Raw genomic sequence first — 57,671 nt, forward strand, 5'->3', positions numbered from 1 at the left:
TCCCCCTCTCCCCCCCCCCCCTTTGTTCCCCCCGGGCCCGCCGTCTTCCACGGCCCGCGCAGCGCCCGCATCCTGGCCCTGGCCGTGGCCTGCGGGCTGTGCGTGGCCAACCTGTACTACATCCAGCCGATCCTGCCCAGCATGGCGGCCGCCCTGCACCGCACCCCGCAGTCGCTGACCCCGGCGGTGTCCTGCACCCAACTCGGCTACGCGCTCGGCCTGTTCGCCCTGGTGCCGCTGGGCGACGCGCTGGACCGGCGGCGGCTGCTGACGGTACTGCTCACCGCGACCGCGGCGGTGCTCGCGCTGATCCCGCTGGCCTCCGGCGCCTGGCTGTTCGGCCTGTTCTTCCTGCTCGGCCTGGTCACCGTCTCCGCGATGGTGATCGTGCCGCAGGCGGCCGACATGGCGCACCCCGAGCAGCGCGGCCAGGTGGTGGGCACAGTGATGACCGGGCTCATCCTGGGCACCCTGCTATGCCGTACGCTCGCCGGCTCGCTCACCCAGCTGCTGGACTGGCGCGCGGTGTACTGGCTGGCGGCGGTGTTCATGGTGGGCACCTGCCTGCTGGTGCGGGCGGTGCTGCCCGGCCGCCCGCCCGCCGCACCGGACACGGCGGACATGGCGGACACTGCGGCCGCACCGAACACGGCGAACGCAGCGAACACACCGCACACGCCGGCCGCGACGAGCACGGGGAGCACCGCGGCCGCGCTCCGGGACTACGCCCGCCTGCTGGCCTCGCTCGGCCCGCTGGTCCGCGGCAACCCGCTGCTGGTGCGGCGCTCCCTGCTCGGCGCCCTCGGCTTCGCCGCCTTCAACCTGCTGTGGACCGCGCTGCCGCTGCGCCTGACCCAGTCCCCGTACCACTTCGGGGCGAGCGCCATCGGCGCGCTCGGGCTGGTCGGCGCGGCCGGGGCGCTGGGCGCCTCGCTCGCCGGCCGGCTGGCCGACCGGGGCCGGCAGACCGCGGTGACGCTGGGCGCGTTCGCCCTGATCGCGGTCTCGTTCGCGGTCAGCTCCGGCAGCTCGGGCACCTTGCTGGTCCTGGTCACGGCGATCCTGCTGATCGACTTCGCCGTGCAGGGCGCGCACATCACCAACCAGGCGACCGTCTTCGGCGCCGCCGGCGCCGGTGAGCGCAGCCGCATCACGACCGTCTACATGACCGCCTACTTCCTCGGCGGCGCCGCCGGTTCCGCCGCCGCGGGCGCCGTCTGGCCGCACGGCGGCTGGCCGGCCGTGGCCCGCACCGGGGTGCTGACCGCCGCCGCGGCACTGCTGCTCTCGGGCGTGCTGGCGCTGCGCGAGTCCGCCCGTACCCGTACCCGCACGCTTCCCACCAGCCCCAAGGACATGCCATGACCGCAGTCGCGGGCGCCGCCCCCGCCGAGCACGGGACATCCCGCTCCCGGACACCGGCCCGAATACCCACCCGGATACCCGCCGTCACCCCGGCGGACGACCGCTACCCGCACCTCGCCGGGCGCGGCCGCAACACCCGCTTCGCCGGCCGCCCCCAGGAGATCCACCTGCCCACCTCCGCCGCCGAGGTGGCCGCCGTGGTGCAGGCCGCCGTCGACGGCGGGCGCCGGCTCGCGGTGCGCAGCGGCGGCCACTGCCTGGAGAACCTGGTCGACGGCCCGGCGGTGCAGAGCCTGGTCGACCTGTCCGCGCTCCAGGAGATCCGCTACGACGCCGCGCACCGGGCGTTCTCCGTGCAGGCCGGCGCCCAGCTCGGCCCCACCTACCGTGCGCTGTACCTCGGTTGGGGCGCCGCGCTGCCGGCGGGCACCTGCCCCTCGGTCGGCCTGGGCGGCTACGTCCAGGGCGCCGGGTTCGGCCCGATGTGCCGCTCGCACGGCCTGATCGTGGACCACCTGTACGGCATCGAGGTCGTCACGGTGGACGCCGACCGCCGGGCCCGTACGGTGCTGGCCACCCGCCGCCCCGACGACCCGCACCGCGAGCTGTGGTGGGCGCACACCGGGGCGGGCGGCGGGAACTTCGGCGTGGTGACCCGCTACCTGTTCCGCTCGCCCGAGGACGCCGACTTCCCGCGCGGCCTGTCCGCCGAGGCGTCCGCGCTGCCCCGCCCGCCGCGCTCGGTGCTGACCGTCGCCGTGGAGTGGCCCTGGGAGGGCCTGGGCGAGGCCGACTTCAGCCGGATCGTGCGCAACCACGGCGCCTGGCACGCCCACGACGAGGCGGCCGGCGACGGGGGCTACGACACCCTGTACAGCGGGCTCTACCTCAACCAGCGCAGCGTCGGCCAGGTGGTGCTCACCGCGCAGATCGACGGTTCGCTGCCGGACGCCGACCAGCGGCTGCGCGCCTACGTGGCGGCGGTCGGCGACGGGGTCCGGGCGCCGTACCGGCTCCGCTACCAGCAGCTGCCCTGGCTGGACTCGGTGCAGCGGGACGTGGAGAACCGCGGCGCCGCCACCCGTTCCAAGAGCAAGGGCGCCTACCTGCGGCGGCCCTACGACGCGGAGCAGATCGCCACGCTGTGGCGCCACCTGTCCGAACCGGGCTACCAGGGCCACACCGTGGCGCTGCTGTTCTCCTACGGCCGGGCGGTCAACCGGGTGGCACCGCAGGCCACCGCGGCCGCGCAGCGCGACTCCATCCTCAAGGCGTACCTGGGCACCTACTGGGAGGACCCGCGGGAGGACGAGCACCACGTGGCCCGCATCCGGGAGTTCTACGCGCAGCTGTACGCGGCGACCGGCGGGGTGCCCGCGCCGGACACCGCCACCGACGGCAGCTACATCAACTACCCGGACGCCGACCTCGCCGACCCGCGCTGGAACACCTCGGGCATCCCCTGGCACGCGCTGTACTTCAAGGACGGCTACCCGCGCCTCCAGCAGGTCAAGCGGCAGTGGGACCCGCACGACGCCTTCCGGCACGCCCTTTCGGTCCGGCCGCCTGCGCCCGCGGAGTGAGCGGGACTGCCTCCTTGGGTCCAGGGCCTCCCGCTTAGGGGGAAGATCCGTTGCCGCCCCGGCGCGGCCGGACCTAGCGTCACCGGCGGCGCACGTCCCGTACGGCCGCCGCCGGACGGTCCGCCGCCCGGGCACGGCCGTACCGGGACCTGCGGCCGTGAGACGACCGCGACCCTGGAACCAGCCGAGGAGCGTACGCGAGCATGGACATCCCCGCGCCGATCCCCATCCCCCCGGGCGTGCACCCAGCGGCACTCCAGCGCTGGCTCGCCGGGAAGTTCCCGCACGAGGCGGGCGGGCTCACCGCGGTCCGCCCGCTGACCGGGGGCCGCTCCAACCTGACCTTCCTGGTGGAGTACGGCGAGCGCCGCCTGGTGCTGCGCCGCCCGCCGCTCGACGGCGCGCTGGCCACCGCGCACGACGTCGCCCGGGAGCACCGCGTGCTGAGCGCCCTGCACCCGACCGCGGTGCCCGTCCCGCGCACCCACGGCCTGTGCGCCGACACCGCGGTGCCGGGTGCCCCCTTCTACGTCATGGACCACGTCGCCGGCCTGGTCCACCGCACCGACGCCGACCTGGCGCGGCTGAGCCCCGGGCAGGTCGCGGCGGCCGCCGACACCCTGGTGGACGTGCTCGTGGCACTGCACCAGGTGCCGCCGGCGGCAGTGGGGCTGGACGGCTTCGGGCGGCCGGAGGGCTTCCTCGTGCGCCAACTGCGGCGCTGGCGCGCCCAGTCCGAGGCTTCCCGCACCGAACCGGTGCCCGGCGCCGACGCGTTGCACGCGCGGCTGGCCGACCGGCTGCCGCCGCGGGGCCGGGCCGCCGTCGTCCACGGCGACTTCAAGCTGGACAACGTGCTGTTCGCGCCCGGCCGCGCCGACGAGATCGCCGCCGTGCTGGACTGGGAGATGTCCACCCTCGGCGACCCGCTCACCGACCTCGGGCTGCTGCGGGTGTACTGGGAGGGCTTCGCCGGCATCGCCGACGCGCCGCTGGGCTGCCCGGCCCAGGCCCCCGGCCGACCGCAGTTCGCCGGCCTGGCCGAGCGGTACGCCGCCGGTACCGGCGCGGGGCTCGAACACCTCGACTGGTACACGGCGTTCGGCTACTACAAGCTCGCCGTGATCCTGGAGAACGTCCTCTTCCGCGCCTCCCGCGACCCGCGCCCCGGTTCCGAGGACGCCCATCTCGCCGCCTGCATACCGCAGTTGGTCGAGCGCGGCCACGCCGTACTGGCCGCGACCGCCCGCCGATCCGCCACCGCCACCGCCACCGCCACCGGGGAGTGACACCGTGGACTTCTCCTACGACGCCAGGACCGAGGAACTGCGCAAGGAACTGCGCGCGTTCGTCACCGACCGGGTGCTGCCCGCCGAAGGCGCGCTGGCCGCCCAGTACGCGGCCGGCCAGCCGTGGACCCGCCCGCCGCTGCTCACCGAACTCAAGGCCGAGGCCCGCTCCCGCGGCCTGTGGAACCTCTTCCTGCCCGACCGCCGGTTCGGCGCCGGACTCACCAACACGCAGTACGCGCCGCTCGCCGAGATCACCGGGCACAGCCCGCAGTTCGCACCCGAAGCGGTCAACTGCTCAGCCCCCGACACCGGCAACATGGAACTGCTCACCGCCTTCGGCACCCCCGAGCAGCAGGAGCGCTGGCTGCACCCGCTGCTGGCCGGCGAGATCCGCTCCGCGTTCTGCATGACCGAGCCCGAGGTCGCCTCCTCCGACGCGGCCAACATCGGCACCCGGATCGAGCGGGACGGCGACCACTACGTGGTCAACGGCCACAAGTGGTGGTCCTCCGGCGCCATGGCACCGGAGTGCGCGCTGCTGGTCGTGATGGGCAAGACCGACCCCGGCGGGCCGCGCCACCGGCAGCAGTCCATGCTGCTGGTGCCCCGCGACACCCCCGGCGTGCAGGTGCGGCGCGGCGTCACCGTCTTCGGCTACGACGACGGCCCGCACGGCGGCCACGGCGACATCCTCTTCGAGGACGTCCGGGTGCCGGTCTCCCACCTGCTCGGCGGCGAGGGCGACGGCTTCGCCATGGCGCAGGCCCGACTCGGCCCGGGCCGTATCCACCACTGCATGCGGCTGATCGGCATGGCCGAACGCGCGCTGGCCGCGATGTGCGAACGGGTCAGCGGCCGGGTGGCGTTCGGCGCGCCGCTCGCCGAGCAGGGGGTGGTCCGGGAGTGGGTCGCCGAGGCCCGGGTGCGGATCGAGCAGGCCCGGCTGCTGGTGCTCAAGACGGCCTGGCTGATGGACACCGTCGGCAACCGGCAGGCGCACACCGAGATCCAGGCGATCAAGATCGCGGTGCCCGCGATGGCGGAATGGGTCCTGGACAAGGCGATCCAGGCGCACGGCGGCGGCGGGGTGAGCCAGGACTTCCCCCTCGCGGCGCTGTGGGCGCACGCGCGCACCCTGCGGCTGGCCGACGGCCCCGACGAGGTGCACCGCGCGTCCCTGGCCCGCCGCGAACTGCGCGCGTACGCGTTCTGATCCGCCTTCTGCACCGCCCCGAAAAGGGGCCGCCGGCCGATTCCACGGCCGGCGGCCCCTTCCGTGTTTTCCCGCCGCCTTTCGGCAGGGCCGCAATTCCCGCCGGTACCGGAAGTACCGCCGACCCCGGGATTCGGTACCCGAGGGCACGGGGAAGGCCCGGCGGGACTCCGTACCGTCTCCGGTATGGAGAACACAGAACCGGAAAACGGAACGAATTTCGACGCTCCGCGATCGGCGTATTCTCGCGGGGGCCCGACGGACCGGATCGTCGTCACCGGAATCGGTGCCGTACTTCCCGGTACCAGGAACGCACAGGAAATGTGGGAGCACCTCTCCCGGGGCCGCTCCCAGGTGGGGCCGCTCACCCGTTTCGACGCCGCACAGGCGGGACTCCCGGTCCACGCCGCCGCCGAGATACGGGACTTCGACCACCGGGAGTTCCTGCCGGAACTCGCGCCCGGCCACGCCGCGAAGTACTCCCGGGAGATCCTGGTCGCGATGTCCGCCGCCGCACAGGCCCGCGGGGACGCCGGGCTGGCGCCGGGCGGGGTGGACCCGCAGCGCTTCGGCGTCCTGATGTCCTCCTCGCGGGGGCCGTTCGCCTGGTGGCGCGACGTACTGACCGGCGCCGACCCGGCGGCCTTCGCCGACAAGGGCGCCATGTTCCGCGGGCTGCCCGGCTGCCCGGCCTCCCTGACCGCCATCCACCTGGGCGCCCAGGGCCTGGTCACCACCGTCAGCAACGCCTGCGTCGGCGGCCACCAGGCCATCCAGCTGGCGCTGCGCGAACTGCGCTCCGGCGCCGCCGACGTCATGCTGGTCGGCGGGCACGAGTTCCCGATCGCCGCCGAAGTCGCCGCCTGCTACCGGGCGATGGGCCACGGCGTGCTCTCCTCCGAGCGCGACGACCCGACCCGGGCGGTGCGCCCGTACAGCGCCGACCGGGAGGGCTTCGCGCTCGGCGAGGGCTCGGTGGTGCTCTGCCTGGAGCGTGCCTCGCACGCCGCCGCCCGCGGCGCCCGCCCGTACGCCGAGATCCTCTCCGCCGCCACCCTCAACGAGGCCGCGCACGCCACCACCATGGACCTCACCGGCAAGGTCACCGCCGGACTGATGCACCGCGCCCTCGCCGAGGCGGGCCGGGACGCCGAGGACGTCGACTACTTCTGCGCCCACGGCACCGCCACCCGCTACAACGACATCGCCGAGAGCCGCGCGGTGCGCGCCCTCTACCCCGAGCGCGGCCCCGGGCTGCTGCCGCCGCTGAGCTCCAACAAGCCCATCTACGGCCACACGTTCGGCCTGGCCGGCATCATCAACGCCGCCGCCACCAGCCTGATGATCCGCCACCAGACCCTGGCGCCCACCATCAACTTCACCACCCCCGACCCCGAGTGCGAGCAGGACCACGTCCTGGAGGGCGCCCGCCCCACCAAGGTCGAACTGGCGGTGTCGATGTCCTTCGCCTTCGGCAGCCAGACCTCCGTGGCGGTGCTCGGCGCGCCGGGAGCCTCCTGATGGGCCGCCCGCTGATCGCCGCCGACCCGGACGCCCTGGTACGGGAGTTCGTCCGCCCCGGCGACCACGTCCACCTCGCCGGCACGCCGTCGCGTCCCAACGCCCTTACGTACGCGCTGTGCCGGGTGCTCGGCGGCGAGGGGCACCTGACCGTCAGCACCACCGCGGTGCACTCCTCCGCGCACGCGCTCGCCCTGTCCGGTGTCGCGGACAAGGTGATCGCCGGGTTCGCCGGGGACACCTACCCCTCCCCGCGGCCCAACCCGCTCTACCGGGACCTGTTCGCCGGGCGGCCGTTCGCCTTCGAGGCGTGGTCGCTGCTGAGCTACCAGCAGCGGCTGATCGCCGGCGCGCAGGGCCTGCCGTACGCCGTCACCGCCTCCCTGGCCGGCACCGACCTGGCCGCGGACAAGGACGGTGTGCTGCACCAGGTGCCCGACCCGGCCGACCCGGACCGCGCGGTCACCCTGCTCGCGCCGCTGCGCCCGGACCTGACGCTGCTGCACGGCGTGCTCGCGGACGAGGACGGCAACATCGCGCTGGTGCCGCCGCTGGGCGAGGGTGCCTGGGCGGCGTACGCGGCCCGCCGCGGTGTGCTCGCCTCCGTGGAGCGGATCGTCCCCCGGGAGGTGCTGCGCGCCCTTGCCGACCGGGTCGTGATCCCCGGACAGCGCGTCCTCGGCCTGTGCGAGGCACCGCTCGGCGCCCATCCGCAGTCGCTGCGCACCGGCGGACTCGGCGGCGTCCAGGGCTACCTGGACGACTACGCCTTCCTGACGGAGATCGTCGAGTCCTGCCACGGCGAGCAGCGCGGTGCCGACTGGTACCGGACGTGGGTGGCCGAACCGGGCAGCCACGAGGGCTATCTGCGCCGTCTGGGGCCGTCCCGCCGGGCGTCCTTGGCGCTGCCCGCCCGCGAAGCGGCCGACCCGACGGCCCGCGGAGCGGCCGGCGGAACGGACGACTTCGCGGTGTTCGAGGAGGTGGCCCGCGCCGAGCTGGCCGCGTGCCGCGCGGCCCGCGAACCGTCCACGGCCGCCAAGGCGCCCTCCACGCCCGCGCCTTCCCCGACGGCGCCCCCGGTCTCCGCTCCCGCCGGGGCGGACCCCGCGGACGGGGCCGAGCCGACCCGTCAGGAGCGGCTGATCGTGCTGGGCGCCCGGGCGGTCGCCGACCGGGTACGGGCGGGCGGCCACGACACGCTGCTGGCCGGGATCGGCGCCTCGCACATGGCGGCGTGGCTGGCCGCGGCCCAACTGCGGGCCGGCGGCCACGAGGTCACCGTGGTGGCCGAGTTGGGCATGTGCGGCTTCGCACCGGCCGAGGGCGACGTGTTCCTGTTCAGCCTCCACCACGCCGAGCACAGCGAGATGCTCGCCGGCATCCCGGAGATCCTCGGCGGCATGGTCGCCGCCAACCCCCGGGCGCTCGGCGTACTGGCGGCGGCCGAGATCGATGGGTCCGGGGCCATCAACACCAGCCGTACCCGGGACGGCCGCTGGCTGACCGGCTCCGGGGGCGCCAACGACATCGCCTCCACCACGGACTGCGTGGTGATCGCCCCGGCCTCGCCCCGGCGCTACGTCACCGCGCTGACCTACCGCACCAGTCCCGGCGACCGGGTCCGCGAAGTCGTCAGCGACTTCGGCCGGTTCCGCCGCGACGACCCGAACGAGCCCTTCCACCTGGCCAGTTGGCTGCCCCCGGCGAGCGGCGAGGACGCCGACCCGCAGCGGATGGTCGCCGAGCGCACCTCGTGGGACAGCGACGCCTCCCGGGCGGAGGCGGAGAAGCCCGTCACGCCCGAGGAGCTGGCGCTGCTGCGCACGCTGGACCCGGCCGGCGTCTACCGCTGACCCGGCCGCCCGGACCCGTCAACAACTCTGCCTGCGCCGCCAGTTCGGCCCGCAGCATCCGATCCCCCCACACCCGGGACCCCCACGTCCCGATCCCCCCTCATCCCCCCGCGTTCCCCCCGCCCCACCTCACCGCGACAGGAGCTTCCATGCCCACCGACACCCACGCCCGCGCCGAGGGCCGCACCTGGGCCGGGTCACGGCTGCGCTTCGCCGGGCTCGGCCACTACTTCCCGCGTGCCCGGCGCCGCCACGACGAGGGTCCGATCACCCTCGGCGGACGCGAGCACACCCCGCAGGACGCCGCCGAGTTGGGTGTGCGCGGCCTGCACACCGCCGCGGCGGACGAGACGCTGGAGTACATGGCGGTCCAAGCCGCCACCGCCGCGCTGCGGAACGCGGAACGCGACGCGGCCGAACTCGACCTGGTGGTCCTGGCCAACTGGACCGACCGGCAGTGGATTCCGGAGATCGCCCCCGGGGTCGCCACCGCCCTCGGCGCGCACGGCGCCCTCGCCTTCGACGTCTGCGGCGCCTGCACCGGCTTCGTGCACGGGGTGCAGACCGCGGCCGCGCTGCTCACCGCGCACCCGGGGTGGCGGCGCGCGGTGGTGGTCGCCGCCGACCGCTTCTCGCACCGGGCCCGCCCCGGCACCCGCGGCCAGCTGGTCTTCGGCGACGCGGCCGGGGCGGTCGTCCTGGAGAAGGGCGCGCCCGGTCAGCCCGGGGGCCTGCTGGACTCCGTACTGGACTGCGACTCCACCCGCGCCGACGCGGTCGCCGCCCGGCCGCCCGAGGGCTGGCTGCGCCCCCGGCCCGAGCTGATCGAACTGGCCGTGGGTTCCAGCCTGCGGGTGGCGGACACGCTGCTGGGCCGCAACGACCTCAAGACCGCCGACCTCGACTGGCTGGTGCCGCACCCCGGCAACAACGCCATCCACGCCGGGGTGCGGGCGGGCCTGGACCTGGACCCGGCGAAGTTCCTCACCAACTTCGCCGAGCGCGGCAACACCGGCTGCGCCTCCATCCCGATCGCGCTGTCCGAGTTCTCCGCCGCGGGCGTGCTCAAGCCCGGTGACCTGGTGCTGTCCACCGCGGTGGGCTCGGGCTGGTACTACGGCGGGCTGCTCTACCAGTTGTGACGGCCCGTCAGCTGTATGCGCCCCGCTGTCCCCCGACTTCCGCTCTCGCGCAACCGATTCTGAAGGAGCCGACATGGCCGACATCACCGACCGGTCCGGCACGGGCGGACCGCCGCCCGGGCTCGCCGTCTGGACCGACTTCGGCGGGGTGCTCACCCCGCCGGTCGACGTCACCTTCCGCGACTTCGGCGCGCGGACCGGCGTCCCCGTCCACGCGCTGAAGGAGGCGATGCGCCTCGTCGGCGAGGCGCACGGCACCGACTCGATGGGCGTGCTGGACATCCCGCTGCTCAGCGAGCCCGACTGGGAAAAGGAGGTCGAGGAGGTCCTCGCGGACGACTTCGGCCTGGCCGTGGACCTGTCGTCGTTCGGCGAGCGCTGGTTCGCCGGGCGCGGCGCCAACCAGGACTGGCTGCGCGAGCTGACGGCGCTGCGCGCCCGCGGCGCCTACGTCGGCCTACTCTCCAACCTGCCGCCGAGCTGGGAGCGGCACCGCCGGTACATGGTGGACGACGCGCACTTCGACGGCATCGTCTGCTCGTACGCGGTGGGCTGCCGCAAGCCGGAGCCGGAGATCTTCCGGATCGCCGCCGCCCGGGCCGGGCGCGCGCCGTGGCAGTGCGTGCTCGTCGACGACCTGGCGAAGAACTGCGCCGGGGCCGAGGCCGCCGGCTGGCGGGCCGTGCACTTCCAGGACGCCGCGCAGGCCGCGCAGGAGCTGGCCGCGCTGGACGCGGCGCCGGTCCCGGCCGCACCGGTCCGCCCGGCCGCCCCCGTACGCACCTCGCGCTGACCTGTCCGACCACCCCACCCACAGCTGGAGCAGCACCATGACCACACTCGACATCGGCGCCGAGCCCGAAGCCGTGCTCAGCACCGAACGCACCATCCCCCGGCACCTGGTCCACCGGGCCGCCGTCGCCGAGGTGTTCCTCACCGACTTCCAGTCCGTCGGGGAGCGGGACTTCCGCGCATCGGCCCAACTGCCCCCCGACCACAGCTACTACGCCGACCGGCTGGGCACCGCGGGCGGCCACGACCCGTTGGCGGTCTTCGAGGCGGTGCGGCAGATGCTGCTCTGCGCGATGCACCTCCAGCACGACGCGGGCCCCGGCACCAAGTCCATCACCGCCGAGGCCGGCCTGCGGATCACCGACCCCCGCCCGCTGCACGCCCCGGCCCGCCCGCTCGACCTGGACCTGGTCGGCCGCGCCGCGCTGGTGAAGGAGTACCGCGGCGCCGTCTCCCGGGTGGTGCACGAGGTGGACGTCGCCGCCGCCGGCCGGCCGATCGGCACCGTCCGGGTGGACACCGCGCTGCGCCCCGACGACATCTACCGGACGCTGCGGATGAGCGGCCGCACCACCGAACCGCCCTCCTCCGACGACCTGCCCGCCGTCTCCCCGGCCCGCCCGATCGGCCCGCACCTGGTCGGCCGGACCCGCGCGGACAACGTGGTGCTGCACGACATGGCGCTGCGGGGCGGGGAGTTGACGGCGCTGCTGCGGGTGCCGCTGCGGCACCCGAGCATGTTCGACCACCCGCAGGACCACGTCCCCGGCCCGGTGATGATGGAGGCGGCGCGCCAACTCGGCCTGCTGCTGGCCGGTGAGCGCCACGGCCTGGCCGCGGCCAAGCTCCACCTCGCCGAACTCACCGCCGAGTACCTGCGGTTCGCCGAGCTGGACGCCGACATCGTGCTGCGCTCGGAGATCCTGCGCGCGCCCGCCGCGGACGGCGGCGGCCTCGCCTTCGCGGTCGCCTTCGAGCAGGGCGGGGAGGCCGTGGCCAGGATGCGGGTGGCGCTGGGCAGCACGCTCGGCCGGGCCGGCGCCGCGGGAGCCCCCGATGGCAGCTGACCGGCAGGACACGTACGACGCCCAGGGTTCCCCGGCCGCCCATGTCCCCTACCCCGCAGGGGAGTTCCGCCTCGACGGCCGGGTGGTCCTGGTGACGGGGGCCTCCGGCGGCCTCGGCGCGCACCTGGCGGGGGTGCTCACCCGGGCCGGCGCCCGGGTGGCGCTCGCCGCCCGCCGCGAGGCGCCGCTGAAGGCGCTGGCCGCGGAGTTGCCCGGCAGCCTGGCCGTGCCGTGCGACATCACCGACGCCGCGGACCGCGCGGAGGCGCTGCGGGTCGTCACCGGGCAGTTGGGGCCGGTCGACGTCCTGGTCAACAACGCCGGGCTGTCCCGGGTGGAGCCGGCCGAACGGCAGTCGGAACAGAGCTTCGCGGAGATCGTCGCGGTGAACCTCACCGCGGTCTTCGCGCTCAGCTCCGAGGTCGCCGCCGGCATGCTGGCACGGGGCCGCGGCAGCATCGTCAACATCGCGTCCGTGTACGGCCTGGTGGGCAGCGGCAGCCTCCCGCAGGCCGCGTACGCGGCGAGCAAGGGCGGTGTGGTCAACCTGACCCGGGAACTGGCCGCGCAGTGGGCCGCGCGCGGGGTACGGGTGAACGCGCTGTGCCCGGGCTGGTTCCGGTCCGAGATGACCGCGGACATGCTCGACACCGCGGAGGGGCGCGGCTGGGTGGAGCGGCGCACCCCGATGCGCCGGGTCGGCGAGCCGCACGAACTGGACGGCCCGCTGCTGTTCCTGGCCGGCCCGGCGAGTTCCTACGTGACCGGCGCCGCGCTCCCGGTGGACGGCGGCTACCTCACGCTGTGACGGCACACCCCCGCACCCCGGCACCCCGGCACCCCGGCAGCCCCGGCACCCGGGCACCCCGGCCCCCGGCCGCCCGCTCCGTCCGCCACCGCGGCGGGCGCGGGCGGGCCCGGGGCTCACAGGGTGTGGATCGTCAGGTGCTTCCTGACGTCGTCGAAGATCCGCTGCCCCTGCGCGGACTGGGCGGCCGAGGCGGGCATCGTCACGTCCAGCGTGTAGAGGTCGCCCTCGCCGCTGACCACGTCGAGTTCGAGTTCGCGCAGGGCCGTCTTCGCGTCGTCCTTCAGCTCGGTGTAGTGGACGTCGAGCCGCGCCGCTGCCTGGCCCTGCTGGGTCGCCTCGACGACCCGGCCGTCCGCGTCCTCGACGGTGTCGGAGTAGGAGACCTCGCCACCGCCCTTGTACCACTGGAGGTTGGCGTTGGCGACGCCCGCGGCGCTGCTCTTCTCGCCGCGCGTGCGGGACAGCGCCACCGTGAACACGCCGTGCGGGTCGGTGTACGTCACCTTCGCGTCGGCGATGCTGCGCACGTAGTCGCCCGGCACCGCCAAGGTGGCGTCGACGCTCTGCTCCCGGTAGGACTTCCAGCCCTTGGGCAGGCCACCGCCGCCGAACGGGCCGACGGTCAGGAGCACGGCGCCCGCGACGGCTGCCGCGACCACCGCGGCGGTGGCCGCCTGCGCGCGGCGGCTGCGGCGCAGCGCCCGTATCGCGCGGCCGACGGGCCCGGCCGGCGGCTCCTCCGCTGCCGGGGGCGGCGCCCCGGCCCCGGCCCGCGCCGTCGGCTGCGGCGCCGACTGCGGCGGGACGCGCGGCGGTTCGAGGACGGCCCGCAGCTCGTCGGCGAGCCGCGCCGGGGCCGTACGCGCCGCCGGCTCCTTGCGCAGGACGCCCAGCAGCGGTGCGGTGAGCGGGCCGGCCGCGCGCGGCGGGGGCAGTTCCGCGAGCAGGACGGCCTGGAAGGTCGACGGCGTGGCCTGGCGGCGGAAGGGCGAGACGCCCTCCACCGCCTGGTAGAGCACCACTCCCAGCGACCACAGGTCGGACTCGGGGCCCGGCCGCTGGCCCAGCACCCGTTCGGGCGCGATGTACTCCGGTGAGCCGATGAAGGCGCCGGTCTCCGTCAGCGGCTCCTCGCCCTCGACCTGGGCGATGCCGAAGTCGGTGAGGACCACGCGGTCGTGCCGGCCGAGCAGGATGTTCGCCGGCTTCACGTCGCGGTGCAGCACCCCGGCCTCGTGGGCCGCGCCGAGCGCTCCGAGCACCGCGAGGCCGATCCGCGCGGCCTCGCGCACCGGCAGCGTGCCCTCGGCGAGCACCTCGGCCAGCGACCGGCCGCGCACCAACTCCATGACGATCCAGGGCCGTTCGTCCTCGACGACCACGTCGTGCACGGTCACCACGGACGGGTGGTCGATGCGGGCGGCGGCGCGCGCCTCACGCTGCATCCGCAGGTGGGCGGTCTCCCGCTGGGCGTCCGTCAGGTGCTCGGGCAGCCGCGGCTCCTTCACGGCGACGTCGCGGTCCACGACCTCGTCGCGGGCGCGCCATACGGTGCCCATGCCGCCGAAGCCGAGGCGCTCGAGGAGGCGGTAGCGGCCGCCGACCAGCCGCCCGCCGCCGCTTTCGCGCTCGGGCTCGTTCGGGTTCGGGTTCGGGCTGCGGCCGTTCTCCGCTGGTGGCGCGGGCGGCTCCAGCTCGTAACTCGTCGCCGTCCGCGTGTCCTCGTCCCCGGGCTGCCCGCCCGCGCCCCCGTTGGTCGCCATGGCCGTATCCTCCCAGCCCCCGGCGCCGGCGCGGCGCCCTGCCGCTCGCCCGTGCCAAAGGTGTGACCGAAGGCGGGGCGCGGCCGGCCCGTCACCCGGACGCGCCGCACCGATGAGTTCGCGGGCGCCCGCCGGTCTACCCGCCGACCGCACCATCCGCAGCGACGGGAGCACACCGTGGGCCTCATCCAGATCGAACTGTTCGCGACCCTCGACCTCGTCGGGCAGGCGCCCGGCGGCCCGGACGAGGACCCCGAGGGGTTCCCCTACGGCGGCTGGCAGGCGCCGCTGGTCGACGAGACCACCGGGGCCCAGATCACCGCGGCGTACGAGGGCACCGACGCGCTGCTGCTCGGCCGGCGCACCTACGACATCTTCGCCGCCTACTGGCCGCACCAGCAGGGCGGCGAGGACGGCTGGATCGCCGAGCTCTTCAACCGCGTCCCGAAGTACGTCGCCTCCCGCGGCCGCCCGGACCTGTCCTGGGCCGGGTCCACGCAGCTCGGCCCCGACCTGGCCGAGGCGGTGCGCGAGGTCCGCGAGCGCCACGAGCAGGTACGGGTCGTCGGCAGCCTCGACCTGGTCCAGACCCTCCTGCGCGAGCAGCTCTTCGACCGCCTCGACCTGTGGGTCCACCCGATCCTGCTCGGCGTCGGCAAGAAGGTCTTCGCCGACGGCACCGTGCCCACCAACCTCACCCTCCTCCACCCCCCGGCCGCCTCCGCCAAGGGCACGACCCACCTCCACTACGCCCGCACCCCCGGCACCCCGCCCACCGGCGACATGACCACCCGCTCCGCCTGAGCCAAGCCACTGCAAACGATATCGCCTGTGCCGAAAAAGAGGTATCGTTTGGGAAGGGCATCATCGGGACAGGAGCGATCCTCATGGCGAGAACGGTCATCGACCTCGACGAGGACATGGTCACCGAGGCCATGCGCATCTTCGGCACCAGGACGAAGGCGAAGGCCGTGCGCCTGGCCATGGAGGACGCCGTCAAGCGCCACCTGCGCCAGGAGTTCTTCGACGCCATGGACGCCGGTGAACTCGACTTCAGCGAGATCGTCGAGAGCACCGGCCCGCGCCACGCGGACGGCTCGCTCAAGCGCGACGGGAGCCACGACGGAGGCCGCGCCGCCTGATGCGGGACCGCTACCTGATCGACAAGTCCGCCCTGGCGCGCTGGACGAAGCCCGGTGTGAAAGAGGTCCTGGGGCCCCTCCACGAGCGCTACCTGCTCGCGGTGTGCTCTCCGACCGAATACGAGATGGTCCACTCCGCGCGGGACTGCGCGGAGGCCCTGCGCATCAGCACCTGGCTGCACGCCTTCGACTACCTGCACACGGACGACGCGGCCTTCACCCGCGCGCTGGAGGTCCAGCGCCACGCGCTCAACGCGGGGTTCCACCGCGCCCTGTCCCTGGCCGATCTCCTCGTCGCCGCCACCGCGGAACGGAACCGCCTGACCGTCCTGCACTACGACGGCGACTTCGACATGATCGCCTCCCTCACCGAGCAGCCCACCCGGTGGGTCGTCCCGCCCGGCACCGCCGACCGCTGACGTCACGGCGTCCGCCCTCTTCCGGCCCGGGCGTCAGGAGGGGGCGCCGGGCCGGAAGAGGGCGGCGGCGTTGTCGTGGCACACGGCCCGCAGCCAGTCGCCGCCGAGGCCGAGGCGTTCCAGGGCCTGGAGCTGGTGGAGGTAGGGGTAGGGGATGTTGGGGAAGTCGGTCCCGAGCAGGATGCGGTCGCCGAGGTCGGCGAGGCGTGGGAGCGCCTTGCGGGGGAAGGGCATGAAGCCCTCGGTGAAGTCGGTGAACGCCATCGTCGTGTCCAGGCGTACCTGCGGGTGGCGTTCGGCGAGGTCGAGGAACTCCTCGTACTCGGGCATGCCCATGTGCGCGACCACCAGCCGCAGTCCGGGGAACCGGGCGAGGACCCGCGCCACGGGTTCGGGGCCGGTGTGCTTGCCGGGCGCGGGCCCCGAGCCGCAGTGCATCACCACCGGCGTGCCGCTCTCGGCCAGCAGCCCCCACGCCGCCCGGAGCTGCTCGTCGTCCGGGTCGTACGCCCCCACCTGGACGTGCGCCTTGAAGACCCGGGCGCCGGCGTCGAGCGCCTCCCGTACGTAGTCCGCGGTGTCCGGTTCCGGGTAGAGCGTCGCGGTGTGCAGGCAGTCCGGGGTCCGTCGGGCGAAGTCCGCCGCCCAGCCGTTCAGCCACCGGGCCATCCCGGGCTTGTGCGGGTACACCATGGAGGTGAAGGCCAGCACCCCGAACTCCCGCAGCAGCGCGACGCGTTCTTCCTCCTCCCGCCGATAGGTGATCGGCCACTCGAGCCCCCCGACCAGCGGCCCCGCGGTGTCGAAGTACTCCCACACCTTCCGCAGCACCCGCTCGGGCATGAAGTGCGTGTGCACGTCGATCCCCCCGGCCAGCCCCAGCCCCCGCCAGAACCCCCGCACCGCTTCCGCCTCGCCACCCATCACCCGCTCCTTCCCTCACCCGCCACACCCTGCCGTCCCGCCGATCATCTCGAACCCTCCCCGCGGTCTGCCGTGAAGGGCGCTCGGACGGGCTCGCCCCGCACCGCCAAGTGCCGCGGGCGCGCGTACGGCCCGGGGTTCCACCGCATCCCGCCCCCACCACGCTGCCGGGTTCAGTAGCGTAAGTGGACAGGCCAGGAGACGCAGCAGGGCGGGGGCTCACCGGTATGACGGACGCGGCGCAGCCCGGTCGGCCCCAGGGCCCGGTGGACCCGGAAGAAGGGCCCGTCCAGCGGTTCGCCTCCGAACTGCGCGCGCTCCGGGAGGAGTCCGGCACACCGACCTACCGGGACATGGCCAGGGCGACCGGGCTCGCGGTCAGCACCCTGTCAACTGCCGCGGCCGGGCGGCGATTGCCGTCACTGCCTGTCGCGCTGTCCTTCGCCGGGTTCTGCGGCGGGGACCCCGGCGAGTGGGAGCAGCGGTGGCGGCGCGCGGCCGAGGAGGACAGCGCCCTGCGCGCCGCCGGCAGCGGCAGTGCCCCGCCGTACCGGGGGCTGTCCCGGTTCGAACCGGCCGACGCCGGCCTGTTCTTCGGCCGCGACGCCGTACTGGAGCGGCTGGTCGCCCTGTCCGGCAGCCGCCGGTTCACCGCCGTCTTCGGCCCGTCGGGCAGCGGCAAGTCCTCGCTGCTGCGGGCCGGCCTGATCCCCCGGCTCGGCGCCGCCGACCCAACTGCCCCGCGCCCCGCGGCGATCCGCATCCTCACGCCCGGTCCCCGCCCGCTCACGACGCACCGCGACCGGCTGCGGCCGGCCCCCGGCGACAGAAACGGCGGCGACGGCGACGGCGATACCTGGCTGATCGTCGACCAGTTCGAGGAGCTGTACACCCTGCGTCCCGATCCGCAGGAGCGGCAGGAGTTCGTCCGCCGGCTGCTGGCCGCGCAGGAGCCCGGCAGCCGGCTGCGGGTGGTCGTCGCGGTGCGCGCCGACTTCCTGGGCCACTGCACCCGGCACCCGGAGCTCGTCGCCGCCCTCCAGGAGGGCTCCGTGCTGACCGGCCCGATGAGCCGGGACGAGCTGCGAGCGGCGATCACCAGGCCCGCGACGGTACGCGGGCTGCGCGTGGAGAGCGCGTTGACGGAGCAGCTGCTCTCCGCCGTCGAGGGCGAACCCGGCGGGCTGCCGCTCATGTCCCACGCCCTGCTGGAGACATGGCGGCACCGCAAGGGCAACGTGCTGACGCTGGCCGCCTACGAGCAGGTCGGCGGGCTGCGCCAGGCGGTCGCCCGGACCGCCGAGGAGGTCTACGGCAAGTTCACCCCGGCGCAGGCCGGCACCGCCCGCCGCATCCTGCTCCGGCTGGTCGTCCCCGGCCGCAACGGTGCGCCCGACACCCGCCGCCCCGCCGACCGGGCCGAGATAGACGCCGGCGAGGACAGGGAGACCACCGACGCCGTCGTGGAACAGCTGGTACGGGCCCGGCTGCTCACGGTCGACGCGGCGGCGCACCCGCCCACCGCGCCGGACGCCCTCGCCGCCCCGGCAGACGGCCCGGCAGACGACACGGCAGACGACACGGCACACGGCGCAACCCACCTCCCGGGCGACAGCCCGGCAGACGGCACCCACCTGCCCGGCGGCCCCGGCGGCCCCGGCGGCGGAAGCGACGGCACCCTGGCGCTCGCCCACGAAGCCCTCATCACCGCCTGGCCCCGGCTGCGCACCTGGATCTCCGAGGAGCGCGACCGCCTGCTCGCGCACCGGCGGCTCGCCGACGCCGCCGCCTCCTGGCAGGAGGCGGAGCGGGACCCCGCGCTGCTGTACCAGGGCAGCCGGCTCGCGGACGCCGCGGAGGCGTTCCCTCCCGGCGACCCGTCCCTCAACACCGCGGAGCGGGAGTTCCTCACCCTGTCGCTGCGCCGCCGCTCCCGCTCCGTACGCCGGCGGCGCCTGTTCGTCGCACTGCTGGCCGTGCTGTCCCTGCTGACCTCGACCGCGGCGGTGGTGGCCCTCCAGCAGCGGGCCGGCGCCCAGCGGGCGCGCAACACCGCCGTCTTCAACCGGATCACCGCCGAGGCCGACGCGGTCCGCGACACGCAGACCTCGCTCGCCGCTTCCCTCGACCTCGCGGCCGACCGGCTGCGCCCGCTGCCCGACCTCTACACGCACCTGGTCACCGACTCCGGCAGCGCCCTGTCGACGCCGCTGGACATCGGCGCCGGTATCGTCACCGCGGCCGTCTACAGCCCGGACGGGCGGGTCCTGGCCACCGCGGACGACCACGGCCCCGTACGGCTGTGGGACGTCACCACCGCCACCCGGCCCCGGCTCCTCGGGAAGGTCGAGGGCGCCGTGCAGGTCGCCTTCAGCCCGGACGGCCGGACCCTGGCCACCGCGGGGACCGCCCTGGCCACCGCCGGAAGCGCCCCGGACGCCGCGGACCGCGCCCGGCTGTGGGACGTGGCCGATCCCGCCCACCCGAGGTCCCTGGCCGAACTGCCGTCCGGGCACACGGACTTCGTCACCTCGGTGGCGTTCTCCCCGGACGGCCGTACGCTCGCCACGGCCTCGGACGACCACACCGTGCGGCTGTGGGACGTCACCGACCAGCGGCGGCCGGCAGCGCTGGGCGGGCCGCTGACCGGGCACACCGGGGACGTCGACTCCGCCGTGTTCAGCCCGGACGGCCGCACCCTGGCCAGCGCGGGCATCGACGGGTCCGTGCGGCTGTGGCGGGTCACCGACCCCGCCCGGCCGGTCCTGCTGCGGGTACTGGCCGTCAACACCGCGGGGGTCTACCAGGCCGTCTTCAGCCCGGACGGGCGCACCCTGGCCACCGCGGGCAACGACGACCTGGTCCGGCTGTGGGACGTGAGCGACCCCGCCGAGGCCACCGCGCTGGGCGAGCCGCTGACCGGCCACAGCGCCGCGGTCTGGTCGGTGGCCTTCAGCCCGGACGGCTCCATGCTCGCCAGCGCCGGCTACGACGACACGATCAGGCTGTGGAACGTCACCGACCCCCGCTATCCGGTCGCGTTCGGCCGGCCGCTGACCGACCACACCGACGGCATCTGGTCGGTGCGGTTCCGGCCGGACGGACGCGGGCTGGCCAGCGCCGGCTACGACGGCCGGGCCCGGCTCTGGACCCTGCCGGACACGGTCCTGGCCGGCTCCGACGGCGGCTTCGCGGCGACGGCGTACAGCCCCGACGGCCGACTCGTCGCGACCGCGGACAGCAACAAGGGCGTCCAACTGTGGCGGACGAGCGGCCGGGCGGCCGCGGTGGGCCCGCCGCTCGAGTTCCCGGCCGCGGTGCACGCGGTGGCCTTCGCTCCGCGGGGCCATGTGCTGGCGGCAGTCGGGGACGCCGGCACCGTACGGCTGTGGGACGTGTCCGACCCCGCGCACCCGGTCGCGCTCGGGTCGCCGGCCGGCCTGGCCGGCGAGGTCGACACGGTCGCCTTCAGCCCCGACGGCCGCACCCTCGCCGCGGCCGGCGCCGAGGGCGTGATCCGGCGGTGGGACGTCACCGACCCGGCCCGGCCCGCGGCGCTCGGCGAGGACCTGGCCGCGCACGGCGGTCCGGTCACGTCCCTCGCCTTCGCCGCCGGCGGGCGCACCCTGGCCGACGGCGAGGAGAACGGCAGCGTGCGGCTGTGGACCGTCACCGGCCGTACGGCGCGGCCCGCCGCGGTGCTGACCGGCCACGAGGACTCCGTCACCGCGCTCGCCTTCAGCCCGGACGGGCGCACCCTCGCCAGCGGCAGCCGGGACCGCACCGTCAAACTGTGGAACGTCGCCGCCGCGCAGCGCTCCCCCGCCGGCGGCAGCCGGCCCCGCACCCTGACCGGGCACCGGGACTGGGTGTCCTCGGTCGCCTTCAGCCCCGACGGCCGCACCCTGGCCAGCGGGAGCCTGGACCGGACCGTGCGGCTGTGGGACGTCTCCGACCCGACCCGGCCGGCCGCGCTCGGGCAGCCGCTGACCGGCCACACCGACGCCGTCACCGCCGTCGCCTACAGCCCCGACGGCCGGACCCTGGCCAGCGTCTCGTGGGACGCCACGCTCCGGCTGTGGGACCTGCGCGCCGACCACGACACCGCCCGGATCTGCGCGGCCGTCGGGCCGACCCTCACCGAGCCGCTGTGGAAGAAATACGTCGGCCCGCTCGACTTCACCCCGCCGTGCCGGTGACGAGCAGCGGTCAGGACAGGGCGTAGACCCGGGCCCAGTCCACCTCGTACACGGCGCTCTGCACGGGGTCGGTGTCGTTGTCGCGCACCGCGTCCAACTGGAGGGTCTGGTGCAGCGACCCGGCGCACTGGACGCACCGGCGTACGTCGTCGGCGCCGCCGGAGAAGCTGTACCACTCCGCACCGTCGAGGTAGCCGGTGACATGGTCCGGCGTCCACTCGACCGCCACGTCGTGCCACTGCGTCATGTCGACACCGCACTTCTGCGCCGACTCCTGCTGCGTCGGCACGCCGGCGTCCTGGGGGTAGTGGATGTTGGCCTGCGCGCAGTCGCCTCCCGGCACCTCGTCCTCCAGGTAGTCGTACTCCCCGTCCTGCGGCCAGCTCTCGGAGTCCGGCCACAGGATGAGCAGCGGGTGGTACGTCCACGCGGCCCCCGCCCCCGTGGGGTAGGACCGCACCCGGGCCTCCCACCTCCCGTACTGCTGGCCGAACCGCGACGCGAGCCACCCCGTGGTGCCGTCCCCGTCACCGACTTCCTCCAGAACGCCGCCCACGACCCGCGCGTTCTGCGGGCAGCGCTGCCCGTGACCGCCGTTGCCCGGCCAGCAGCCGTCGCTGTCCCCCGCCGTCTCCCACTTGGCCGGGTCGGGTGGCGCGGGCTGGGACGGCGAGCCGTAGTCGAACTCGTCGGTGCCGTCGGGGAGCGGGGTCCCCCAGCCGTACCGCTCCGCCGCTGAGACACCGTCGTCCGACGGCGCCGCGGCGGCCGCCCGCGGGCCGCCTTGTGCCGGGCCCGCCACGGCGACGAGCACCGCCACCACCGCGCTGACGGCGAGGCGGGCACCCCGCCCGCGCCGCCACCGGCCGGTCCGGGACTGCCGGTCCGTCCTTTCCATCCTTCTCCTCCGTTCCTCCGTCTCGACCGAGCGGGCACGGCAGATCCCCACCCCCGTGGAGGATCTGCCGGCCGAACCGCGTTGGCGCGGCCCGCCGCAGGACAAGTCCACCGCGCGGCGGGCTTGTTCGGCAGCCCCGCCGAGGGTGGCGAACAATCCGGCGGCCCCCGGACCGGCCCCGCCTCGGCTCCGGCGCGCGCCCGAACCGCCCGTCCCGGCAGCGCCGTTGGAGCACCCGGGCCCGTGAGCCGTTGTTCGCCCCCGGGGCGGAGGTGTCGAACAACCCCGTGCCCGGGGTGAGCTGGACACCGACGGCCCACGGGCCGTTCTCGCCTGCCTGTGCGGGACGGCAGCACGGCACGGACAGAACTACGGAGGACAGATGGCCGAGACGATGCGCGGCGCCGCGCCCGGTGAACCGGTCGCCGACGGCCCGGCCCCGCAGGAGGTGTCGCAGGAGGTGTCATGGTGCGCGGACCTGGCCGGCATCCGGCTGTACCGGCGCAACGCCTTCGCCGTCACCGGTCTGCCGGCGGACACACGGGAGTCCGGCGTACAGCGGTTCCGGCAGGAGTGGCAGGACCGGCAGGACGTGGCAGCGACCTGGCCGGGCGCGGCCGGTTCCCCGCTGGCCGGGCCCTTCGGCGCGCAGGAGGTGCGCGCGGCACTCGAGGCGTTCTCGGACCCGCGGCGGCGGTTGGCCGACGAACTGCTGTGGCTGTGGGACGGCGCGGCTCTCGGCTGCTCCTGCCCGGACCCGGTCCACCGCCGGCACGACGAGGCGGTGCGGTGCCATGCCCTCGCGCTGGAGGCGGCGGCCGGGCACCGCGAGGCCGCGCCGGAGGAGCGCGTCGAGCTGTGGGGGTGGGCGGCGGACGCCTGGGGCGCGCTGTGCGGGGGACCGGAGTTCGCGCGGCACGTCGCCGAACGGGTCAGGGCGCTGGGTGACGCGCGCTTCGGTGCGGTGGAGGCGGACGAAGTCGTCGCCGCTGTGCCGCGGTTGCTGGTCTCCCCGTTCCGCGAGATGGCCGCGGACGCCGACCTCGCGCCCGGGCTTCCCGAGCTCTGCGCGCGGTGGGCGCGGCACGCGGTGTTCGCCGGGCCGGTCACCGAGGTGTTCGAGGAGGTGGCGCGGGAGGGTGTGCGGACGGTCGCCGAGGGGCTGGCCGCGGTGGAGCGGAAGCGGGCGGACCGCGGCTACCAGGACGCCGTCCTGCTCGTGGAGCAGGAGGTGGTGCCGGCCTTCGAACAGCTGACCCGCCTGGGCCCGCTCGTCCCGGCCCCGCGGTGCGAGGAGGCCGCGCACCTGCTCGCCGCCGGGCTCGACGACCTGGTCGGAGACCTACAGGACCACTACGTCGGGCTCATCCCGAACGGGAAGCAGCGCCGGACGGTGATCGAGCTCGCCGAGAAGGCGTACGCCGTCGCTCCCGAGCCCGACCGGAAGGCCCTGGAGCGGAAGCGGGACGTCGTACGGCGGCAGTTCGGCGGCAGCGGCCCGGTCCCGGCACTGGAGACGGCGACCCAGACCCGCCTGCGGCAGATCGGCTGTCTTTCCGCCCTGCTGTTGTTCGTGGTGCTCCTCATCTTCAACGGCCCGATGATGGCGGCCGCCGGGACGTTCCTGACGGTCATCATCTACCTCCGCATCCGCATGGTCTTCCGCCTGGTCCAGTGGCTCGTGCGCCGCGTCCGGCGGCTCGTGCGGTCGGTCGGGGACCGCCGGAGTGGACCGGCGTGAGCCGCGGTGCGAGGACCAGGACCGGGCGGGTGCGGACCGGGCGGGTGCGGACCAGGCGGGTGCGGACCGGGCGGGTCCCCGGGCGGTCGGCCTGGAGCTGGTCGGCCGCAGTGTGGCAACTCCCCGTGCTCTGGGCGGCCTGGCCCTGGTACGACCACGAACGGGCCGTCTGGGTCCGCGTCGTAGTGTTCGTATCGGTCGTCCTCGCCACCGTGGTGATCGCGGTGGTGCCGGCGAAGACGGCCTGGTGGCACGGCTTCCACCGCAACTACGTGTGGGTGGTCTGCTCCGCCGTCTGTGCGGCAACGCTGTGGGGCGCCTTGCACCTCGCGCACGGTGCGGTCGGCGACCACCGGCTGATGCGCGGCCCCACCGCCACCGTCACGGCCACCCTCACGCAATGCAGGGGAGGCACCTTCGAGGGCCTCCCGACCTGCCTCTACAGCTGGACCGTCGACGGACACCGCGGCCGGCAACGGGACGTCGTCGCGTCGGCGACGCACCATCCCCGCCAGAAGCAGATCCGCGTCAACACCGACCAGAACGTCGAGCTGGTCCATACCCGCTTCAGGGAAGTCGCGAAGTGGACCGTCGCCGGCCTGCTCCTCGCGATCGACCTCGCCGTGTTCACCGCCGGGCGCAGCGCCTTCGAGCGGAACCTTGCGGATGGTCAGCGCCGACGGCGGCCTTGGTGAGCAGCACCGTGGCCACTGCCGGCAGGCCGGGTGCGTCGGGAGCGGCGGGTGCGTCGGGCACGTCGGGCGCCTTGTCGCCGTACAGGGGGCGTCACTTGCCGCGTCACTTGCCGCTGTAGACGGGGAAGGCGCTGTGCTCGCCGTAGTCCACGTCGCGCAGGTTCCGCAGCAGGTCCATGTCGGCGCCGGAGATCTCGAAGCCGACCTCGGCGTTGGACCGCATGTGGTCGGGGTTCGCGGTCTTGGGCAGCGACACCGTGCCCAGTTGGAGGGTGTAGCGGATGCACAGCTGGGGGACGGACACGCCGTACTTCTCCGCCATCGCCCTGACCTCGGCGTTCTTCAGGATCGCGCCGTGGGCGATCGGCGAGTACGCCTCCACGAGGATCTGCCGGCTCGCGCAGTAGGTCAGCAGCTCGGAAGGGGTGTTGCCGGCGTGCACGAGCAACTGGTTGACGTGCGGGGCGACCCGCGCGCCGTCCAGGACGTTCTCCAGGTCCTGCTGCTGGAAGTTGGAGACGCCGATGGCACGGATCGTGCCGGCCAGGTGGGCGTCCTCCAGGGCACGCCACGCCTCACGGTTGCCCTGGGCGTAGTCGCCGCCGCGGAAGTCGTCCCACGGCTGCGGGCTGTGGATCAGCATCAGGTCGATATGGTCCAGGCCCAGCTTCGCCAGCGAGCCGTCGATCGCGTCGACCGCATGCTGGTAGTCCTTGATCTCCGCGGCGAGCTTGGTCGAGACGAACAGCTCGTCACGCGGCACCCCGCAGGTGCGCACGCCCTCGCCGACGCCGCGCTCGTTGCCGTACGCCTGGGCGGTGTCGATGTTGCGGTAGCCGATCTCGACGGCCGCGCGAACCGCGTCGGCGGCCTTGTCGTCGTCGATGAACCAGGTGCCGAGCCCCAGCGTGGGGATCTCGACGCCGTTCGCCAGGGTGTAGGTCTCGTCCAGGACGGTCATGCGCTCGCTCCGTTCCTCGGCAGCTGCCCGTACACCTCGTCGGCGACGGGTTCGAGCCACTCGTTGCTGACGTTCTCGCCCGGCGTGATGAAGGCGACGTGGGAGAACCACGCATCGGCCTTCGCGCCGTGCCAGTGCTTCGTGCCCGCCGGGACGCGGACCACGCTTCCCGGTTCCATGCTGACCGGAGCCTCGCCGTCGGCCTGGTACCAGCCGCTGCCCGCCGTGCACAGCAGGATCTGGTCCCCGCCGCCGGCGGTGCCGTGGTGGATGTGCCAGTTGTTGCGGCAGCCCGGTTCGAAGGAGACGTTGCTGACGGGAACGCTTCCCGAGGCGAGCGGGGCCAGGTAGCTCTGGCCGACGAAGTACTGCGCGTAAGCGTCGTTCTTCTCCCCGAGCGGGAAGATCTGGTCAAATCCGTTGCCGGCCATGTCGTTCTTTCTTTCCGTCTGTTTCGGCCCGCCTCACCGTGCGGTGCGGGTGCCGTCTTCCGGGGTCTCGTCTTCCCGGATGTCGTCTTTCCGGCTCGCGTGCGCGCCTGCGCTCAGGCGGAGCGCTCGTCGGCGATCTTCTTCAGCTGCGTGATCGCGGTCATGGCGTTGGGCCAGCCGGCGTAGAAGGCCAGGTGTGTGATCGCCTCCGACAGCTCCTGCACGCTCAGCCCGTTCTCCAGCGCCTTGCCCAGGTGGAAGGGGAGCTGCTCGGTGCGGTACAGAGCCGCCAGCACGCTGACCGTGACCAGGCTCCGGTCGCGCGGCGACAGCTCCGGCCGCTCCCACACGTCGGCGAACAGCACGTCATTGCTGACCTCGACCAGCTTCGGCGCGATACCGGCCAGCTCCTGGGGTGCGGACAACTTGGCCATCGGATGTCTCCCTGCAACGAAACGAACACATGGACCGGCACGGATACGGCTCGGACCCACCGTCTGCCACCGGCGGCCCGACGGCATCTCCAGCGGAGGCCGCGGTGCCGTCGGCGCGGCGCCGCATCCCTGCCGACTTCAAGAAAACCGCAGCTCACAGGCCCGGGAAAGGCACCGCCGTTACAGGTACTGACAGGACCCCCCACCTCTGCTCCACCCCGCCTAGCCTGGACGGCATGGACACCGCCCAGGAGATCCGCGAGTTCCTCGCCACCCGCCGCGCGAGGATCACCCCGCAGCAGGCCGGGCTGCCCGCCTTCGGCGGTGGAAACCGCCGGGTGCCCGGGCTGCGCCGCGAGGAGGTCGCCCTCCTGGCCGGAGTCAGCATCGACTACTACGCCCGCCTGGAACGCGGCCAGCTGGCCGGGGCCTCCGAAGAGGTCCTGGACGCGCTCTGCCGCGCCCTCCAGCTCGACGACGCCGAACGCTCCCACCTGCACGACCTGGCCGCCGCCCAGCGCCGGCGGCCGACCCGCCGCACCACCCGCCGGACCGGGGCCACCGTCCCCGCCAGCCTCAGGCGGGTCCTGGAGTCCATGACCGGCTCGCCGGCCTTCATCCGCAACGGCCGCCTCGACATCCTCGCCGTCAACGACCTCGGCCGCGCCCTGTACGCCCCCCTGTTCACCGCCACGGCCCCCGCCACCGCCCCGGTGAACATCGCCCGCTTCCAGTTCCTCGACCCCGCCGGCCGCGGCTTCTTCCCCGACTGGGCCACCTCGGTCAACACCACCGTCTCCCTGCTGCGCACCGAAGCAGGACGCGCCCCGTCCGACACCGAACTGACCGGACTCATCGGCGAACTCGCCACCCGCAGCGACGAGTTCCGCGCCGCCTGGGCCAAGCACAACGTGCGCCTGCACCAGACCGGACGCAAGGCGTTCCGCCACCCGGCGGTCGGCGAGATCACCCTCGACTTCGACACCATGCAGCTACCGGGCCAGGCCGGGCTGACCCTCACCGCGTACAGCGCCGAACCGGGCACCCCGGACCACGACTCCCTGCTCCTGCTCGCGTCCTGGGCCGCGACGGAACAGGAACGAGCGGACACCGGACCCTGACCACCCCGGCCACACCGGCGGCGGGCAGAACACATACGGACCCTCGGCGACAGCCAGGTCAGGGGACGCCCCAGCCTCCGTCGGGTTCGCCGCCGACGTGGGTCAGTGCGGCCTGGTGAAAGGCCTTGAGCCGGGCCGATTCCACCGGCGGCCGCCAGACGAAGCCCCATTCGTAGGGCGGCGCGTCGCCGAGCGGGACGTAGGCCACGTCGGGACGGGCGTAGGAGGCGGCAGCGTGGGCGGATGCGGGGTAGACGCCACGTCCGGCGCCGACCAGGGCAATGAGCTCCTGGACGGTCTCCCCATCCTCGCCGCGTCCGACCAGGCGGCCGTCCGGGGTGCGCGCCGGGACGTGGTGCGCGTCCCAGTCGTCGGGGAGGGAGCGCGGTGAGCGCAGCACGGTGTCGCGGGCGAGGTCGTCGAGGCGGACGCAGGCGCGTCGGGCGAAGGGGTGGCGGGCCGAAACGACGAGCGCGTGGGGTTCGCGGACGAGCACCGGTCCGACGGTCAGGTCCGGCTCCCGACGGGCCGGGAGCACAGGAGGACGTCGATCTCGCCGCTGCGCAGCGGCACGTAGCCGTCGCTGAACTGCACCTCGCGAATGTGTATTTCCACGTCGGTGTGCCGACGCCGCTGCGCTCCCCTCGCGCTCCCTCGGACCTCTGCAAGCGCCACCGGTCGGCCTGTCGGACAGACGAAGCGCCGGCGAAAGGTAAAAACCCCAGGTCGCGAACTGTGCGACCTGGGGTTCCGGTGGAGCCGCCTTCGGGATTCGAACCCGAGACCTACGCATTACGAGTGCGTTGCTCTGGCCAACTGAGCTAAGGCGGCTTGGTGCGGGTGGTGCACTGCTTCGGACAAGGGTGTCAGCAGCAGCGGGGGAAAGTCTACAGGGTTCCCGGGGGTGGTCGGGACCGCGGGGGGATCATGGGGAGGGGCTGGTCACGGGGGTGGTCACCGGGCCGGGCGGGGCCGGGTGGGGGGCCGGTTGCGGGGCGGGGGCGGGTCAGGAGCAGGTTTTGCCGTTGGGCGGAACCGTCCCCGCCAGGAGGTAGGCGTTGACGGCGGAGTCGATGCAGGAGGACCCGCGGGCGTAGGCGGTGTGGCCGTCGCCCTGGTACGTGAGGAGGTGGCCCGAGGAGAGCTGGGACGCCAGGGACTTCGCCCAGGCGTACGGGGTCGCCGGGTCGCGGGTGGTGCCGACCACGAGGATCGGGCCGGCCCCGTCGGCGGTGATCTTCGCGGCGTGGCCGGTCGACGCGACCGGCCAGTACGCGCAGCCGAGGGACGACCAGGCGAGGGTGGTGCCGAAGAGCGGGGACGCCTTGCGGAAGGAGGGCAGCGCCTTCTCGACGTCGGCGGGGGACTTGAAGGCGGGGGGCAGGTCGAGGCAGTTGACGGCGGCGTTGGCGTACATCAGGTTGCTGTACTTGCCGCTGTCGTCGCGCTCGTAGTAGCTGTCCGAGAGTTGGAGGAGCGCGTCGCCCTGGCCCTTGGTCGCGTCGGTGAGGGCGCTGCGCAGGCTCGGCCAGGCGGACTGGTCGTACATCGCGGAGATCACACCGGTGGTGCCGAGGGCCTCGGTGAGCGGGCGGGAGACGTCGCCGGTCTTGAGCGGGTGGGCGTCGAGGGAGGCGAAGAGCGCGGTGAGGTGCTTGCCGGCGTCGGCGACGGAAGTGGTGCCGAGCGGGCAGCCGGAACGGGCGACGCAGTCCTTCGCGAAGGCGTCGAACGCGACCTCGAAGCCGCCGGCCTGGGTGCGGCTGCTGTCGAGCGCGCTGATCGAGGGGTCCATGGCGCCGTCGAGCACCAGGTGGCCGACGTTCTTGGGGAACAGCCCGGCGTAGGTGGCTCCGAGGAAGGTGCCGTACGACTTGCCGATGTAGTTGAGCTTCTTGTCGCCGAGGATGGCGCGCAGCACGTCCATGTCGCGGGCGGAGTCGACGGTGGAGACGTGGGCGAGCAGCTTGCCGGAACGGTGTTCGCAGCCGTTGTCGAAGGTGCGGTCGGCGGTGGTGACGGCCTTGATCTCGGCGCTGTCGTCGGGGGTGGTGTCGACGGCCGTGAAGGTGTCCATCTGCTTGTCGGTGAGGCACTCGACGGGCTGGCTGCGGGCGACGCCGCGCGGGTCGACGGCGACCATGTCGTAGCGCGAGGTGACGGCGGAGGGGTAGCCGAGGGCCGCGTACTGGAGGTAGTCGATCGCGGAGCCGCCCGGGCCGCCCGGGTTGACCAGGAGGGAGCCGAGCTTGCCGCCCTTGCCGGTGGCCACCTTGCGGGCGACGGCGAGCTTGAGGTCGTCGGCGGCCACGGGGTGGGCGTAGTCCAGCGGGACCTTCATCGTGCCGCAGTCGAAGCCCGACACGCCGCAACTGTGCCAGCTGATCTTCTGGTTGTAATACGACGCCAGGTTCGCGCTGATGCCGCCCGCGGCGGAGCCGGCCGCCCCGGAGGACGCGGCGGTGGACCCGGCGGAGGCGCCGGGCGAGTCCGCGGCCGCCTTGTGACCGCCCCCTCCCGAGCAGGCGGACAGCAGCAGCCCGGTCACCGCGATCACGGTGGCGGGCATGCGGAGCAGGCGCATGGAGTGCTTGGCGGCTGGCATCGGCGGCTCGGGTCCTCCCGTTGACGTGAGGCGAGCGTATCCGGCGTGGGGCGCCGAGGTTCGCCACGCCTGTCGCCTTTTGAGTGATTCCGGGTTTTACGGGTGGTTACGAGGTGTGACGAGGGGGTGGGTGGGCATTCAAGAGGTGTGGGGCTGGTGGGGTTGGCCGGGCCACAGTGGCGGATGAGGGTGCGGGCGCGGTTGGGCGCGGGGTAGGGGTGGGTGCGTGGGTGGTGCGGGTGAGCGGCACGGGTGGACGGTGCGTGATCAGGGCGCCGTGGCGGGTCGGTGCGCGGGCGGCGGCGCGGAGGAACTGGACGCGGAGGGCCTGGGTGCGGAGTGGGGTGCGGACGGCGCGTGGGGCGCCGGTGCGGAGTGGGGTGTGCGCGGGGCCTTGGTGGTGGCCGCGGATGTGGCGCCGGGTGCCGAGGCAGGTGTCCTGGCGGGTGCCGTCGCGGTGGAAGGGCGGCGGGGCGGCCCGGCGGGAGAGGTGGCCTTCGGGGCGGCCGGGGCAGTAGGCGTGGGCGTGGCGCTCGGTGCGAACGGCGACCCGGGCGTCGGGGTGAGGCTCGCCGTCGGGGTACGGGCCGGGCTGTCCAGCTTCTCGGTGAAGTAGGCGGCGGCCTTGGCCGGCAGGTCCCGCGCGCTGCGTACGCCGTCGAAGAGCCGGACCTGGTCGCCGGTCGCCCCGAGCGAGTTGCGCAGCCGTACGGCGGAGGCGCGCTGTGCGGTCTGCGTGGTGGCCGCGGCGAGCAGGAGGGACGGATAGCGGCCGGCCGGGCGGGCGATGGCGGGGTAGTCGCCGGAGATGCCGACGGCGGCGGCGTAGCGGTCCGGGTGGGACAGCGCCTCGCGGACGGCGCAGGGCGCCTGTGTGCCGAACCCGATCACGCCGTGCGCGGTGCGGGCGGTCAGGGTCCGGTAGCGGGCGGCCACTTCGGTGAGGACGGCCGCGGAGTCGGTGGTGCAGCTGGGCGGAATGACGAGGAGGAAGGAGTTGGCACGGCCGCGGTCCGTCTGCGCGGCGAACGCGGAGTACAGGTCCGCCGCGGCGGCGGAGCCGGACCGGGCGGCGGACGAACCGGACGACGGACCGGGCGAGGGCGAACCGGACGGGACCGCGGACGGCGAGGAGCGCGCCGAGGAGGAACGCGCCGAGGAGGGCGACGAGAGCGAGGAGGCATGGACGATGACGACGGGATAGGCGACGCCGGCCGCGGCCGGCGTGGTGTAGCGGTGCGGCAGCCATACGCGGGTGCCGTCGCGCAGCTCCTCCAGGGTGCCGCCCGCGGGGTGCCCGAGGAGGCGCAGTTCCGGCGGCGGCGCGGGCGCCGGGGTGCCGGCCGGGGTGCGTACGCGCGTCGGCGGCACGGCGGTGGGCCGGGACATGCGCGCGGCCACGGCACGGGTACGGCCCGGGACGGCACCGGCGTCGTGCAGGAGCGGTACGGCGAGGGTCGCGGCGAGCAGTGCCGTCACCCCCGAGGCGCCCGCGCGCAGCAGGGTGCCGCGGTGGTCGACGGGCAGCTCGTACACCCGGCCGGCGCGCTGGCCGTACCAGTACCGCAGCGCGCGCACCGCGAGCAGCACGGCCGCGCCCAGCGCCGGCAGGAGGAGGAGTACGAGTACGGCGTCGGCCACGGCAGGGCCCTTCCGGGACGGCAGCGGCTCCGCGGGGACACGGCGGGTGGCGGGGGCGCTGCCAGCACCTTGCATCGGCGGCCGCCCGGTGGGCGGTACCCGGCTGCGCCCGGGCGCGGTGATCACCCGAAGGCAGGACAAGGTCACGATCTGCGGGAGGAGGAAGGGGAGGAACGGTGAGGAAGGGAGGAGGGTGCCGGGCGTCCGGTCAGGTGCGGTCCGGGTCCGGGTGCGGGTCCGGGTGCGCGGGTCCCGGGCCCAGGCGTCGGCTCAGGCGCGGCCCGGCCCGAGCGTCCGCCCCGCCCCGCCCGGCCCGGCTCAGGCGCCGCCCGACCCGGGCGTCCGGCCCGCCCCCGCCCCGGCCCCCGCCCCGGCCCCGGCCCCGGCCCCGGAGAAGGCTCAGCCGGCGCGCAGCGCGAGCGTGAGGGCCTCGACGGCGAGGAGCGGCGCCACGTTGCGGTCGAGCGCCTCGCGACAGGCGAGCACGGCGTCGATGCGCCGCAGGCTCTGCTCGGGCCGGGAGGCGGCCGCGATCTGCTCGATGCCGTCGATGACCTCGATGTTGGCCACGCGGTCGGGTGATCCGCCGAGTTGGAGGTTGAGGACATCGCGGTAGAAGCCGGCGAGGTCGGTGAGCGCGAGGTCGAGGGTGTCGCGCTGGGTGCGGGTGGCGCGGCGCTTCTGGCGGTCGGCGAGGTCCTTCATCACCCCGGCGGTGCCGCGCGGCATCCGCCCGCCGGTGCCGGCCGCGGCGCCGAGGGCGGCGCGCAGTTCCTCGGTCTCCTTGGCGTCGACCTCCTCCGCGACGGCCTTGGCGTCCTCGCCCGCGGCGTCGACGAGTTCCTGGGCGGCGCGCAGGCAGCCGCCGATGTCGGCGATGCGCAGCGGGAGGCGCAGGACGTTGGCGCGGCGGGTGCGGGCGGACTCGTCGGTGGCCAGCCGGCGGGCGCGGTCGATGTGCCCCTGGGTGGAGCGGGAGACGCGGGCGGCCAGGTCGGGGTCGATGCCGTCGCGGCGGGTGAGGACGTCGGCGACGGCCTCCGGGGAGGGGGTGCGCAGCGTCAGCAGCCGGCAGCGGGAGCGGATGGTGGGCAGCGCGTCCTCGACGGAGGGCGCGCACAGCAGCCACACCGTACGGGGGGCGGGCTCCTCGATCGCCTTGAGCAGCACGTTCGCGGCGCCCTCGGTGAGGCGGCCGGCGTCCTCCAGGACGATCACCTGCCAGCGGCCGCCCGCCGGGGAGAGGGAGGCGCGGCGGACCAGGTCGCGGGTGTCCTTCACGCCGATGGTGAGCAGGTCGGTGCGGACGGTCTCGACGTCGGCGTGGGTGCCGATCAGGGCGGTGTGGCAGCCCTCGCAGAAGCCGCAGCCCGGAGGCGCGCCGAGTTTGCGGTCCGGGCTGACGCACTGGAGCGCGGCGGCGAACGCCCGCGCGGCGGTGGCGCGGCCGGAGCCGGGCGGGCCGGTGAAGAGCCAGGCGTGCGTCATCCGGGAGGCGTTGGCGGGGGCGGCGCCGGGCTCGCCGCCCTGGCCGCCGGACACGAGCGCGTCCGCGGCCTGGGCGGCCGCGGCCAGTTCGGCCACCACGGCGGGCTGGCCCACCACGTCGTCCCACACGGTCATCGCGACCGCACCTCGCCTCACATCACGTCCGGCGGCGCCCGGCGGTTCCCGGGTGCCCCTGCGTGCGGACGGCTGCCGTACGACGGCGCCGCCCGCTCCCCCATTCTGCGGGACGCCCCGGACAGTCCGGCCCGCGCGCCCGGCCGACCGGCACCCGCGCAGACCGCACACACCGCACGGCACCGCGGCGGCGCCCCGCCCGGGCACTGCCCGCACGCCACGCGCCCCGTCACAGCGTGAGCCGTTGGACTCCCCCGGCCAGCGCGCGCTGCTCGGGCGCGTCCGTCCCCGTCCAGCACGACCCGCGCCGCCCCAGCAGCCGCCGCAGCCACAGTTCGGCCGCCACGATCTCGCCGAGCCCTTCCAGCGCGAGCACCTGCGCGCCGCTGACGCCGTCCTCCGCCGCCCCCGAAGCGGCCGCCCGGAACGCCCCGCGCAGCACCCGGGCGTCGACCAGCCCCGCGTCCGCGAGCAGCGGCGCCTCGAACAGGTCGAGCAGCGGGTCCAGCGCCGCACGCAGCCCGACGCGTACCGCCGAGGTCCCCGCGGCGGCGGACGGGCCGCTGCCCCAGCCGTTCGGCAGGCCGTGCACCCCCGCACCCGACAGCGCCACCCGCAGCACCTCCGCCCGCGCGCCGGGCCGGACCCGCAGCGCGCCCGGCAGGGCCTGGCAGGCGCGCACCACCTGGTTGTCGAGGAAAGGCGCGTGCAGCCGCTGGCTCGGTACGGCCGCGGCCTGCTCCAGTACCCGGTAGTTCGCGGCGTGCCGGGCCAGCGCGGCACGGGCGCGGCGCTCGCCGGGCCGTTCCAGCGGCCAGGGCCGCCGCGCCGCGTCCGCGAGCCGAACCGATACTTCCGCCAGCGCCTCCCCGGTCAGCCAGCGCGCCGCCGGACCGGAGCGGACCCACACCATCGCGGCCAGCGACGCGGACAGCGCGCCGCCGCCCGAACGCCCGGGGCCGTCCGGTCCGCCGAGCCCGAAGTCCCGCCGCAGCAGCGCGGCCGCCACGTCGTCGACGCCCTGCCGGTAGGGCGTACGGGCCAGCCGGCGCGCGGCGCGGTACACGGTCAGCGGCACCGTGACGGAGGTGAGCGACCCGGTGAGGGTGCCGCCGCCGTCCGCCCGGGTCAGCGCGGCGACCGGGCGCAGCAGGTGGCGGCGGCGCCGGTCCATCAGCAGGTCGGCCAGCCGCGCCGGGTGGGCGTCGAGCACCTGGCGGGCGCCGTAGCCGATCAGGTGGTCCGCGCCGCCCGCGGCCAGCCGCCGCCGGTGGCGTTCGGCGCTGACCAGCGCGGGCCCGGGCTCGTCGGTGAGCGCGCCGAGCCCGCCCGCGCCCTCGGCCCATCCGGCGACGAGGTCGGCGTAGGGCAGCGCCTCGGGTCCGCCGGGGACCACGACGTGCCGCAGCCGCGGGTCGGCGCCCATCTCCCGGGCCCGTTCCAGTTCGGCGGCCGAGCCGTGCGCGTGCGGCCCGTCCGGCCCGCCGTCGCCGTCGCCGCGCCCGCCCACCAGGTCGTTGAAGGTCACCGCGAGCAGCCGCTCCCCGGCCAGCGACCCGGGCGCGCCGGGCAGGGTGCCGGGCATGCCGGGCAGCCCCGCGGCGAGCAGCGCCAGCGTGGAGGACGCGATGCCGCCCGACAGGTCCGCGCCGATCCCGGGCGCGGGTCCGGCCCCGTCCAGCGCGCCGTCGGGCACGAAGCGCGGCTGCGCCAGCCGGACCCGTACCGCGTCCAGCAGCGCGTCGCGCACGCCCTCCACTGCGGCCAACCCGTCGGCCGCGCTGGCCGGTTGGTGGCCGGCGGCCAGGGAGGCGGCGGGCTCGTAGCCGGTGACCTCGGGTGCGCCGTCGCGAAGGATCAGCGCATGGCCGGGCGGCACCCGCCGCACCCCCAGGTACGGCGTCCCGTCGAGCAGCGCCTCGGGGGCGTCCGGGCAGGCCAGGGTCGCCGCGAGGTGGGTGACGTCGAGTCCGGCCTCGATCAGGTCGGCCAGCGGGAGTGCGGCCGTGGCGTAGGCGGTGCCGTCGCGCCAGCGGGTGTGGAAGACCGGCAGGGCACCGGCGAGGTCGCCGAGTACCGTGATGCGGCGGCCGAGTTGGAGGACCGCGGTGTAGCTGCCGGGCCAGGCGGTGACGTGCCGCAGCGCGCCGCCGCGGGCCGCGACCAGACCGGCCCGCAGTTCGGTGTCGGTGGCCCCGCACCGCCCGAGTACGGCCAGCCGGGCCACGCCGTGCGAACTGCCGTTGCCCGTACCGCCGTACGCGCCCGCGCCACTCGAACCGGCGTCCCCGCCCAGGCCGTTCGCCGCCGCGTAACCGGCCGCGCCGTATCCCCCCGCGCCGTATCCGGCCGCGCCGTAGGAGCCGGTGCCGTACGACGCGCCGCCGTAGGAGCCGCTCCCGTACCCGCCGGTTCCGGCCGCGGAACCGTTCGCCCCGGCCCGCCCGTTGGCGTTCGCCCCCGGGTCCGCGTGCACCACGCGCACCTCGTCGGGGCGCCAGTCCCCCACCGCCCACAGCGGATCGGCCTCGCCCCACAGGAGCTGTGCGCCGACGGGCTGGAGTGCGCGGGACCGCGCACCGGGCAACGGACCCGCGGTGGCACTGCTCCACCCCACCAACCACCGCATCGCCGCCTCCACAGGCTGTGGACAGCCGGCAGGGCCCGGTTCCGCTGCTGCTACCGCTCACCCCGCCGGGCCGCCACGTCTGACGTCCGAAAGACCATGCTGCCACGTGGAGACGCGCAAGGAGGCGCACGGGTGCACCAAGCCGGGCCGGGTCGCGCCCCCGGCCCGGGGACACGACCCACCCGGACCGAGGCGTGCGCCGGCCGGCCGCGGCCCGGCGGCGAAACGTCTGGTTCGCGCCAAAGTCCGCGGCACATGCCGCAGTTGATATGCCGCGCGAGTGCCCGGCAGATCCTCCGCGATGATCGGTGGCGGTCACGGAACGTGTCCCGGACCGGCAGTTCGCCGTGGAATCGTCTTTACAGAACCGGCCACGGGGTCAACGGCCCGGGAGGCGTTCGGACGCCGCCCGGGCCGGTCCGCCACCCGCGGGGATTGTGGCAGCGGAACCCCCTGGCCCGCTCCACCCCGGCATAGCCGCCTGCCGGAGCCCGCGGGCCGACCCATGGCCCCATGCAACCGCGGCGGGGACAGCACGGCACAGAGCGCACAGCCGGGCGCACGGCCACATATACCGGGAGCACACGCCGGATCGTGCGCGCATCGCACGCGGGGCGCTTGCGGGCACCCGTCCGTTTCCGGCCATCCGCCACGAGCCTCTTAACGGTCGGGATGCAGCGAACTACGCTGGGTGTACCCGGTTCGCACACGTAAGCGCGGCTCGGGTGCCCGCCGCAAGTACCGTACCGGCCGCACCGCGGCCGCCGCGGTGGCCGAATCGGGCTCCAGGGGGAGGGCGACACCCGTACCCCCGGACGACATCACCAGGCCGGGCCGGCCTGCCCCCAAGCGGCATCACGAGGTGAACCGCAGTGAACAGAGAACACCGCGGGCCGAACGAGAAGCTCGGCACCCTTCTCGCCATGGCGGGCATCAGCAACGCCGGACTCGCGCGCAGGGTCAACGACCTTGGCGCACAACGCGGTTTGACGCTTCGCTACGACAAGACGTCGGTGGCCCGCTGGGTCACCAAGGGCATGGTGCCGCAGGGCGCCGCACCCCACCTGATAGCCGCCGCGATCGGCAGCAAACTCGGCCGTCCCGTGCCGCTGCACGAGATAGGTCTCGCCGACGCCGACCCGGCGCCGGAGGTCGGCCTCGCCTTCCCCCGGGACGTCGGGGAGGCGGTGAAATCAGCCACCGATCTGTGGCGACTCGACCTCGCCGGACGGCGCGGCCCGGGCGGCGGCGGCATCTGGCAGAGCCTGGCCGGATCTTTCGCAGTGAGCGCTTACGTCACCCCCGCCTCGCGCTGGCTGATCACCCCCGCCGACGCCACCGTGGCCCGCGACGCGCCCGCCCCCGGCATGGCGCACGTCGGCCACGCCGACGTCACCAAACTCCGCGAGGCCGCCGACGACGCGCGCCGCTGGGACTCCAAGTACGGCGGCGGCGACTGGCGTTCGGGCATGGTGCCGGAGTGCCTGCGGGTGGAGGCCGCCCCGCTGCTGCTCGGCTCCTACAGCGACGACGTGGGCCGCGCGCTGTTCGGCGCCACCGCCGAACTCACCCGGCTGGCCGGGTGGATGGCCTTCGACACCGGTCAGCAGGAGGCCGCGCAGCGGTACTACATCCAGGCGCTGCGGCTGGCCCGCGCCGCCGCGGACGTCCCGCTCGGCGGCTACGTCCTGGCGTCGATGTCCCTCCAGGCGACCTACCGCAACTTCTCCGACGAGGGCGTGGACCTCGCGCAGGCCGCCCTGGAGCGCAACCGGGGCCTGGCCACCGCCCGCACCATGAGCTTCTTCCACCTGGTGGAGGCCCGCGCGCACGCCAAGGCCGGCGAGGCCGCGGCCTGCGGCGCCTCCCTGTCGGCGGCCGAAGCGCTGCTGGAGCGCGCCCGCACCGGCGACGCCGACCCCAGCTGGCTCGGCTTCTACTCCTACGACCGGCTCGCCGCCGACGCCGCCGAGTGCTACCGCGACCTGCGCCTGCCCCGCCAGGTGCAGCGCTTCACCGAACAGGCGCTGGCCAAGCCGACCGAGGAGTTCGTCCGCTCGCACGGGCTGCGCCTGGTGGTCTCCGCGGTCGCCGAGCTGGAGTCGGGCAACCTCGACGCGTGCTGCGCGGCGGGCGTCAAGGCGGTCGAGGTGGCGGGCCGGATCTCCTCCGCGCGCACCACGGAGTACGTCCGCGACCTCCTGCACCGCCTGGAGCCGTACAACGACGACCCCCAGGTGCTCGACCTGCGCGAGCGGGCCCGCCCGCTGCTGGCGGCCCCCGCGTAGGCGGGCGCGCCCGGGAGCAGGGCCGTACCCGCGCGCCGTATCGGGCGTGTCCGCAAGGTCACGCCCGTACGGCACGCCGCCGCGCCCTGCCGCCGCCGTAGAATCGACGGCATTGTGCCGACGCCCACCACCTCCTCCGCCCCTGCTCCCGCGCCCGCCGTGAAGTTCCCGGCCGGGCCCGCGCCCGACCCCGCCGGGTCCCGCGGCGAGCACCGCATCCGCAGCTTCCACGCGCGGCGCGGCCGGCTCACCAAGGCGCAGGAGGCGGCGATCGAACGGCACTGGGCGCGCTGGGGCGTGGAGCTGGACGGCACCGCGCTGGACCTGGCCGCGCTGTTCCCCGCGCCCGGCGGCGGGCGGCTGCCGGTCGTCGTGGAGATCGGCTTCGGCATGGGCGACGCCACCGCCGCGATGGCCGCCGCCGACCCCGGCACCGGCATCCTCGCCGTCGACGTGCACACCCCCGGCCAGGGCAACCTGCTCGCGCTCGCCGACCGCGACGGCCTGACCAACGTGCGGGTGGCCAACGGCGACGCGATCGTGCTGCTGCGCGACATGCTGCCGCCCGCCAGCCTGGACGGGCTGCGGGTGTACTTCCCCGACCCGTGGCCCAAGGCCAAGCACCACAAGCGGCGGCTGATCCAGCCGGACTTCCTCGCCCTGGCCACCCCGCTGCTGCGGCCCGGCGCGGTGGTGCACTGCGCCACCGACTGGGAGCCGTACGCGGAGCAGATGCTCCAGGTGCTGAACGACGCCCAGGGCCTGGCGAACCGGTACGGCGACACCTTCGCGCCGCGGCCGTCCTTCCGCCCCCTGACGAAGTTCGAACGGACCGGCCTGGCCAAGGGCCACGTGGTGCGCGACCTGCTCTTCGTACGGGTCTGAGGCCGCCGCCGGAGCAGGTTGTCCCGCACTCTCGCGCGGCCCCGGCCCACCCCCGTACTGTCGTCATGGTGACGACACATTCGTACCCTTCCGCGCCGGACGCCCCCCTCGGGGACGACGCGCCGCAGGAGCCCACCACGGCGCACTACGGGCCGCGGCGCGCCTTCTGGGAGAGCCGGGCGGTACGGACGGGTGCGCTGTTCACCGCGCTCGCGGTGTGCGGGGTGGTGATCCTGGCGGTGCTGCGGCACCACATCGGCACCGAGCCCTTCCTGGTGGGCATGGCGCTGGCGCTGCTGCCGGTGCCGCTGATCGTCTGGGCCTACCTGTGGTTCGACCATGTGGCGCCCAGCCCCTGGCAGAACGTCGTGTTCGCCTTCTCCTGGGGTGCCTGCGCCGCCACGCTGGTGGCGATCTTCGCCAACGAGTACGGGGCGAAGCTGCTGGCCTCGGCGTTCTCCGCGACGCCCTCGCAGTCCGACCAGTGGGGGGCGACGTTCGTCGCGCCGCTGGTCGAGGAGACCGCCAAGGGCAGCGCGCTGCTGCTGCTCTTCCTCTTCCGGCGGCGGCACATCGAGTCGCTGCTCGACGGGATCGTGCTCGCCGGGCTGACCGCGACCGGCTTCGCCTTCACCGAGAACATCCTCTACCTCGGCAACGCCTTCGACCAGGACAAGGCGCTGGGCGACGGCGGGATCGGCACCACGGTGGCGACCTTCGTGGTCCGGGTGCTGATGACGCCGTTCGCCCACCCGCTGTTCACGTCGATGACCGGGATCGGCTTCGCGCTGGCGGCCACCCTGCGCCCGGGGCTGCACTGGCGCTGGCGGTGGGTGCCGCCGCTGTGCGGCTGGCTGCTGGCGATGGTGCTGCACGGCACCTGGAACGGCAGTTCCTCCCTGTCCCCGCTCGGCTTCCTGACGGTGTACGTGTCGGTGATGGTGCCGGTGTTCGGGCTGGTGCTGTGGCTGGCGTTCTGGGCCCGCTCCAACGAACTGCGGACGGTCCGCCGCGCCCTGCCGCCGTACGCCGCCGCGGGCTGGCTCGCGGTCGGCGAGCCGAACGCGCTGGGCACCATGCGGATTCGGGCGGAGGCCAGGCGCGAGGCGAAGCGGCTGGTGGGCGAGCAGGCGGCGCGGGCGGTCCGCGACTACACGGCGTTCGCCACGCACCTGGCGTTCCTGCGGGCGGCCGCCGAACGGGGCGCCCCCGAAGCGGACTTCGCCGCGCGCGAGGCCGAACTGCTGTCCCACCTGTGGCACCGCAGGGCGCTCGCCCAGCCGGCCCTGGCGCACGCGGTGGCGCTCGACGAGCCGCCGGCCCGCCGGATGCCGCCGCCGCTCCCGTACGGGCCGCAGGGGCCGTACGGGCCGCAGGCCGCCTACGGCTACCCCGCCGCGTACGGGGCACAGTACGGGGCCCCGTACGCGCCGCCGTACGTCCCGCCGCCGCGCGCCGCGTGGGAGCCGCCGCAGCCGCACGTCCCACCGCCCTACGGCGCCCCGCCGCCCTACGGTCCTCCTCCGTCGTACGGTCCCCCGCCGCACCCGCCCAAGCACCTGTAGGGGCGCGCCGGAACCGCGGTGCGCGCGGGGCGCACACCGTATCCCCCGCTTTGCACCCGGCGTACTCTTTGGGGGGATTGATTTCCTGGACGGATTCGGCCTGGAAATCCAGTGATGCTGCTGTAACACTCTGTGCCTGATGGGTCGGTTCCCGACCCGTGGGGGCTCGTACGCGTCGGGGGACGCCGGTTCGGCGCGCGCGGCGGGCCACGGAGATCGGGCGGCGATGGATTCCGAACAACCGGTGGGCGGGCCCGTGTCGGGCCCCGGCGCGGGCAGGACGGCGGGCGCGGCGGGCGCGGACCCCGCCGCGGACCGGTGGGCCGACGGTCTGCCGGAGCAGCACCAGGTGGCGGTCGACCGGTTCCCGGGGCCGCACGCCGGGGAGTTGGTGCTGCGGGACCTGGCGGCCGCGACGCACGCGTACGCGGACACCCTGCACCGTGATCCGCCGCCGCTCGATCCGCCGGAACTCCAGTGGCGGCTGGCCGCGGACGCGGCGCTGGCCCGGCGCGGGGTCCGGGTCCGGGCGGTGTACCCGCGCGCGTCCCTGCACGAGCCGGCCCTCGCCCGCTTCCTCCAGGCGCTGTCCGACGCGGGCGTCACCGTACGGGTGATCGACCATGTGGCGCACGACCTGCTGATCTTCGACCGGCACACGGTCTGCCTGCCCTCCCACGACCGGCCCGTGCGGCAGGACGCGCGCCGGCGGGCCGCGGCGCCGGCCGCCCCCGGACACGTACCCCGGACGTCCGTCCCCCGCCCAACCGCCTTACCGGGCCCGGCCCCCGGGTACCCCGCGCCCCAACCGGCCGACCCGGACGAGCCGTCGCTGCTGCGCATCCAAGGCGACGCCCTCGTCCGCTCCTTCACCGCCATCCACGAGTCGTACTGGCAGCGCGCCACTCCGCTGCCGCTCGCCGGGGCCGGTCTGCGGCACGCGCCGCTCGGCGCGCTGGAGCGGGCGGTGATCCGGCTGATGACCAACGGCTACGGAGACGACCGCATCGCCCGCAAACTGGGCATCGAGCGCCATGAGGTGGAGGACGTGATGGCCGCGCTGATGGAACGCCTGGGCGCCGGGAGCCGTTTCGAGGTCGGCTACAAACTGGCCCGCGCGCTGGACCCCTCCGAGCTGTCGCCCGGGCGCGGATGACGCCGGCCGGCACCCGCGCCCGCCGCTCCGCCGTTCCGCCGACCCGCCGCTCGACCGACTCGCCGCACAGCCGCACCGGCCCCGCCCCGCCCCGACCCGACCCGAAGGACGCACCGTTGACCGACCGCCAGGCCATGCGGACGCTGCTCTCCCGGGCCCGCGCCCGGCAGGACCCGGCCGCGCTGGGGCTGTCGCCGCGCGCCGAACCGCGCGGCCGCAAGGTCGCGGGGCTGACCCACGAGCACATGACGCGGCTGCTGGGCTGGCCGGAGCACAAGTACGGCTACGTGGAGCGCGGCCGGCTCGCCACCATCGACACCGGGCTGCTCGAACCGATCGCCCGGATACTGCGGCTGACCGAACAGGAGTGGGAGGCGCTGGTGTTCTACGCGACCGGCGCGCCGCCCGCCTTCCCGCTCGACCCGGAGGTCGGCCGCTCCGTGCCCCGGCCGTGGCGGCGGGTGCTGGCCGCCACCCACGACATCGCGTACATCAGCGACGCCGCCTGGGACCTGGTCGCGTACAACACGGCGTTCACCCGGCTGTTCACGCCGCACGGCGTGCCGCGCAACGTGATGCGCTGGATGCTGCTCGCCCCGGTCGCGCGGGATCACGTCCTCACCGACTGGGAGAACAGCTGGCTGCCTCTGCTGGTACCGCAGTTGCGGGCCCGCGCCGCCGCCCGGCCGACCGACCGGACGCTGACGCGGCTGGTCGCGGACATCCGGCGCGACCCGGTGGTGGGCCCGCGCTACGACTCCCCCACCACGGAGTACCTCCAGCCGCGGGCCGAGGGCTCCCGGCCGCTGCACCACCCGGAACTCGGCCCGGGCTGGGCGACGTTGTGCGCCGCGGAGCCGTTCGGGGTGCCCGGGGGGCGGCTGATGTTCGTGCTGTTCGACCAGGGCGAGCGGCCGGCGCCGCAGGAGCCGATGTACGCCCCGGCGCCCGGCCCGGTGGACGCCGCCGAGGCCCGGGGCGGCCCGGCCCCCCGGCCGCCCGCCGCGGACCGCGCGGGCCACCCCCCTGACCACCGCCTTCCACCGGACCAGCAGACTGGGACCCCATGAGCATCGAACCACCCAGCCGCCTTGAGGCGTTGACGCCCGCGGTCCACCTGTGGCTGCCCGACGGGCACGACACCTGGGGCCTGGCCAACTGCGTGCTGATCACCGACCGGGACAGCGCGCTGCTGGTCGACACCCCGTACACCGCCGACCTGACCCGCCATCTGGCCACGCTGGCTGACGAGGTGCTGCCGGCCGGCACCCGGATCACCACTGTCGTCAACACCCACGGCAACGGCGACCACTCCTACGGCAACGGGCTGTTCACGGCGGCCGGTGCCGAGGTCATCAGCACCGAGGCCACCACCGCCCACCTGTGCAAGGAGCCGAGCCCGGCCCAACTCGCCCGGCTCGTCGCGGACTGCGACCCGGCCACGCCGCTCGGGGCCTACCTGAAGCGGCACTTCGCCCGCTACGGCGACTTCGGGGTGAGTGAGGCGGTGCCGCCGACCCGCACCTTCAGCGGCCGGCTGGACCTCGAAGTCGGCGGATTGGCAGTCGAGTTGATCGAGGTGGGGCCCGCGCACACGGTCGGCGACCTCATCGTCAACCTGCCCGGCGAGGGCGTGGTCTGCGCCGGCGACGTCATCTTCTGCGAGGACCACCCGGTGCACTGGGCCGGGCCGCTCACCGAGGTGCACCGCGCGGTGCAGCGCATCCTGGCCTGCGACCCGCGCGTGGTCGTGCCCGGCCACGGCCCCGTCATGACGCCCGCGGACGTCTCCGCGTACGCGGACTACCTGCTGCGGGTGCGCGACCGCGTCCACGCCGGGCACGCGGCCGGGCAGACCGTCGAGCAGACCGCCGCCGAGCTCATAGCCGCGGAGACCAACCCGCGGTGGGGCCTGACCGAGCGGCTGGCGATCCTCACGGCCGTGGAGTACCGCGTCCTGGACGGGGACTCCTCCCCGGCCGACCTGATCCCGCTGGTCGACCTCGCCGCGCACTACGCCCCGACGGCCGACCCCACCGCCGCCGCCTCGCCCGTCGCCTGACGGACCCGGCGCCGCCCCTCCCCCGCCCCGGGGCCCGGCCGCTCGTCCGCGCGGAACGACCGACGGCCCCGGCGCCGGGGGGGTGGTCGCCAGGGCCGCCGGGGCGGTGGGGTGCGATGGGTCGTCAGAGGGGTGCGGGAGCGGCGCACGGCGTACGGCGGGGGCGCCGTCCGTGCGGGGGCCGGGCGCCCAAGTCGCCCGGCGGTACTAGATGGTGACGTCGTGGGCGCGCAGCCAGGGCAGCGGGTCGACGGGGGCGCCGCCGTCCGGGCGGACCTCCAGGTGGAGGTGCGGCGCGGGCACGTTGCCGGTCGCGCCGACCCGGCCGATGGTGTCGCCGGTGGTGACCCGGCCATCGGTGACGACCATGGTCGACAGGTGGCAGTAGCGCAGTTCGGTGCCGTCGTCGAGGGTCAGGACCACCCGGTAGCCATCGCTGCCGGCCCAGCCCGCGGAGGTGACGGTGCCGCCGTGCACGGCGTGCACGGGGGTGCCGGTCGGCGCGGTGAAGTCCTGCCCGTTGTGGAGGTTGGCCCACGGGTCGGCCTCGCCGAAGGCGGCGCCGAGCGTGGCGCAGGCGACGGGCTTGATGTAGGAGGCCGCGAGCCGGGCGAGCCGCTCGGCCTCGGCGCGGGCCGCCGCGGCGGCCTCCTCGCGGGCCTTCTCCTCGGCGGCCGCCTTCGCGGCGGCGACCTGCTCGCGCACCTTGCGCTCGGCGGCCTCCCGGGCGGCCTGCGCGGCCGCGGCCTGCTCTGCGGCCTCGCGCTCGACGCGGGCGACGGCCTCGCGTTGGGCGGCGACCTGGCCGAGGAGGCGGGCGCACAGGGCGGCGCCGGGGTCGGTGGGGGCGGCCGGTTCGGCGACTTCGGCGGCTTCGGCGGCTTCGGCGGGCTCGACGAACGCGGCGGGCGCGGTCGCGGGCTCCGCCTCGGCGGCGGGCTCCGGGTCGCGGACGGTCTCCACGGCAGGCTCCGCGGTCGGCTCCGCAACCGGCCGCGGCAGTATGGACGTCGAGTCGGCGCCGGCCAGCACGGTCGGGTCGTACACGGGCATCCCGGCGAGCGGGGCACCGGCGGGGGCGGCGTCCGGCAGCGGGTACGGCGCCGGGCGCGCCGCGGAGTCGGCGGCGGGCGCGGGGGCCAGCCCGGCGGCGCCGACACTGGCGTAGGCCGCGAACGCGGGGGTGGGGGCCGGGGCGGTCATCGCGGCGGAAGTCCCGTTCGCCGCGGCGGCGTTGGCGCGCTGGCGGGGGAAGTGGAAGTCGTCCCGCTCCTGGCCGGCGAGGTCGCCGTCGAGCCGGGCATGGGCGTAGGCAAGCTGGTCGGACGCCACGACGGGCGCTCTCCTTTCCTTCCCTCTCGCCTACCGGGTTAGCTGACGGGTTCGGAGGAAGAAGGTCTCCTACGGGCCTGACTACTGCCCGATTCACCCCATTTTCTCGGGTCCCCGGTTCCCGCGGACGGGATTCGGCAAGCGCGCGGTCCGCCGTCCTGGCGGCGGCGGTGACGACCGCGCTGCGTTATCGAACGTTAATAGAGCCGGAGTCGTTTTCCAAGCCGTATCAGAGAGTTGGGCATAGGAACAAAACAGTCAGGGTATAGAGAGAGCAGGCAAATCGGTCAGTCGATGTGGCCGTGAAGTGATGTGAGCGTGCATCAGTCGTTATCGGTGCGGGGAAGAGGGCTGGGACATGGTGGCTACGGTGTGTGAGTGGGCGAACTCGGCGCGCAGGCGGCCGGGCGGGGCCGCGCGGCGGGTCCGCCAGTGGCATGGACCTCTGCCATTGCGCGAAGCGCTTGGCAGGTCGCGGCGCCGGACCCCAGGATGGGCGGGCCGGTACTTGTCATGGACCCGACCGTTTCGAACGTCCCGACCGCTTCGCGACCTCTCAGGGAGCCCGCCATGGAACGCCCCAGCAGTCCCCGACTCCCCCACACCCGCCGGTCGTTACTCCGCGGCGGCCTCGCGCTCGGCACCGCCGCCGGTGCCGCGCTCGCGGGCGGGCTGTGGACCGGCAGCGGCCGGGCCGCCGCGGCCGGCGCCGTCGACTACCCCGGCGCCACCTGGGCACCGGCCAGCACCGCCAACTACACGGCATCCAACCGCCCCACCACCTATGCGATCGACATGGTCGTCATCCACGTCACCCAGGAGACCTTCGCCGACACCATCACCCTCTTCCAGGACCCGGCCCACGCCGCCACCGCGCACTACGTGGTGCGCTCCGCCGACGGCGCCATCGACCAGTGCGTCCGGGAGCACGACGTCGCCTGGCACGCGGGCAACTGGTCGTACAACACCCGCAGCATCGGCATCGAGCACGAGGGCTGGGTCGACGACGCGTCCTGGTTCACCGACGCGATGTACCACGCTTCCGCAGCGCTCACCGCCGAGATCTGCGACAAGTACGGCATCCCCAAGGACCGGCAGCACATCATCGGCCATGTCGAGGTGCCGGGCACCGACCACACCGACCCGGGGCCCAACTGGGACTGGGTGCGCTACATCCGCCTGGTGAACGGCGGCTGAGCCGCGGCGGGCACCGGCGGCCCGCCCGCGCCCGCCCGCGCCGACCCGCGCCCTCACACCCGGCTGCCCGAGGCTGTGCAGGGGGCGTAACCGGCCGCGCTTCGCGGGTGTGACCGCGGCGAAACGGGCCTTTCGTACGGTGCGACGGTCAGCCGTACCCGAGAGGGGAGCCGCGTGCCCGCGACCGTGCCCGCCACCGCGACCGCGCCGGTGCCCGCGCCCCCGCCCGTGTCCCTACCCCTGCCCGAGCCACGGTCCGGACCCCGGCCGGAACTCCTGCCCGGCGCCGAGCAGCGGGCGGAGGGCGACGGGCGGGTGCGTACGGTGTGCGCGTACTGCGGGGTGGGCTGCGGCATGGTGCTCCAGGTGGCCGCCGGGCCCGACGGGCGGCGCGGCGTGGTCAAGGTCTCCGGCGACAAGGACCACCCGGCGAACTTCGGCCGGCTGTGCACCAAGGGCGCCACGACCGCGGACATGCTCGCCGCGCCCGGCCGGCTGACCACCGCCCTGGTCCGGGCCGAGCGCGGCGGCCCGGCCGCCCCGGTGCCGGTCGCCGACGCGGTGGCGGAGACCGCCGCGCGGCTGCGGGCGATCATCGACGAGCACGGCCCGGACGCGGTCGCCTTCTACGTCTCGGGCCAGATGAGCCTGGAGGCGCAGTACCTGGCGAACAAGCTCGCCAAGGGCTTCGTGCGCACCAACCAGATCGAGTCCAACTCCCGCCTGTGCATGGCCAGCGCGGGCAGCGGCTACAAGCTGTCGCTGGGCGCCGACGGGCCGCCCGGGTCCTACCGGGACTTCGAGCACGCCGACGTGTTCCTGGTGATCGGCTCCAACATGGCCGACTGCCACCCGATCCTCTTCCTTCGGATGATGGACCGGGTCAAGGCGGGCGCCAAGCTGATCGTGGTCGACCCGCGGCGGACCGCCACCGCGGCGAAGGCCGACGTCTTCCTCCAACTGCGCCCGGGCACCGACCTCGCGCTGCTCAACGGACTGCTCCACCTGCTGGTCGAGGCCGGCCGCACCGACCCGGAGTTCATCGCCGCGCACACCGAGGGGTGGGCGGCGATGCCGGAGCTGCTGGCCGACTACCCGCCGGCGGCCGTCGCGGAGCTGACCGGGGTCGCCGAGGCGGACCTGCGCGCTGCCGCCGGGCTGATCGGTGACGCGCGGGAGTGGATGAGCTGCTGGACGATGGGGCTCAACCAGTCCACCCACGGCACCTGGAACACCAACGCCCTGGTCAACCTGCACCTGGCCACCGGCGCGATCTGCCGCCCGGGCAGCGGTCCGTTCTCGCTGACTGGCCAGCCCAACGCGATGGGCGGCCGCGAGATGGGCTACATGGGCCCGGGGCTGCCCGGGCAGCGCTCGGTGCTGGTCGACGAGGACCGGGCCGCCGCCGAGGAGCTGTGGGGCCTGCCGCCCGGCACGATCCGCGCGGACGGCGCCGGCGGCGGCACCGTGGAGATGTTCCGGCGGATGGCGGCCGGGCAGATCAAGGCGTGCTGGATCATCTGCACCAACCCGGTGGCCTCCGTCGCCAACCGGACGACCGTCGTCGAGGGCCTGGCGGCGGCCGAACTCGTCGTCGTGCAGGACGTGTTCGCCGACACCGAGACCACCGCGCACGCCGACGTGGTGCTGCCGGGCGCGATGTGGACCGAGACCGAAGGGGTGCTGGTCAACAGCGAGCGCAACCTCACGCTGGCCCGGCCCGCGCTCGACCCGCCCGGCGAGTCGACCGCGGACTGGCGGCTGATCGCGGACATCGCCTGCGCGATGGGGTACGCCGACGCCTTCACCTACACCGGCGCCGAGCAGGTCTTCGAGGAACTCAAGGGCGCCTGGAACCCCAAAACCGGCTACGACCTGCGCGGGGTCAGCTACGAGCGGCTGCGCGGCACCCCCGTGCAGTGGCCGGCCGCGGACCCGGACGGGCCCGACCGCAATCCGATCCGGTACACCGGGCCGGACGGGCCGAGCTTCCCCACCGCGAGCGGCCGCGCCGCCTTCTTCCCCCGCCCGCACCTGCCGCCCGCCGAACTCCCCGACGACGACTACCCGTTCGCGCTCAACACCGGACGGCTCCCGCACCAGTGGCACACCCTCACCAAGACCGGGCGGGTGGCCAAGCTGAACCGGCTCAACCCGGCGCCGTTCGTGGAGCTGCACCCCGCCGACGCGGACCGGCTCGGCATCGCCGACGGCGACACGGTCGAGGTCGCCTCCCGGCGCGGCCGGGCGCTGCTGCCCGCGGTGGTCACCGACCGGGTACTGCCCGGCTGCTGCTTCGCGCCCTTCCACTGGAACGACCTGTTCGGCAAGGACCTGAGCGTCAACGCGGTGACCAATGACGCCGTCGACCCGATCTCCTTCCAGCCGGAGTTCAAGGTGTGCGCGGTGGCCCTGGCGAAGGTGGCCGCGGCGGTCGGGGAGACCGCGGAAGGCGGGGGCGTTGCGGAAGGCGGGGATCTCGGGGCTGCCGGTGCTGCCGGGGAGGCCCCGGCTCTCGCGGAGGCCCCGGCCCCGGCGCTGGACGCACCCGCCGCCGTACCCGCCGTCGCGGCGCCTGCTGTTGCGGCACCCGCCGGACTCGCCGGTGCCGTCGGCCTGTTCGGCCTCACCGATCCGCCGCCCGTGCTCGGCGCGGACGAACGGCAGTACCTCGTCGGGTTCCTGGCCGGGCTGGAGTCCGGTGCTCCCGGGGTGCCGGTGCTGCCCCCGGACGCGCCGTTCCGGCCCGCCCACGCGCGCTGGGTCAACGGCGTCCTCGCAGGCATGTACTCGCGCGCGCCGGAGGCACCGCAACCGCACCCCCCGTACCGGCCGGACAAGCAGTCCGGGCAGGGCCCCGCCGCGACGGCGCCGCCCGACCGGCCCGTGCCGCCCCCCGTACGCGATGTCGTGGTGCTGTGGGCCTCGCAGACCGGCACCGCCGAGGACTTCGCGGCCGGTGTCGTGGAGCGCTTGGCGGGCGCGGGCCACCGTCCCGCCCTGGCCGGCATGGACACCACCGACCCCCGCACCCTGCCGGACACCGCCGACCTGCTGCTCATCACCAGCACCTACGGCCACGGCGACGCGCCCGACAACGGCGCCGGCTTCTGGGACGCGCTCACCGCCTCCGACGCGCCCCGCCTGGAGGGCCGCCGCTACGCCGTACTGGCCTTCGGCGACTCCTCCTACGACGACTTCTGCGGCCACGGGCGGCGGTTGGACCACCGGCTGGGCGAACTCGGCGCCGTACGGCTGGCACCCCGCACCGACTGCGAGCCCGACTACGAGGACACGGCCGGGGCGTGGCTGGAGGGAATGCTCACGACCCTGGGGCAGACGCCCGCCGCACCGCCCGCGCCCGTATTCCCGCCCGCACCCGCGCCCGCCGCACCGCCCGCCTCCGCACGGCCGCCCGCGGCCCCGCCCGGCGTCTCCGGGGCGCCCGGCGCGGCCCGCACCGCCCCCGCCCGCGCCGCGCGGCCCGTGACCGCGCTGCTGACCGGCAACCGCCTGCTCAGCGGCCCGGGTGCGACCAAGGAGGTGCGGCGCTTCACGTTCGACACCCGCGCGTGCGAGGTGCCGCTCGGCTACGAAGCCGGGGACGCGCTCAGCGTCACCCCCGTCAACTCCCCCGACCTCGTGGCGGAATGGCTCGCCGTGACGGGGCTGGACGGCGCCACCGCCGTGGACGTGGCCGGCGGGGGGACCGTCTCGCTGCCCTTCGGCGAGGCGCTGCACCGCCACTTCGACATCACCCGCATCACCCCGGCCCTGCTCCGCTTCGTCGCCGAGCGCACCGGTGACCGCCGGCTGCGCGACATGCTCCGCGCCGACGGCAACGACCGGCTCGCCCAGTGGAGTTGGGGCCGCCAGGCGGTCGACGTGCTCGCCGAGTACACGGTGTCCGCGACCGCCCAGGAGTGGGCCGGCGTCCTCCACCGGCTCCAGCCGCGCCAGTACTCGATCTCCTCCAGCCCGCTCACCGACCCGCACGAGGTCGCGCTGACCGTGGCGGTGGTCCGCTACGACAGCCCGCGCGGCCGGGCCCGGCAGGGCGTGTGCTCGCCCTTCCTCGCCGACGCCGCCGAACGCGCCGAGGTGCCCGTCGCGTTGCGCCGCGCCCCGAACTTCCGGCCGCCTGCCGACCCGGCCGCCCCGATGGTGATGATCGGCCCCGGCACCGGCGTCGCGCCCTTCGTCGGCTTCCTGGACGAGCGCCGCGCCCGCGGCGACCGCGGCCCGAACTGGCTGTTCTTCGGCGAGCGGAACCGCGCGACGGACTTCTACTACGAGGCGGAGTTGACCGCCCACCTCGACGGCGGCACCCTCGCCCGCCTCGACACCGCCTTCTCCCGCGACCAGCGCGCGAAGGTCTACGTCCAGGACCGGATGCGCGAGCACGGCTCCCGCCTGTGGCGCTGGCTCCAGGACGGCGCCCACCTCTATGTCTGCGGCGACGCGGCCCGCATGGCCAAGGACGTCGACCGCGCGCTGCGCGACGTCGCCGCCGTGCACGGCGCCCTGGACCGCGACGCGGCCGACGCGTACGTCAAGCGGCTCGCGGCGGAGAAGCGGTACGTCCGCGACGTGTACTGAGGCGTCCGCCCGCCGCCGGGCGGTCGCGTCAGCCGAGGCTGCTCGCGGCGAGTTCGTAGTCGTTCGCCTGCGCGGGCGTGAGGACCTGGGAGACCCGGATCAGGGAGGCGCCGACGTAGTAGTGGTACTCCCCCGCGCTCGCCGTGCCCTGGGCGCCGCTCTCGATCGACCGGGCCCGCGCGTGCGCCTGCGCCGCGGTCGCGAACGTCTCGATGCTGCCGCCGCGGACGACCGCGTCCGCCTTGGTGCCCTCCACGTCGGCGGGCTGCACCCGGGAGTCGGCGAACGCCACCTTCGACAGGTAGCCGCGCGAGGTGCCGAGCAGGTGGTCCGGGTCCGTGGCCGCGGTGTACACGACCGTCGTCGTCATCGTGGACACGCTCCGCTCCAGCGTCGAGGCCACCTGCTCCGCCGACGTCAGGCCCACCGCCACCGCCTGCTCCGAGGCCGTGGCCGCGCTCCGGACGCCGCCGCCGTCCGCCCCGCCCGACGAGCACCCGGCCAGCAGCCCGCACACCGCGGCCACCGCCACGAGCCCAGCGCTGACACCAGTGGTGCGGAAGGTGGCACAGATGCGCATGTTTCCCCCAGATCGGGACGTGAGGGCATACGTTAACCCCGCGGTCCCGCTCTCCGGGAGCCCCGGGACGGCATCCGCTCAGTCAAGACCCGGTAACGCCCCCGCAACTCTCCGCTGTGCCGCGCCCATGCGGCCCGGCAGCGCCTCTCATCGGGCCACGCCCCCGCACCTTCCGCACACCGCGTCAGCCGCGCAGCGGGGCCGCCAGCGCCTTGCGCCACCGGGCCCGGGCGAGCAGCCTGCGGGTCTCCCGCTTTCCGGGTTCGTGGTAGATCACGAAGTCGTCGAAGCGGTACACGCCGGGCCGGTCGGCGACGGAGACGGCCGCGTCGCGTATCGCCACGAGCTGGGCGGGGGTCATCTGGAGGGCCCGTTCGCCCGGCTGGAAGGTCGCTCCGAGCGGGTGGTCCCGCCCTGGCCGCCGCGCCATCTCGATGTGGCAACCCAGCACATGGGTGACCGGGTGGGTTCCGGCGAACTCGGCCAATTTCCGCATCGTCGTGAGGAAGGCCGGGAAGTCGGCGACATAGAGCCGGCCCGGGAGCACGGTGTCGCCGGTGAACAGGATGCCGGTCCAGCGGTCGTAGAAGGTCAGGGACGAGTCGTGATGGCCGGGCGTGGCCAGCACGTCGAGCACCCGGCCGCCGAGGTCGAAGGAGACCGGGGCGCTCCCCAGGGCCGCCGCGTCCGAGCCGAGGCCGAAGAACTCCCGCGCGGCGTCCGCCTCCTTCGGCACCACCGCGGTCCCGGGCCGGTCGGTGAACTGCGGGTCCCCCGCCACGTGGTCGCCGTGCGCGTGCGTGTGCGCCACCACCAGGCCGTACCCCTCACGCGGGTGTGCGGCCAGCCACTGGTCCACCAGCCCGTCCACGGTGGCGCGCAGCGGACACGCCGCCGGGTCCCCGGTGGCGCCGGAGTCCAGCAGCAGGGCCCGCTCGTTGCCGAAGAGGAGGAAGAGGAAAGGCGCTTCGTAGTTCACCGTCTTGCTCTGGCGGAGCAGCACGGTGTGCGGGTCGTACCAGTGCGTCTGGACGGGCGGCTCCTGCTGCCATCGGGCGCGCACGCCATGCCTCCAGACGACGTCCAGCGAGCCGTCCACCGGAGCTTCGGTCTCGAAGTCGACTTCCCCGTCACGCGTCACTGCCATCCCCGCCTCTTCCGGTCGTGCGTTCCCGCCCTGCCGGGTACGCCTCGCCTGCGCCCGGTCCGGACGCCGGGCGCGCGGACCCGCTCGGCTCGGCGGACGCGGCCGCGCCGTCCGTGCCCCAGCCCTCCGCGGCGACCGGTGTGGCCGCCATGAAGTACCGCACGAGCCGCCGCGGCGGCGACCCGCCCCCGACCGCGTCCCGCACCCACGCGTCCGAGCCGGCGCCCTGCTCGGGCGTCACGAGGTACGGCCGCAGCAGTTCCTGCCACTGCCGCTCGATCTCGGGCATGTCCTCCGCGGAGACGACCGCCAGCGCACTCACCATGCCGGCCTTGCCCCGCCACTCCGGGCTCTCCGAGCCGCGGCGCTCCGCGTACCCGAGGATGGCCGCCATCTCGCGCTCCACGACGCTCCGCTCGAGCCTGCGGCCGATCGCCTCGGCCGCGGCCGTGTCCGCCCCGGCCACGTCGAACCGCATCTCCCTGCTCGCGTCCACAAGCCGCCACCGCCGCTCCCGCCGGTCGCCCCCGTGCTCCGCCTCTTCCACGAAGCCGTACTTGCCGAGCTGGCGCAGGTGGAACGAGCAGTTGGCCTGCGGCACGCCCAGCGCCCGCCCGCACCAGGCCGCCGTCGCCGACTCCACCGTCGAGAGCACTTCCATCAGATCCAGCCGCAACGGATGCGCCAGCGCCCGCATCGCCTTCGGATCACCGATCGTCATACCCCAAAGAATACTTTGGCAATCCGGAATGTCAACGCTTTCTTTGGCATGGTGGAGTCGTGCCCCGTCCAGGGCCGGGCGGGGGGTATCCGGCGGGCCCGGACCGCCGGCGGCGGGGGCGTGCTGCGGTGCTGTCACAGCACGGTCACAGAGGTCGGCAGCCGGGCGCTGGGTGGGGCAAGGTGGCCGCATGCGTACCCGAATCGCCGCCGCGGCCGTGGCCGCCGCCGCACTCGCCACGTTCTGCGCGACCGCGTGCTCCTCCGGCAGCGGCGACAAGAGCGCGTCGGAGCCGACCACCCCGGCGACGGCGTCGGTGACCGCCGCCCCGACCACCGGCGCCACGGCGACCCGGCCGCCAGCCCCGAGCGGCGCGAACCGGCAGACGTACCTCGCCGCGCTCAAGGCGATAGACCCGTCGCTCGCCGCCGACCCGAACCAGGTGATCGAGGAGGGCCGCCTCCAGTGCACCGTGATCAACGGTGACTCGCAGACCGCCGACCACCTCGCCGCCCAGCGGTTCAGCAGCACCGGCCACCAACTGACCGACGCGCAGGGCGCGGCGATCGACGCGGCGCTGAAGCTCACCGTCTGCAAGGGCTGAGCGCGCGGCGACCGGCCCCGCGCCCGCGGCCGCCCCAACCCCCGCGCACCCGCTGCCGGGCGCCGCGCCCGACCTGCCACCGGGCTTGCCCGGGGCCGGAGTTGCGCACGGGGTACTCCGCCAGGTATCCACAAGCCCTAACGCTGCGGGAAGGTGACGCATGGCTGGACTGACGGACGTCTGGAAGCGATCCGCGATCGGACGCCTGTCGAAGCAGGCGTCGCACATCGAGTTGATGCACCGCTCGATGGGCTTTGCCGCACTCGGCTTCGTCACGCTGATGCCGCTGCTCGTGGTGGTCGCCGCCGCGACCCCGTGGGAGCACCGGCCCGGCTTCGCGCAGTGGGTGATCGACGGCATGGGCCTGGACGGCAACGGCGCCCGCAGCATGCGCAGCATGTTCGCCACGCCCAACCACGTGCTGAGCACCACCGGCGCCTGGAGCCTGGCCACGGCGGCGTACTTCGGGCTGTCCTTCGTGGCGAGCGTCGAGACCGGCTACCGCAAGATCTGGGACCTGCCGGCCGGCCCGTGGCACCGCGACTGGCGCCGCGCGGTGTGGCTGGCGGTGCTCACCGCCTACCTGTTCTGCGAGTCGCAGAGCGCGGCGGTGCTGGGCAGCGGCCCCGTGCCGAGCGCGGTACGCATCCTGCTCACCTTCGCCCTGGGCGTGCTCTTCTTCGCCTGGGGCCAGAACTTCCTGCTCTACGGCTCGGTCCGGGTGCGCACCGCCCTGCCCGGCGCGGTCCTGACCATGCTGGGCCTGGCCGGGCTGCGGATCTTCTCGCACCTGTTCTTCGCCCCCATGCTCGAGTCCAACGCGGTCACCTACGGCCCGGTCGGCAACGTGCTGACGGTGGTCACCTGGCTGGTCGGCGTGGGCTTCGTGGTCTTCGGCGGCGCCCTCGTCGGCCGGCACGTCCGCGACGGCCGCACGCTGCGGCGGGGCGGCGAGATACCGCGACCGCCGCAGCCCGAGGGCTGGTTCGAGAAGCCCGAGGCCACCGTGCCCGCGCTGCCGTGGCGTTCGGACGGCGCGGGCGGCGCGATCGACTGACCCCGCCGACCCCGCTCGTACGACACAGCGCGGCGGCCCGCGCACACCCCGTGGCGGCGCTTCCCACAACAGCAACCCCCCTCGTACGCAGGGACGTTGACGTGAGACGCTTCGCGCACGGGCGTTCGCGGGAGGGGCGGGCACCCGTCACGGAGAGAGGAGCGCAGCGTGACGCAGAACGGCTTCCGCGCCGACGAGATCGACACCAGCAGGCCGCATCCCGCGCGGATCTACGACTACCTGCTGGGCGGCAAGGACAACTACCAGGTGGACCGCGAGGCGGGCGAGCAGCTCATCGGCGTCGCGCCCGAGGCACGGATCGGCGTGCAGGCCAACCGGGCGTTCCTGCAACGCGCGGTGCGGCACGTGGTCGGCGCCGGCGTCCGGCAGATCCTCGACATCGGCACCGGGCTGCCCACCTCCCCGAACGTCCACGAGATCGCCCGGGAGGTCGCGCCCGACGTGCGCATCGCGTACGTGGACAACGACCCGATCGTGAACACCCACGCCAACACGCTGATGAGCGAGGCCGGTACGACCAGTGTGGTCCTCGCCGACCTGCGCGACCCGCAGGCGATCCTGAACCACCCCGACGTCCACCGGGTCATCGACTTCGACCAGCCGGTCGCCCTGCTCCTCGTGGCGATCCTGCACTTCGTCACCAACGCCGAGGAACCCGAGCGGATCGTGGCCACGCTGCGCGACGCGCTCCCGGCCGGCAGCTACCTGGTGCTCTCGCACGCCACCAGCGACTTCAACGACCGCCGCGAGACCGCGACCGCGTACACCAACGCCACCGCGAGCATGAACCTGCGCAACCGCGCCGAGATCGCGCGGTTCTTCGACGGCTTCGACCTGATCGAGCCCGGCGTCGCGCAAGTGCCGTTCTGGCGGCCGGACTCCGAGCCCACCGCCGACGAGCGCGAGATCGGCTTCTACGGCGGCGTGGGCATCAAGAACGCCTGATCCCGGCCGCGTTCGCGTCCGCGCACCGCTCCCGCCCTCCGTGTCCCACGGGGCCGGGCCGCTCTTCTCCCGCCCTGTGCGGTCGGCCCGGTCCCCGGCAACTTGCCGGTGGCAGTACCCTCTTGACCCTCACGGCCCCTCCTCTCCGGTCTCCGGGCGGCTGCCGGACGCCGTGGGCCCCGGCAGATCGGCCCGGCCGCCGGTGGAATCCGAGTACGGAACAGGGCGTCGGGGAGCTGCGAGCGGCAGTTCCGCCACAAGGGGCAGCGCGAGGGGCGGATTCAGGTGAGCGACCACCAGGGCACGGGCAAGGACGCGGGTGCGGGCATACCCGGCGAGGGCGGCGGGGCCGCGGAGCAGCAGGAGCAGCAGCCCGCGCGGAAGCCCGAGCAGGAACCCGCGCCGAAGTCCGCGCAGCAGCCGTCGGGGAGGCCCGCGGCCAAGGCGGTCCGCAAGGCCCCGGCGACACGGCCCGCACCGAAGGACGCTGCTCCCGCCGAGGGCGCGGCGGACGGCTCCGGCTCCGGGGAAACGGCTGAGGGCGCCGCCCCGGCCGGCGCACCCGCGGGGACGTCGGCGCGCAAGGCGGCCCGAACCCGCGCCGCCGTACCGGCGAAGAAGACCGCAGCGGCCGCGTCCACCCCGGCACGCAAGGCGACCGCCGCGAAGAAGGCGGCCCCCGCCCAGAGCGCAGGCCCAAGGACGACGTCCAAGGCCGCGCCGAAGACGCCGAAGATTCCGCCGACAACCGCGCCCAAGCCCGCAGCCACGGCCGCGGCCACGGCCACGAACCCGTCCGGCACCGCGAAGAAGGCGCCCGCCCGCCCCGCGGCGAAGTCCGCCCCGGACAAGGCCGTCACCACCCCCGCCGCTCCCGGCACCGCCACCCCCGCCGAGCCGCCCGCGCCCGCCTGGCAGGTCCCCGGCTACACCCACACCTCCGGCCCCGCCGCCGTCCCCACCGGCCAGGTCGTCCGGGCGACGCGCGACGCCGACGGCACCCAGGTCGCCATCACCTACCTCGCCCCCGAACTCGCCGGGGACGCCCGGTTCCGCGCCCGGCTGCGCGCCGAGGCCGAACGGCTCGCCACCCTCGAATCGCCGTACACCGTACGGCTCCTCGCGTACGTCGAGGACGGCGCGCACGCCGCCGCCGTACGGGAACCGGTCGAGGGCGTCACCCTGGCCGCGCTGCTCGACGCGAAGGGCGCGACCTCGCCCGAGGCGGCGCTGACCGTGCTGAAGGGCGCGCTGCTCGGGCTCTCCGCCGCCCATGAGGCGGGCATCTCGGGCGGCTCGGCCTGCCCTCCGGCGAACCTGCTGGTGACGGCCGAGGGCACCCCGGCGCTCGTCGACCTCGGCGGCACGTCCAGCACCGCCGACATCCCCGCGGACCTGCTCGCGGCCACCGCCACCTGCCACGCCTGCCTGCCCGAGGGGAAGGCGGCCGAGCCCGTACAGCCCTTGCTGGCGGCGGGGTTGGCGGCCGAGCCGGCCGAACGGCCGCGCAGCGCGATCGACTTCGCGGTGGAGCTGGAAGCGGTGGCCGTGGCGGCGTACGGCGCCGCGTGGGAGGAGCGCGGGCGCGCCGAACTCGCGGCTCTGGTCAACACGTTCGCGGTGGCGCCGGGAGCGGACGCCGTA

General features: G+C 74.9%; 44 protein-coding genes, 1 tRNA gene and 1 riboswitch (1 of these 46 running past the window's edge). Of the genes, 29 read left to right on the forward strand and 16 right to left on the reverse strand.

Translation table 11 applies throughout. The features are described from left to right. From AC3ERT_RS28885 to AC3ERT_RS28930, 10 genes are all read left to right on the forward strand, one after another. Window positions 1–1,365: MFS transporter (locus AC3ERT_RS28885; RefSeq protein ID WP_435177687.1), on the forward strand; the 1,365-nt coding region annotated here is incomplete at its 5' end. Continuing rightward, the gene (locus AC3ERT_RS28890) at window positions 1,362–2,948 is read left to right on the forward strand and encodes an FAD-binding oxidoreductase (RefSeq protein WP_435177689.1); all 1,587 of its coding nucleotides are present in this window, start codon (window positions 1,362–1,364) and stop codon (window positions 2,946–2,948) included. The genes AC3ERT_RS28885 and AC3ERT_RS28890, both read left to right, overlap by 4 nt. A 203-nt stretch (window positions 2,949–3,151) precedes the next feature. Continuing rightward, complete coding sequence (locus tag AC3ERT_RS28895) at window positions 3,152–4,237, forward strand: phosphotransferase family protein (protein ID WP_435177691.1); 1,086 nt, start codon at window positions 3,152–3,154, stop codon at window positions 4,235–4,237. 4 nt (window positions 4,238–4,241) lie between these two features. Then, entirely contained in the window at window positions 4,242–5,453 is a 1,212-nt protein-coding gene (locus tag AC3ERT_RS28900) for an acyl-CoA dehydrogenase family protein (protein ID WP_435128615.1), read from the forward strand. A gap of 267 nt (window positions 5,454–5,720) precedes the next feature. Then, the gene (locus AC3ERT_RS28905) at window positions 5,721–6,974 is read left to right on the forward strand and encodes a beta-ketoacyl-[acyl-carrier-protein] synthase family protein (RefSeq protein ID WP_435177753.1); all 1,254 of its coding nucleotides are present in this window, start codon (window positions 5,721–5,723) and stop codon (window positions 6,972–6,974) included. Then, window positions 6,974–8,830, forward strand: a complete 1,857-nt coding sequence (locus AC3ERT_RS28910; RefSeq protein ID WP_435177693.1) for a CoA-transferase — start codon at window positions 6,974–6,976, stop codon at window positions 8,828–8,830. The genes AC3ERT_RS28905 and AC3ERT_RS28910 overlap by 1 nt, the downstream gene beginning before the upstream one ends. Window positions 8,831–8,979: 149 nt before the next feature. Continuing rightward, a complete protein-coding gene (locus AC3ERT_RS28915; RefSeq protein WP_335970512.1) occupies window positions 8,980–9,972 on the forward strand; it encodes a ketoacyl-ACP synthase III in 993 nt (330 codons plus the stop codon). 73 nt (window positions 9,973–10,045) lie between these two features. Beyond that, complete coding sequence (locus AC3ERT_RS28920; RefSeq protein WP_435128621.1) at window positions 10,046–10,765, forward strand: HAD-IA family hydrolase; 720 nt, start codon at window positions 10,046–10,048, stop codon at window positions 10,763–10,765. A 37-nt stretch (window positions 10,766–10,802) separates the two neighbouring features. Continuing rightward, window positions 10,803–11,831 (forward strand): ScbA/BarX family gamma-butyrolactone biosynthesis protein, encoded by a 1,029-nt coding sequence (locus AC3ERT_RS28925; RefSeq protein ID WP_335970507.1) that lies wholly within the window; start codon window positions 10,803–10,805, stop codon window positions 11,829–11,831. Then, entirely contained in the window at window positions 11,821–12,639 is an 819-nt protein-coding gene (locus AC3ERT_RS28930) for an SDR family NAD(P)-dependent oxidoreductase (RefSeq protein WP_335970504.1), read from the forward strand. The genes AC3ERT_RS28925 and AC3ERT_RS28930 overlap by 11 nt, the downstream gene beginning before the upstream one ends. 116 nt (window positions 12,640–12,755) lie before the next feature. Here the strand turns inward: AC3ERT_RS28930 and AC3ERT_RS28935 are convergent, their stop codons facing one another. Next, the gene (locus AC3ERT_RS28935; RefSeq protein WP_435177696.1) at window positions 12,756–14,405 is read right to left on the reverse strand and encodes a serine/threonine-protein kinase; all 1,650 of its coding nucleotides are present in this window, start codon (window positions 14,403–14,405) and stop codon (window positions 12,756–12,758) included. A 177-nt stretch (window positions 14,406–14,582) separates the two neighbouring features. Here AC3ERT_RS28935 and AC3ERT_RS28940 point away from each other — a divergent pair, with 177 nt between their 5' ends. From AC3ERT_RS28940 to AC3ERT_RS28950, 3 genes are all read left to right on the forward strand, one after another. Continuing rightward, window positions 14,583–15,209 (forward strand): dihydrofolate reductase family protein, encoded by a 627-nt coding sequence (locus AC3ERT_RS28940; RefSeq protein ID WP_335970500.1) that lies wholly within the window; start codon window positions 14,583–14,585, stop codon window positions 15,207–15,209. An 83-nt stretch (window positions 15,210–15,292) separates the two neighbouring features. Then, complete coding sequence (locus AC3ERT_RS28945) at window positions 15,293–15,547, forward strand: type II toxin-antitoxin system VapB family antitoxin (RefSeq protein WP_335970498.1); 255 nt, start codon at window positions 15,293–15,295, stop codon at window positions 15,545–15,547. Continuing rightward, window positions 15,547–15,966, forward strand: coding sequence for a PIN domain nuclease (locus tag AC3ERT_RS28950; protein WP_335970497.1), 420 nt, complete (start codon window positions 15,547–15,549; stop codon window positions 15,964–15,966). The genes AC3ERT_RS28945 and AC3ERT_RS28950 overlap by 1 nt, the downstream gene beginning before the upstream one ends. 33 nt (window positions 15,967–15,999) lie before the next feature. Here AC3ERT_RS28950 and AC3ERT_RS28955 read toward each other — a convergent pair whose 3' ends face one another. Then, window positions 16,000–16,890 (reverse strand): amidohydrolase family protein, encoded by an 891-nt coding sequence (locus tag AC3ERT_RS28955; protein WP_435128633.1) that lies wholly within the window; start codon window positions 16,888–16,890, stop codon window positions 16,000–16,002. Window positions 16,891–17,117: 227 nt separating this feature from the next. Here AC3ERT_RS28955 and AC3ERT_RS28960 point away from each other — a divergent pair, with 227 nt between their 5' ends. Next, a complete protein-coding gene (locus tag AC3ERT_RS28960) occupies window positions 17,118–21,089 on the forward strand; it encodes an nSTAND1 domain-containing NTPase (RefSeq protein WP_435177698.1) in 3,972 nt (1,323 codons plus the stop codon). 10 nt (window positions 21,090–21,099) lie between these two features. Here AC3ERT_RS28960 and AC3ERT_RS28965 read toward each other — a convergent pair whose 3' ends face one another. Beyond that, a complete protein-coding gene (locus tag AC3ERT_RS28965) occupies window positions 21,100–21,987 on the reverse strand; it encodes a glycoside hydrolase family 16 protein (protein WP_435177700.1) in 888 nt (295 codons plus the stop codon). A 382-nt stretch (window positions 21,988–22,369) separates the two neighbouring features. Between AC3ERT_RS28965 and AC3ERT_RS28970 the strand changes: the two genes are divergently transcribed. Further along, window positions 22,370–23,728, forward strand: coding sequence for a hypothetical protein (locus tag AC3ERT_RS28970; protein WP_435177702.1), 1,359 nt, complete (start codon window positions 22,370–22,372; stop codon window positions 23,726–23,728). Between the two features lie 110 nt (window positions 23,729–23,838). Beyond that, window positions 23,839–24,423, forward strand: a complete 585-nt coding sequence (locus tag AC3ERT_RS28975) for a hypothetical protein (RefSeq protein WP_435177704.1) — start codon at window positions 23,839–23,841, stop codon at window positions 24,421–24,423. A 103-nt stretch (window positions 24,424–24,526) separates the two neighbouring features. On the opposite strand, the gene AC3ERT_RS28980 is transcribed toward AC3ERT_RS28975, so the two are convergent. From AC3ERT_RS28980 to AC3ERT_RS28990, 3 genes are all read right to left on the reverse strand, one after another. After that, window positions 24,527–25,384: an aldo/keto reductase gene (locus AC3ERT_RS28980; RefSeq protein ID WP_435128642.1), complete on the reverse strand. Its 858-nt coding sequence runs from the start codon at window positions 25,382–25,384 to the stop codon at window positions 24,527–24,529. Beyond that, window positions 25,381–25,815, reverse strand: a complete 435-nt coding sequence (locus AC3ERT_RS28985; RefSeq protein WP_435128645.1) for a cupin domain-containing protein — start codon at window positions 25,813–25,815, stop codon at window positions 25,381–25,383. Before AC3ERT_RS28985 ends, AC3ERT_RS28980 begins: the two co-directional genes overlap by 4 nt. Before the next feature lie 113 nt (window positions 25,816–25,928). Then, complete coding sequence (locus tag AC3ERT_RS28990) at window positions 25,929–26,249, reverse strand: carboxymuconolactone decarboxylase family protein (RefSeq protein WP_435177706.1); 321 nt, start codon at window positions 26,247–26,249, stop codon at window positions 25,929–25,931. 236 nt (window positions 26,250–26,485) lie between these two features. On the opposite strand from AC3ERT_RS28990, the gene AC3ERT_RS28995 reads away from it, so the two are divergent. Further along, complete coding sequence (locus AC3ERT_RS28995; RefSeq protein WP_435177708.1) at window positions 26,486–27,370, forward strand: helix-turn-helix transcriptional regulator; 885 nt, start codon at window positions 26,486–26,488, stop codon at window positions 27,368–27,370. Between the two features lie 58 nt (window positions 27,371–27,428). Here AC3ERT_RS28995 and AC3ERT_RS29000 read toward each other — a convergent pair whose 3' ends face one another. The 6 genes from AC3ERT_RS29000 to AC3ERT_RS29025 form a co-directional block, all read right to left on the reverse strand. Beyond that, a complete protein-coding gene (locus AC3ERT_RS29000; RefSeq protein WP_435177710.1) occupies window positions 27,429–27,866 on the reverse strand; it encodes a LysR substrate-binding domain-containing protein in 438 nt (145 codons plus the stop codon). Between the two features lie 258 nt (window positions 27,867–28,124). Continuing rightward, a tRNA-Thr gene (locus AC3ERT_RS29005) sits at window positions 28,125–28,201 on the reverse strand. A gap of 175 nt (window positions 28,202–28,376) precedes the next feature. Then, the gene (locus tag AC3ERT_RS29010) at window positions 28,377–29,975 is read right to left on the reverse strand and encodes an alpha/beta hydrolase (protein ID WP_435177713.1); all 1,599 of its coding nucleotides are present in this window, start codon (window positions 29,973–29,975) and stop codon (window positions 28,377–28,379) included. 267 nt (window positions 29,976–30,242) lie between these two features. Further along, window positions 30,243–31,616, reverse strand: coding sequence for a hypothetical protein (locus tag AC3ERT_RS29015; RefSeq protein ID WP_435177715.1), 1,374 nt, complete (start codon window positions 31,614–31,616; stop codon window positions 30,243–30,245). Between the two features lie 399 nt (window positions 31,617–32,015). After that, window positions 32,016–33,239, reverse strand: a complete 1,224-nt coding sequence (locus AC3ERT_RS29020; RefSeq protein ID WP_335970473.1) for a DNA polymerase III subunit delta' — start codon at window positions 33,237–33,239, stop codon at window positions 32,016–32,018. Window positions 33,240–33,468: 229 nt separating this feature from the next. After that, window positions 33,469–35,868: an asparagine synthase-related protein gene (locus tag AC3ERT_RS29025; RefSeq protein WP_435177717.1), complete on the reverse strand. Its 2,400-nt coding sequence runs from the start codon at window positions 35,866–35,868 to the stop codon at window positions 33,469–33,471. 872 nt (window positions 35,869–36,740) lie between these two features. Between AC3ERT_RS29025 and AC3ERT_RS29030 the strand changes: the two genes are divergently transcribed. The 6 genes from AC3ERT_RS29030 to AC3ERT_RS29055 all read left to right on the forward strand — a co-directional run bounded on the left by AC3ERT_RS29030 (window position 36,741) and on the right by AC3ERT_RS29055 (window position 43,824). Beyond that, window positions 36,741–38,156 (forward strand): NsdA family TPR-like regulatory protein, encoded by a 1,416-nt coding sequence (locus AC3ERT_RS29030; RefSeq protein ID WP_335970469.1) that lies wholly within the window; start codon window positions 36,741–36,743, stop codon window positions 38,154–38,156. Between the two features lie 111 nt (window positions 38,157–38,267). Then, a complete protein-coding gene (gene trmB / locus AC3ERT_RS29035) occupies window positions 38,268–39,041 on the forward strand; it encodes a tRNA (guanosine(46)-N7)-methyltransferase TrmB (RefSeq protein ID WP_435177755.1) in 774 nt (257 codons plus the stop codon). Window positions 39,042–39,106: 65 nt separating this feature from the next. Then, entirely contained in the window at window positions 39,107–40,606 is a 1,500-nt protein-coding gene (locus tag AC3ERT_RS29040; protein ID WP_435177719.1) for a PrsW family intramembrane metalloprotease, read from the forward strand. 226 nt (window positions 40,607–40,832) lie between these two features. After that, entirely contained in the window at window positions 40,833–41,762 is a 930-nt protein-coding gene (locus AC3ERT_RS29045; RefSeq protein ID WP_435128669.1) for a helix-turn-helix transcriptional regulator, read from the forward strand. A gap of 116 nt (window positions 41,763–41,878) precedes the next feature. Continuing rightward, the gene (locus AC3ERT_RS29050) at window positions 41,879–42,832 is read left to right on the forward strand and encodes a helix-turn-helix transcriptional regulator (protein ID WP_435177721.1); all 954 of its coding nucleotides are present in this window, start codon (window positions 41,879–41,881) and stop codon (window positions 42,830–42,832) included. Further along, window positions 42,829–43,824, forward strand: coding sequence for an MBL fold metallo-hydrolase (locus tag AC3ERT_RS29055; protein WP_435128673.1), 996 nt, complete (start codon window positions 42,829–42,831; stop codon window positions 43,822–43,824). Before AC3ERT_RS29050 ends, AC3ERT_RS29055 begins: the two co-directional genes overlap by 4 nt. Window positions 43,825–44,031: 207 nt before the next feature. On the opposite strand, the gene AC3ERT_RS29060 is transcribed toward AC3ERT_RS29055, so the two are convergent. Further along, window positions 44,032–45,156, reverse strand: coding sequence for a M23 family metallopeptidase (locus AC3ERT_RS29060; RefSeq protein WP_435177723.1), 1,125 nt, complete (start codon window positions 45,154–45,156; stop codon window positions 44,032–44,034). 12 nt (window positions 45,157–45,168) lie between these two features. Continuing rightward, a riboswitch (cyclic di-AMP (ydaO/yuaA leader) is annotated at window positions 45,169–45,306 on the reverse strand. 420 nt (window positions 45,307–45,726) lie between these two features. Here AC3ERT_RS29060 and AC3ERT_RS29065 point away from each other — a divergent pair. Both AC3ERT_RS29065 and AC3ERT_RS29070 read left to right on the forward strand, forming a co-directional pair. After that, a complete protein-coding gene (locus AC3ERT_RS29065) occupies window positions 45,727–46,353 on the forward strand; it encodes an N-acetylmuramoyl-L-alanine amidase (RefSeq protein ID WP_335970456.1) in 627 nt (208 codons plus the stop codon). A 354-nt stretch (window positions 46,354–46,707) separates the two neighbouring features. Continuing rightward, entirely contained in the window at window positions 46,708–50,952 is a 4,245-nt protein-coding gene (locus tag AC3ERT_RS29070) for a bifunctional nitrate reductase/sulfite reductase flavoprotein subunit alpha (protein WP_435177757.1), read from the forward strand. Between the two features lie 28 nt (window positions 50,953–50,980). Here AC3ERT_RS29070 and AC3ERT_RS29075 read toward each other — a convergent pair whose 3' ends face one another. From AC3ERT_RS29075 to AC3ERT_RS29085, 3 genes are all read right to left on the reverse strand, one after another. Further along, the gene (locus AC3ERT_RS29075) at window positions 50,981–51,532 is read right to left on the reverse strand and encodes a hypothetical protein (RefSeq protein ID WP_435177725.1); all 552 of its coding nucleotides are present in this window, start codon (window positions 51,530–51,532) and stop codon (window positions 50,981–50,983) included. 184 nt (window positions 51,533–51,716) lie between these two features. Then, window positions 51,717–52,679, reverse strand: coding sequence for an MBL fold metallo-hydrolase (locus tag AC3ERT_RS29080; protein WP_435177727.1), 963 nt, complete (start codon window positions 52,677–52,679; stop codon window positions 51,717–51,719). Then, window positions 52,663–53,400, reverse strand: coding sequence for an ArsR/SmtB family transcription factor (locus AC3ERT_RS29085; protein ID WP_435177729.1), 738 nt, complete (start codon window positions 53,398–53,400; stop codon window positions 52,663–52,665). Before AC3ERT_RS29085 ends, AC3ERT_RS29080 begins: the two co-directional genes overlap by 17 nt. Before the next feature lie 190 nt (window positions 53,401–53,590). Between AC3ERT_RS29085 and AC3ERT_RS29090 the strand changes: the two genes are divergently transcribed. From AC3ERT_RS29090 to AC3ERT_RS29105, 4 genes are all read left to right on the forward strand, one after another. Beyond that, a complete protein-coding gene (locus AC3ERT_RS29090; protein WP_335970451.1) occupies window positions 53,591–54,004 on the forward strand; it encodes a hypothetical protein in 414 nt (137 codons plus the stop codon). A 160-nt stretch (window positions 54,005–54,164) separates the two neighbouring features. Further along, window positions 54,165–55,061, forward strand: coding sequence for a YhjD/YihY/BrkB family envelope integrity protein (locus AC3ERT_RS29095; protein ID WP_335970450.1), 897 nt, complete (start codon window positions 54,165–54,167; stop codon window positions 55,059–55,061). A gap of 168 nt (window positions 55,062–55,229) precedes the next feature. Then, on the forward strand, window positions 55,230–56,027 hold the full coding sequence (locus AC3ERT_RS29100) for an SAM-dependent methyltransferase (RefSeq protein WP_335970448.1): 798 nt from the start codon (window positions 55,230–55,232) through the stop codon (window positions 56,025–56,027). 285 nt (window positions 56,028–56,312) lie between these two features. Then, window positions 56,313–57,671: the 5' portion of a protein kinase domain-containing protein gene (locus tag AC3ERT_RS29105; RefSeq protein ID WP_435177731.1), read on the forward strand. Its footprint extends 843 nt past the window's final position; the window shows 1,359 of its 2,202 coding nt (coding positions 1–1,359); the start codon lies at window positions 56,313–56,315; its stop codon lies off the right edge, out of view.

It is taken from the genome of Actinacidiphila sp. bgisy145, assembly GCF_057708125.1.

Excerpts from the sequence above, each read along its gene's own strand:
- AC3ERT_RS28950 (WP_335970497.1), top strand. The coding sequence starts at position 15,547 with ATGCGGGACCGCTACCTGATCGACAAGTCCGCCCTGGCGCGCTGGACG.
- AC3ERT_RS28990 (WP_435177706.1), bottom strand. The coding sequence starts at position 26,249 with ATGGCCAAGTTGTCCGCACCCCAGGAGCTGGCCGGTATCGCGCCGAAG.
- AC3ERT_RS28930 (WP_335970504.1), top strand. The coding sequence starts at position 11,821 with ATGGCAGCTGACCGGCAGGACACGTACGACGCCCAGGGTTCCCCGGCC.
- AC3ERT_RS28925 (WP_335970507.1), top strand. The coding sequence starts at position 10,803 with ATGACCACACTCGACATCGGCGCCGAGCCCGAAGCCGTGCTCAGCACC.
- AC3ERT_RS28895 (WP_435177691.1), top strand. The coding sequence starts at position 3,152 with ATGGACATCCCCGCGCCGATCCCCATCCCCCCGGGCGTGCACCCAGCG.
- AC3ERT_RS29025 (WP_435177717.1), bottom strand. The coding sequence starts at position 35,868 with ATGCGGTGGTTGGTGGGGTGGAGCAGTGCCACCGCGGGTCCGTTGCCC.
- AC3ERT_RS29040 (WP_435177719.1), top strand. The coding sequence starts at position 39,107 with ATGGTGACGACACATTCGTACCCTTCCGCGCCGGACGCCCCCCTCGGG.
- AC3ERT_RS28945 (WP_335970498.1), top strand. The coding sequence starts at position 15,293 with ATGGCGAGAACGGTCATCGACCTCGACGAGGACATGGTCACCGAGGCC.
- AC3ERT_RS28960 (WP_435177698.1), top strand. The coding sequence starts at position 17,118 with ATGACGGACGCGGCGCAGCCCGGTCGGCCCCAGGGCCCGGTGGACCCG.
- AC3ERT_RS29090 (WP_335970451.1), top strand. The coding sequence starts at position 53,591 with ATGCGTACCCGAATCGCCGCCGCGGCCGTGGCCGCCGCCGCACTCGCC.
- AC3ERT_RS28920 (WP_435128621.1), top strand. The coding sequence starts at position 10,046 with ATGGCCGACATCACCGACCGGTCCGGCACGGGCGGACCGCCGCCCGGG.
- AC3ERT_RS28910 (WP_435177693.1), top strand. The coding sequence starts at position 6,974 with ATGGGCCGCCCGCTGATCGCCGCCGACCCGGACGCCCTGGTACGGGAG.
- AC3ERT_RS29075 (WP_435177725.1), bottom strand. The coding sequence starts at position 51,532 with ATGCGCATCTGTGCCACCTTCCGCACCACTGGTGTCAGCGCTGGGCTC.
- AC3ERT_RS28985 (WP_435128645.1), bottom strand. The coding sequence starts at position 25,815 with ATGGCCGGCAACGGATTTGACCAGATCTTCCCGCTCGGGGAGAAGAAC.
- AC3ERT_RS28890 (WP_435177689.1), top strand. The coding sequence starts at position 1,362 with ATGACCGCAGTCGCGGGCGCCGCCCCCGCCGAGCACGGGACATCCCGC.
- AC3ERT_RS28965 (WP_435177700.1), bottom strand. The coding sequence starts at position 21,987 with ATGGAAAGGACGGACCGGCAGTCCCGGACCGGCCGGTGGCGGCGCGGG.
- AC3ERT_RS28955 (WP_435128633.1), bottom strand. The coding sequence starts at position 16,890 with ATGGGTGGCGAGGCGGAAGCGGTGCGGGGGTTCTGGCGGGGGCTGGGG.
- AC3ERT_RS29010 (WP_435177713.1), bottom strand. The coding sequence starts at position 29,975 with ATGCCAGCCGCCAAGCACTCCATGCGCCTGCTCCGCATGCCCGCCACC.
- AC3ERT_RS28970 (WP_435177702.1), top strand. The coding sequence starts at position 22,370 with ATGGCCGAGACGATGCGCGGCGCCGCGCCCGGTGAACCGGTCGCCGAC.
- AC3ERT_RS29065 (WP_335970456.1), top strand. The coding sequence starts at position 45,727 with ATGGAACGCCCCAGCAGTCCCCGACTCCCCCACACCCGCCGGTCGTTA.
- AC3ERT_RS29045 (WP_435128669.1), top strand. The coding sequence starts at position 40,833 with ATGGATTCCGAACAACCGGTGGGCGGGCCCGTGTCGGGCCCCGGCGCG.
- AC3ERT_RS28995 (WP_435177708.1), top strand. The coding sequence starts at position 26,486 with ATGGACACCGCCCAGGAGATCCGCGAGTTCCTCGCCACCCGCCGCGCG.
- AC3ERT_RS28980 (WP_435128642.1), bottom strand. The coding sequence starts at position 25,384 with ATGACCGTCCTGGACGAGACCTACACCCTGGCGAACGGCGTCGAGATC.
- AC3ERT_RS29085 (WP_435177729.1), bottom strand. The coding sequence starts at position 53,400 with ATGACGATCGGTGATCCGAAGGCGATGCGGGCGCTGGCGCATCCGTTG.
- AC3ERT_RS28935 (WP_435177696.1), bottom strand. The coding sequence starts at position 14,405 with ATGGCGACCAACGGGGGCGCGGGCGGGCAGCCCGGGGACGAGGACACG.
- AC3ERT_RS29070 (WP_435177757.1), top strand. The coding sequence starts at position 46,708 with ATGGTGCTCCAGGTGGCCGCCGGGCCCGACGGGCGGCGCGGCGTGGTC.
- AC3ERT_RS29055 (WP_435128673.1), top strand. The coding sequence starts at position 42,829 with ATGAGCATCGAACCACCCAGCCGCCTTGAGGCGTTGACGCCCGCGGTC.
- AC3ERT_RS29080 (WP_435177727.1), bottom strand. The coding sequence starts at position 52,679 with ATGGCAGTGACGCGTGACGGGGAAGTCGACTTCGAGACCGAAGCTCCG.
- AC3ERT_RS28915 (WP_335970512.1), top strand. The coding sequence starts at position 8,980 with ATGCCCACCGACACCCACGCCCGCGCCGAGGGCCGCACCTGGGCCGGG.
- AC3ERT_RS29020 (WP_335970473.1), bottom strand. The coding sequence starts at position 33,239 with ATGACCGTGTGGGACGACGTGGTGGGCCAGCCCGCCGTGGTGGCCGAA.
- AC3ERT_RS29095 (WP_335970450.1), top strand. The coding sequence starts at position 54,165 with ATGGCTGGACTGACGGACGTCTGGAAGCGATCCGCGATCGGACGCCTG.